The sequence below is a fragment of the Halomicrobium katesii DSM 19301 genome, assembly GCF_000379085.1.
Taxonomy (GTDB): domain Archaea; phylum Halobacteriota; class Halobacteria; order Halobacteriales; family Haloarculaceae; genus Halomicrobium; species Halomicrobium katesii.
Window position 1 is genome coordinate 1,510,327 of record NZ_KB905378.1, and the last position, 54,724, is coordinate 1,565,050.

At 64.7% G+C, this 54,724-nt stretch carries 58 protein-coding genes and 5 pseudogenes (1 of these 63 cut by a window edge); 31 read left to right on the plus strand and 32 right to left on the minus strand.

Going from position 1 to position 54,724, the window contains the following annotated elements; all coding sequences use genetic code 11:
• Positions 1–754: 754 nt before the first annotated feature.
• The gene (locus HALKA_RS0108090; protein ID WP_211206020.1) at positions 755–1,840 is read right to left on the minus strand and encodes a hypothetical protein; all 1,086 of its coding nucleotides are present in this window, start codon (positions 1,838–1,840) and stop codon (positions 755–757) included.
• A gap of 90 nt (positions 1,841–1,930) precedes the next feature.
• Positions 1,931–2,293: a hypothetical protein gene (locus HALKA_RS0108095; RefSeq protein ID WP_018257507.1), complete on the minus strand. Its 363-nt coding sequence runs from the start codon at positions 2,291–2,293 to the stop codon at positions 1,931–1,933.
• 279 nt (positions 2,294–2,572) lie between these two features.
• Between HALKA_RS0108095 and trmY the strand changes: the two genes are divergently transcribed.
• From trmY to HALKA_RS0108130, 7 genes are all read left to right on the plus strand, one after another.
• Positions 2,573–3,172 (plus strand): tRNA (pseudouridine(54)-N(1))-methyltransferase TrmY, encoded by a 600-nt coding sequence (gene trmY, locus HALKA_RS0108100; RefSeq protein WP_018257508.1) that lies wholly within the window; start codon positions 2,573–2,575, stop codon positions 3,170–3,172.
• Between the two features lie 63 nt (positions 3,173–3,235).
• Entirely contained in the window at positions 3,236–4,474 is a 1,239-nt protein-coding gene (locus HALKA_RS0108105; RefSeq protein WP_018257509.1) for a BamB-related PQQ repeat family beta-propellar protein, read from the plus strand.
• A 70-nt stretch (positions 4,475–4,544) separates the two neighbouring features.
• Positions 4,545–6,599, plus strand: a complete 2,055-nt coding sequence (locus tag HALKA_RS0108110; protein WP_018257510.1) for a hypothetical protein — start codon at positions 4,545–4,547, stop codon at positions 6,597–6,599.
• A gap of 57 nt (positions 6,600–6,656) precedes the next feature.
• A complete protein-coding gene (locus HALKA_RS0108115; RefSeq protein WP_018257511.1) occupies positions 6,657–7,202 on the plus strand; it encodes an NUDIX hydrolase in 546 nt (181 codons plus the stop codon).
• 124 nt (positions 7,203–7,326) lie between these two features.
• Positions 7,327–7,581, plus strand: a complete 255-nt coding sequence (locus HALKA_RS0108120) for a hypothetical protein (RefSeq protein ID WP_026190219.1) — start codon at positions 7,327–7,329, stop codon at positions 7,579–7,581.
• 130 nt (positions 7,582–7,711) lie between these two features.
• On the plus strand, positions 7,712–7,939 hold the full coding sequence (locus tag HALKA_RS0108125) for a hypothetical protein (RefSeq protein ID WP_015762409.1): 228 nt from the start codon (positions 7,712–7,714) through the stop codon (positions 7,937–7,939).
• Positions 7,936–8,199, plus strand: coding sequence for a hypothetical protein (locus tag HALKA_RS0108130; RefSeq protein ID WP_018257513.1), 264 nt, complete (start codon positions 7,936–7,938; stop codon positions 8,197–8,199). The genes HALKA_RS0108125 and HALKA_RS0108130 overlap by 4 nt, the downstream gene beginning before the upstream one ends.
• A 49-nt stretch (positions 8,200–8,248) precedes the next feature.
• Here the strand turns inward: HALKA_RS0108130 and HALKA_RS0108135 are convergent, their stop codons facing one another.
• Positions 8,249–10,045, minus strand: coding sequence for an L-aspartate oxidase (locus HALKA_RS0108135; RefSeq protein WP_018257514.1), 1,797 nt, complete (start codon positions 10,043–10,045; stop codon positions 8,249–8,251).
• Positions 10,046–10,146: 101 nt separating this feature from the next.
• On the opposite strand from HALKA_RS0108135, the gene HALKA_RS0108140 reads away from it, so the two are divergent.
• From HALKA_RS0108140 to arcS, 5 genes are all read left to right on the plus strand, one after another.
• Complete coding sequence (locus HALKA_RS0108140) at positions 10,147–10,458, plus strand: hypothetical protein (RefSeq protein WP_018257515.1); 312 nt, start codon at positions 10,147–10,149, stop codon at positions 10,456–10,458.
• Complete coding sequence (locus HALKA_RS0108145; RefSeq protein WP_018257516.1) at positions 10,455–10,697, plus strand: DUF7861 family protein; 243 nt, start codon at positions 10,455–10,457, stop codon at positions 10,695–10,697. The genes HALKA_RS0108140 and HALKA_RS0108145 overlap by 4 nt, the downstream gene beginning before the upstream one ends.
• Before the next feature lie 43 nt (positions 10,698–10,740).
• Complete coding sequence (locus HALKA_RS0108150; RefSeq protein ID WP_018257517.1) at positions 10,741–11,295, plus strand: PAS domain-containing protein; 555 nt, start codon at positions 10,741–10,743, stop codon at positions 11,293–11,295.
• 103 nt (positions 11,296–11,398) lie between these two features.
• Positions 11,399–12,868 (plus strand): tRNA guanosine(15) transglycosylase TgtA, encoded by a 1,470-nt coding sequence (gene tgtA, locus HALKA_RS0108155; protein WP_018257518.1) that lies wholly within the window; start codon positions 11,399–11,401, stop codon positions 12,866–12,868.
• Between the two features lie 92 nt (positions 12,869–12,960).
• Positions 12,961–14,733, plus strand: coding sequence for an archaeosine synthase subunit alpha (gene arcS, locus HALKA_RS0108160; RefSeq protein WP_018257519.1), 1,773 nt, complete (start codon positions 12,961–12,963; stop codon positions 14,731–14,733).
• A gap of 14 nt (positions 14,734–14,747) precedes the next feature.
• Here the strand turns inward: arcS and HALKA_RS0108165 are convergent, their stop codons facing one another.
• Positions 14,748–15,734: an SDR family oxidoreductase gene (locus tag HALKA_RS0108165; protein ID WP_018257520.1), complete on the minus strand. Its 987-nt coding sequence runs from the start codon at positions 15,732–15,734 to the stop codon at positions 14,748–14,750.
• Between the two features lie 41 nt (positions 15,735–15,775).
• A complete protein-coding gene (gene aglF, locus HALKA_RS0108170) occupies positions 15,776–16,537 on the minus strand; it encodes a UTP--glucose-1-phosphate uridylyltransferase AglF (RefSeq protein WP_018257521.1) in 762 nt (253 codons plus the stop codon).
• 82 nt (positions 16,538–16,619) lie between these two features.
• Here aglF and aglM point away from each other — a divergent pair, with 82 nt between their 5' ends.
• The 4 genes from aglM (at position 16,620) to HALKA_RS0108190 (ending at position 20,476) form a co-directional block, all read left to right on the plus strand.
• Complete coding sequence (aglM, locus tag HALKA_RS0108175) at positions 16,620–17,915, plus strand: UDP-glucose 6-dehydrogenase AglM (RefSeq protein ID WP_018257522.1); 1,296 nt, start codon at positions 16,620–16,622, stop codon at positions 17,913–17,915.
• On the plus strand, positions 17,912–18,298 hold the full coding sequence (locus HALKA_RS0108180; RefSeq protein ID WP_018257523.1) for a VanZ family protein: 387 nt from the start codon (positions 17,912–17,914) through the stop codon (positions 18,296–18,298). The genes aglM and HALKA_RS0108180 overlap by 4 nt, the downstream gene beginning before the upstream one ends.
• Positions 18,299–18,359: 61 nt before the next feature.
• Entirely contained in the window at positions 18,360–19,436 is a 1,077-nt protein-coding gene (locus tag HALKA_RS0108185) for an archaeosine biosynthesis radical SAM protein RaSEA (protein ID WP_018257524.1), read from the plus strand.
• A 302-nt stretch (positions 19,437–19,738) separates the two neighbouring features.
• Positions 19,739–20,476: a DUF4013 domain-containing protein gene (locus tag HALKA_RS0108190; RefSeq protein ID WP_018257525.1), complete on the plus strand. Its 738-nt coding sequence runs from the start codon at positions 19,739–19,741 to the stop codon at positions 20,474–20,476.
• Positions 20,477–20,523: 47 nt separating this feature from the next.
• On the opposite strand, the gene purQ is transcribed toward HALKA_RS0108190, so the two are convergent.
• The 6 genes and pseudogenes from purQ to HALKA_RS21885 form a co-directional block, all read right to left on the minus strand.
• Entirely contained in the window at positions 20,524–21,204 is a 681-nt protein-coding gene (purQ, locus tag HALKA_RS0108195; protein WP_018257526.1) for a phosphoribosylformylglycinamidine synthase I, read from the minus strand.
• Positions 21,201–21,458, minus strand: a complete 258-nt coding sequence (purS, locus tag HALKA_RS0108200; RefSeq protein ID WP_018257527.1) for a phosphoribosylformylglycinamidine synthase subunit PurS — start codon at positions 21,456–21,458, stop codon at positions 21,201–21,203. The genes purQ and purS overlap by 4 nt, the downstream gene beginning before the upstream one ends.
• Positions 21,459–21,535: 77 nt before the next feature.
• Positions 21,536–22,189 (minus strand): DUF7504 family protein, encoded by a 654-nt coding sequence (locus HALKA_RS0108205; RefSeq protein ID WP_026190222.1) that lies wholly within the window; start codon positions 22,187–22,189, stop codon positions 21,536–21,538.
• A 220-nt stretch (positions 22,190–22,409) separates the two neighbouring features.
• Entirely contained in the window at positions 22,410–23,297 is an 888-nt protein-coding gene (locus HALKA_RS20905; RefSeq protein WP_155119384.1) for a hypothetical protein, read from the minus strand.
• Positions 23,298–23,359: 62 nt separating this feature from the next.
• Complete coding sequence (locus HALKA_RS0108215) at positions 23,360–24,265, minus strand: PKD domain-containing protein (protein ID WP_245545425.1); 906 nt, start codon at positions 24,263–24,265, stop codon at positions 23,360–23,362.
• Between the two features lie 9 nt (positions 24,266–24,274).
• A pseudogene (locus HALKA_RS21885) lies at positions 24,275–24,562 on the minus strand (PKD domain-containing protein); the annotation flags it as partial.
• A 183-nt stretch (positions 24,563–24,745) separates the two neighbouring features.
• Here HALKA_RS21885 and HALKA_RS0108220 point away from each other — a divergent pair.
• Positions 24,746–25,720: a formyltetrahydrofolate deformylase gene (locus HALKA_RS0108220; protein WP_018257530.1), complete on the plus strand. Its 975-nt coding sequence runs from the start codon at positions 24,746–24,748 to the stop codon at positions 25,718–25,720.
• A 173-nt stretch (positions 25,721–25,893) separates the two neighbouring features.
• Here HALKA_RS0108220 and HALKA_RS0108225 read toward each other — a convergent pair whose 3' ends face one another.
• The gene (locus tag HALKA_RS0108225; protein WP_018257531.1) at positions 25,894–26,922 is read right to left on the minus strand and encodes a phosphoribosylaminoimidazolesuccinocarboxamide synthase; all 1,029 of its coding nucleotides are present in this window, start codon (positions 26,920–26,922) and stop codon (positions 25,894–25,896) included.
• A 106-nt stretch (positions 26,923–27,028) separates the two neighbouring features.
• Between HALKA_RS0108225 and HALKA_RS0108230 the strand changes: the two genes are divergently transcribed.
• Positions 27,029–28,048, plus strand: a complete 1,020-nt coding sequence (locus HALKA_RS0108230) for a sodium:calcium antiporter (RefSeq protein ID WP_018257532.1) — start codon at positions 27,029–27,031, stop codon at positions 28,046–28,048.
• A 213-nt stretch (positions 28,049–28,261) separates the two neighbouring features.
• The gene (gene cofH / locus HALKA_RS0108235; RefSeq protein WP_018257533.1) at positions 28,262–29,617 is read left to right on the plus strand and encodes a 7,8-didemethyl-8-hydroxy-5-deazariboflavin synthase subunit CofH; all 1,356 of its coding nucleotides are present in this window, start codon (positions 28,262–28,264) and stop codon (positions 29,615–29,617) included.
• Positions 29,618–29,636: 19 nt separating this feature from the next.
• On the opposite strand, the gene HALKA_RS0108240 is transcribed toward cofH, so the two are convergent.
• A complete protein-coding gene (locus HALKA_RS0108240) occupies positions 29,637–30,956 on the minus strand; it encodes a cytochrome P450 (protein WP_018257534.1) in 1,320 nt (439 codons plus the stop codon).
• Between the two features lie 85 nt (positions 30,957–31,041).
• On the opposite strand from HALKA_RS0108240, the gene HALKA_RS0108245 reads away from it, so the two are divergent.
• Entirely contained in the window at positions 31,042–31,704 is a 663-nt protein-coding gene (locus HALKA_RS0108245; protein ID WP_018257535.1) for a helix-turn-helix domain-containing protein, read from the plus strand.
• 15 nt (positions 31,705–31,719) lie between these two features.
• Here HALKA_RS0108245 and cofG read toward each other — a convergent pair whose 3' ends face one another.
• From cofG to tmk, 5 genes are all read right to left on the minus strand, one after another.
• A complete protein-coding gene (gene cofG, locus HALKA_RS0108250) occupies positions 31,720–32,838 on the minus strand; it encodes a 7,8-didemethyl-8-hydroxy-5-deazariboflavin synthase subunit CofG (protein ID WP_018257536.1) in 1,119 nt (372 codons plus the stop codon).
• A 44-nt stretch (positions 32,839–32,882) separates the two neighbouring features.
• The gene (cofC, locus tag HALKA_RS0108255) at positions 32,883–33,494 is read right to left on the minus strand and encodes a 2-phospho-L-lactate guanylyltransferase (RefSeq protein WP_018257537.1); all 612 of its coding nucleotides are present in this window, start codon (positions 33,492–33,494) and stop codon (positions 32,883–32,885) included.
• On the minus strand, positions 33,495–34,277 hold the full coding sequence (locus tag HALKA_RS0108260; protein WP_245545366.1) for a hypothetical protein: 783 nt from the start codon (positions 34,275–34,277) through the stop codon (positions 33,495–33,497).
• Entirely contained in the window at positions 34,252–35,436 is a 1,185-nt protein-coding gene (locus HALKA_RS0108265; protein WP_015762379.1) for a tubulin/FtsZ family protein, read from the minus strand. Before HALKA_RS0108265 ends, HALKA_RS0108260 begins: the two co-directional genes overlap by 26 nt.
• A gap of 144 nt (positions 35,437–35,580) precedes the next feature.
• Positions 35,581–36,177 (minus strand): dTMP kinase, encoded by a 597-nt coding sequence (tmk, locus tag HALKA_RS0108270; RefSeq protein ID WP_018257539.1) that lies wholly within the window; start codon positions 36,175–36,177, stop codon positions 35,581–35,583.
• Between the two features lie 155 nt (positions 36,178–36,332).
• Here tmk and HALKA_RS0108275 point away from each other — a divergent pair, with 155 nt between their 5' ends.
• Positions 36,333–37,253, plus strand: a complete 921-nt coding sequence (locus HALKA_RS0108275; RefSeq protein WP_018257540.1) for a complex I NDUFA9 subunit family protein — start codon at positions 36,333–36,335, stop codon at positions 37,251–37,253.
• 74 nt (positions 37,254–37,327) lie between these two features.
• Here the strand turns inward: HALKA_RS0108275 and HALKA_RS0108280 are convergent, their stop codons facing one another.
• The 3 genes from HALKA_RS0108280 to HALKA_RS0108290 all read right to left on the minus strand — a co-directional run bounded on the left by HALKA_RS0108280 (position 37,328) and on the right by HALKA_RS0108290 (position 38,827).
• Entirely contained in the window at positions 37,328–37,651 is a 324-nt protein-coding gene (locus HALKA_RS0108280; protein ID WP_018257541.1) for a DUF7991 family protein, read from the minus strand.
• 139 nt (positions 37,652–37,790) lie between these two features.
• Positions 37,791–38,021 carry an Lrp/AsnC family transcriptional regulator gene (locus HALKA_RS0108285; RefSeq protein ID WP_015762375.1) on the minus strand — a complete coding sequence of 77 codons (231 nt, stop codon included), beginning with the start codon at positions 38,019–38,021 and terminating at the stop codon, positions 37,791–37,793.
• 92 nt (positions 38,022–38,113) lie between these two features.
• Positions 38,114–38,827, minus strand: a complete 714-nt coding sequence (locus HALKA_RS0108290) for a molybdenum-pterin binding protein (RefSeq protein WP_018257542.1) — start codon at positions 38,825–38,827, stop codon at positions 38,114–38,116.
• A gap of 79 nt (positions 38,828–38,906) precedes the next feature.
• Here HALKA_RS0108290 and HALKA_RS0108295 point away from each other — a divergent pair, with 79 nt between their 5' ends.
• Genes HALKA_RS0108295 through HALKA_RS0108305 form a run of 3 tightly spaced genes read left to right on the plus strand, consistent with a single transcriptional unit; the run spans position 38,907 to position 41,721 of the window.
• Entirely contained in the window at positions 38,907–39,851 is a 945-nt protein-coding gene (locus HALKA_RS0108295) for an extracellular solute-binding protein (RefSeq protein ID WP_018257543.1), read from the plus strand.
• The gene (locus HALKA_RS0108300) at positions 39,848–40,654 is read left to right on the plus strand and encodes an ABC transporter permease (protein ID WP_018257544.1); all 807 of its coding nucleotides are present in this window, start codon (positions 39,848–39,850) and stop codon (positions 40,652–40,654) included. The genes HALKA_RS0108295 and HALKA_RS0108300 overlap by 4 nt, the downstream gene beginning before the upstream one ends.
• Positions 40,651–41,721, plus strand: a complete 1,071-nt coding sequence (locus HALKA_RS0108305; RefSeq protein ID WP_018257545.1) for an ABC transporter ATP-binding protein — start codon at positions 40,651–40,653, stop codon at positions 41,719–41,721. The genes HALKA_RS0108300 and HALKA_RS0108305 overlap by 4 nt, the downstream gene beginning before the upstream one ends.
• Before the next feature lie 99 nt (positions 41,722–41,820).
• Here HALKA_RS0108305 and HALKA_RS0108310 read toward each other — a convergent pair whose 3' ends face one another.
• The 3 genes from HALKA_RS0108310 to HALKA_RS20910 are packed head-to-tail and all read right to left on the minus strand — an operon-like array spanning position 41,821 to position 43,358.
• A complete protein-coding gene (locus HALKA_RS0108310; protein WP_015762370.1) occupies positions 41,821–42,120 on the minus strand; it encodes a DUF7977 family protein in 300 nt (99 codons plus the stop codon).
• Entirely contained in the window at positions 42,113–43,171 is a 1,059-nt protein-coding gene (locus tag HALKA_RS0108315) for a zinc-binding dehydrogenase (protein WP_018257546.1), read from the minus strand. The genes HALKA_RS0108310 and HALKA_RS0108315 overlap by 8 nt, the downstream gene beginning before the upstream one ends.
• Before the next feature lie 31 nt (positions 43,172–43,202).
• Positions 43,203–43,358 (minus strand): hypothetical protein, encoded by a 156-nt coding sequence (locus tag HALKA_RS20910; RefSeq protein ID WP_018257547.1) that lies wholly within the window; start codon positions 43,356–43,358, stop codon positions 43,203–43,205.
• 116 nt (positions 43,359–43,474) lie between these two features.
• On the opposite strand from HALKA_RS20910, the gene HALKA_RS0108325 reads away from it, so the two are divergent.
• The 3 genes from HALKA_RS0108325 (at position 43,475) to HALKA_RS0108335 (ending at position 45,957) form a co-directional block, all read left to right on the plus strand.
• Entirely contained in the window at positions 43,475–44,104 is a 630-nt protein-coding gene (locus HALKA_RS0108325) for a molybdopterin-binding protein (protein ID WP_018257548.1), read from the plus strand.
• Positions 44,105–44,142: 38 nt separating this feature from the next.
• Positions 44,143–44,835, plus strand: a complete 693-nt coding sequence (locus HALKA_RS0108330) for an MBL fold metallo-hydrolase (protein ID WP_015762366.1) — start codon at positions 44,143–44,145, stop codon at positions 44,833–44,835.
• A gap of 168 nt (positions 44,836–45,003) precedes the next feature.
• Positions 45,004–45,957 (plus strand): WD40/YVTN/BNR-like repeat-containing protein, encoded by a 954-nt coding sequence (locus HALKA_RS0108335; RefSeq protein WP_018257549.1) that lies wholly within the window; start codon positions 45,004–45,006, stop codon positions 45,955–45,957.
• A gap of 174 nt (positions 45,958–46,131) precedes the next feature.
• On the opposite strand, the gene HALKA_RS20915 is transcribed toward HALKA_RS0108335, so the two are convergent.
• On the minus strand, positions 46,132–46,920 hold the full coding sequence (locus HALKA_RS20915; protein WP_155119385.1) for a hypothetical protein: 789 nt from the start codon (positions 46,918–46,920) through the stop codon (positions 46,132–46,134).
• 83 nt (positions 46,921–47,003) lie between these two features.
• Between HALKA_RS20915 and HALKA_RS0108345 the strand changes: the two genes are divergently transcribed.
• Together HALKA_RS0108345 and HALKA_RS0108350 are read left to right on the plus strand one after the other, a co-directional pair.
• Positions 47,004–47,858: an IS5-like element ISHmu1 family transposase gene (locus HALKA_RS0108345; protein ID WP_018257551.1), complete on the plus strand. Its 855-nt coding sequence runs from the start codon at positions 47,004–47,006 to the stop codon at positions 47,856–47,858.
• Between the two features lie 250 nt (positions 47,859–48,108).
• Complete coding sequence (locus tag HALKA_RS0108350; protein ID WP_018257552.1) at positions 48,109–48,687, plus strand: nitrous oxide reductase accessory protein NosL; 579 nt, start codon at positions 48,109–48,111, stop codon at positions 48,685–48,687.
• Between the two features lie 96 nt (positions 48,688–48,783).
• Here HALKA_RS0108350 and HALKA_RS19395 read toward each other — a convergent pair.
• The 4 genes and pseudogenes from HALKA_RS19395 to HALKA_RS19405 form a co-directional block, all read right to left on the minus strand.
• A pseudogene (locus HALKA_RS19395) lies at positions 48,784–49,293 on the minus strand (DUF7405 family protein); the annotation flags it as partial.
• A gap of 16 nt (positions 49,294–49,309) precedes the next feature.
• Positions 49,310–49,816 (minus strand): transposase, encoded by a 507-nt coding sequence (locus tag HALKA_RS19400; RefSeq protein ID WP_245545339.1) that lies wholly within the window; start codon positions 49,814–49,816, stop codon positions 49,310–49,312.
• Between the two features lie 50 nt (positions 49,817–49,866).
• Positions 49,867–50,376 carry a helix-turn-helix domain-containing protein gene (locus HALKA_RS20335; RefSeq protein ID WP_080505809.1) on the minus strand — a complete coding sequence of 170 codons (510 nt, stop codon included), beginning with the start codon at positions 50,374–50,376 and terminating at the stop codon, positions 49,867–49,869.
• Positions 50,377–50,423: 47 nt separating this feature from the next.
• Positions 50,424–51,152 (minus strand): annotated as a pseudogene (locus HALKA_RS19405) (DUF7405 family protein); the annotation flags it as partial.
• Positions 51,153–51,219: 67 nt separating this feature from the next.
• Between HALKA_RS19405 and HALKA_RS19410 the strand changes: the two are divergent.
• Positions 51,220–51,715: pseudogene (locus HALKA_RS19410) on the plus strand (IS5/IS1182 family transposase); the annotation flags it as partial.
• A 1,111-nt stretch (positions 51,716–52,826) separates the two neighbouring features.
• Here HALKA_RS19410 and HALKA_RS22445 read toward each other — a convergent pair.
• On the minus strand, positions 52,827–52,937 hold the full coding sequence (locus HALKA_RS22445) for a DUF7405 family protein (RefSeq protein WP_449404880.1): 111 nt from the start codon (positions 52,935–52,937) through the stop codon (positions 52,827–52,829).
• The gene (locus tag HALKA_RS22450; protein ID WP_026190226.1) at positions 52,903–53,307 is read right to left on the minus strand and encodes a DUF7405 family protein; all 405 of its coding nucleotides are present in this window, start codon (positions 53,305–53,307) and stop codon (positions 52,903–52,905) included. Before HALKA_RS22450 ends, HALKA_RS22445 begins: the two co-directional genes overlap by 35 nt.
• Before the next feature lie 67 nt (positions 53,308–53,374).
• Between HALKA_RS22450 and HALKA_RS19420 the strand changes: the two are divergent.
• Positions 53,375–54,140: pseudogene (locus tag HALKA_RS19420) on the plus strand (transposase); the annotation flags it as partial.
• 2 nt (positions 54,141–54,142) lie between these two features.
• Here the strand turns inward: HALKA_RS19420 and HALKA_RS20345 are convergent.
• Positions 54,143–54,724, minus strand: a protein-coding gene (locus HALKA_RS20345) for an IS1595 family transposase (RefSeq protein WP_155119386.1) whose coding sequence is annotated in 2 segments (ribosomal slippage) — positions 54,143–54,564 and positions 54,564–54,724 — 885 coding nt in all (it continues 302 nt past the right edge of the window). Because the reading frame shifts where the segments join, the coding sequence is not laid out codon by codon here.

Genomic DNA, 54,724 nt, shown 5'->3' on the forward strand with positions numbered 1-54,724 from the left:
CCGTCTCGCCGAACCGGGCGAGACGGAGACGCTCGAAGCATCGCTCACGCGGTGGAAGGAACACTTGAGCTGACTGCTCGTCCATCGTTGGCTGCTACTGAGTCGCCAGCAGAATTGATGTTACGATCTATCGAGATGAGCGTACATTTTTTAGGGTTTTCCGACACTTAGCGGACGCTTTGGGGGGTGGTCGGCGTGAGCGCCGATCACGGCCGACACCGACCGATCTGTAACTATTGTGGGGGGTACATCGAAGAGCCACTGCAACGGTGTCCGGCCCGCGACGAGGGGGTGTGTCGCCCGTGAAGCACTGTCCCGACTGCGGTGCCCGGATGCGGCGCGGGACGCGCGGCGGCTCGCCGATCCCGACCGAGTGGTGTCCCGACTGCCACAGAGATGGCGGACAGTGAGCATCGTCGAGGACGTGCCCGTCGATCTGTATCAGGAGCGTGTGGGTAGACTTCGCTCGTGCCGCCATCCCAGAATTTCCCTACAGGGTACCGTGGGAACGGACGAACGGGAGGCCATGCAGAAAGCGGTCGACAGCGCTCCATCCTCGCCAGCCTCACGGAGTGCATCGTTTCCTCGTCCAAGAGGATCACGCTGATCTCCAGCGGCGGGGGGCCTGCCGAGTTGCCCGACGGTCTCTGGAGAGTCGTACGTATCTGAAAACGGTTCTTCTCCGAAGCAATCAGACTTTTTACGGCAATGAGAGGGCCAGCGAGCGGAAACGGGGCCCACTGTCCTAAAGGGGTCAGCGCTTACCTTCGGTAGCGAGATGGCTCCGCATGAGCCACGCCATGCTCGTGTGTAAACCGTCGAGGTCGATATCGTTGGCCGCGTCGATCCGCGTAGCGAGGTGGTCGTGGCGGCGTTCCCACTCGGCGGCCAGGGCGACATCCAGATCCGCCTCGTCGATAATCTCGACGACGCGGTCGGCGACCGCTGGATGCTCGCCGTCCAGTTGCACGAGGTCAGATTCGCTGATGAGTCCGCGTTGGAGCGCCTCCGCAAATAGGACCGCAGTGTGGTCTCCCTCGTGGGCTTCTCTGCGCCACGTGATCAACCAATTACCCAGTCGCCAGAGGTACTGCGCTGCGAGTAATATCGGTCTGACCGTTCGATAGGTGCTGCTGTCCAAAGAGGGGATGTAGAACAGGTCTGCGCCGACAGTTCCGAGAATTCCGATTGCTCTCGTCTCGTACTGCCAGATCTCTCGTAGATTCATAAGTCCGTACGACCCGTTGGCGACCCGAGTGAAATCCATCGCCTGGAAACATGAACGCAGATCGAAAAAGTACGGTTCACGGAGGCGGTCAAAGTTGGGTGTTGCTTCGAGACGACTCTCTAGGGCAGACCACACCTGTCTGGCACTGTCGGCGTAGGCTGTGTCGATACCCGTACGTTCCCAGTTGGGCGTTCGTCCCGGATACGCGACCGATGCCAGTTCCCAGAACGTCTCAGCGTCGTTACGACGCTCTGCGAGGTCGTCAAGCAGCGTGATGTACACACCAGCGAGGAACTTCGTCTCTTGGGCCTCAGCTCGTGTACTGTCTGGTACCGCTGCGAGAGTCAACTCGTCTCCAAAGATCCGGTAGATCCACTTCCAAGTAAACAGCGGCCGCTCGTTGAGCAGTTCGGTGTCGGTGACGAGCGTTGCAAGGGACTCGGGCAACTCAACTGACTCAACCTCGTGACGATGCTTCGACGCTTCTTCCGGAGAAACTGAATCGAGCAGTGTTGATTCGTGTTCTGGGAAGTGAATCGTGCGAAACTCTGGTACTCTGATCGAGTGAGATGGCTGGTGCTGGTCGTCGGTCGGATCACGTTTGTCTGTCACTGCTCGACCGGACAACCGGTCGTTCGACTGAGTCGACGTATCGCTGCTATCAAATGGCATGTGTTTAGAGTCTGGGTGTCGAACGAATCCTCAAGGGGAACGAGCCCACTCGATAGCTTCCGACCGATCGGTAAACGCTTTCGTAGCGACATCCGATTCGATGTTCGCGTTCGTGGCCATCGCACCGGCACCCTCGGAGACGTATGCGAAGCGTTCGAAGTCGGTTTCCTCTATCAACTGCGTCCAACTTTCTCGAATGTGCTTTTGGGTTTCCGCACCAAGAGCCACGTCACCGAGGTCAGTGACAACGCCTCGGTAGTCGTCACTGCTGACGATATCGAGGAACTCCTGTTCGGCACCTTGTATTTGTTCTGGGGACCCGTCCCAGTGTTTCACCTCGACGACTAGAATGTCGCCCTTATTTTTGAACGCGATGTTGTTTTGGGGCATCATGTTAACTGAAAACGATCGTCAGATTATAACTACCGGACAAAATATCAAAAGTGATACTTCCGTTGGCAATGTACGTGGGTAAAGTACGCAGATCTTTCGGCCGTACAAACCCCGAATAGATAGATTGCGCCGTCGGATGACGGCAGTACACGTGCTTCGCGAGGGAGAGTACCGGTTCAACGAACTCGATCAACCAACCGCTCCAGTGAGTCGGCCGATACTGGCTGAAACACCAGCGGGAAAGCGAGCGTTCTTGTGATCGCCCGTCTTCCCGTCGGTATGCGCCAGTTCGTCATCATCGGCCACGACGCGCCCACGACGCCCGACTTCCCGCTTGACGATCTCGCTGGGGCGGCGGGGCGACTCGACGTGCTCTGTCGGTGTGTCTCGGCGGCCGTCTTCCTGAGTCACGACATCCGCGAGGACGTTCGCGTCCACCTCGTGCTGGGCGACGAATACACGGTCACCGTCGACAGCGAAACGGTCCGGCGGCTCAACCCGGACGAGCGCTCGACGGCGGCCCTGATTCGCACGGCCCTCGAAGAGCGCGAGGAGGCGATCGGTCACATTCCGGTCGAAACGTCGCCCGGCATCTCGCTGACTCGCCGAGGGTTCGAGGGCACGCTCGAAGACGTGGCGACGGCGGGGACGGTCGTCCAGTTGCACGCCGACGGCGACCCCGCCGTCGACGCGACGCTGCCGACCGATCCGGTGTTCGTCCTCTCGGACCACCGAGATTTCGCCGACGAGGAGCAGGACTTGCTCGACGACGCTGCCGACCAGCGGCTCTCACTGGGGCCACAGCCGTTACACGCCAACCACGCGATCACCGTCGCCCACAACTTCCTCGACACCGACGGCTACCGGTCCGACGAGTGAGCCACGAGCGACCTCGGAAGCGTGCGAAAACCACTTGATTCGGTCCCCGCGTTGGAGAGTGGTATGAACGAGCGCAGACGGCGGTTCCTCGAAGGCGTGGGAACGGCTGCGGCGATCGGGACGGCCGGCTGTCTCGGTCGGTTGCGGACGCTCGGGGGCGGACCGGACAGACCGCCAGCCGAGACGGCCGACACGCAGTTCCGTGGCGAAACCACCAGACGAGGCGTGTTCCCCGAGCAGACGGTCCCCTCGTCGGTGACCGTCGGCTGGCGGCTCGACGGCCTCAACACGGGCGGGCACACCGCTGCGAAGGGCAGTCCCGTGCTGGCGCCGACCGGCGATATCGTCGTCACCGGCGACACCGGCGAGGTGTGGGCGGTTCGGCCCGACGGGAGGCGGCGGTGGCGGGCCGACGCCACGGACACGTCACGAGGGTTTCACGGCACACCAGCGATCGCGAACGGGACCGTCTACGTCGGCGCGTACGACGGGGCGCTGTACGCGTTCGATCTGGAGACGGGCGAACGGTACTGGCGCACGCAGCTGGGCGACGCCATCGGCTCCAGTCCCGGCTACCACGACGGGCGGCTCTACGTCGCCGTCGAGTACTACGAACCGAGCGGTGCCATCTTCGCGCTCGACGCCGTCACGGGCGAGGTCAGCTGGGAAGATCGCCGAATCACGGACCACCCACACTCGACGTGTGCGATCGACCGCGAGGCCGGCCGTCTGGTCGTCGGCTCCAACGACGGCCGCCTCTACTGCTGGTCGTACCCCGACCACGAGTTCCTGTGGACCGACGACACCGGCGAGGAGATCAAGGGGCCGATCGCGACCTGGGACGGGAGCGCGTTCTTCGGCTCGTGGAGCGACAGGGTCTACCGCATCGCGCTGTCGGACGGTTCCGAGGAGTGGGAGACCGATCTGGGCGCGTCGGTGATGGCCGGCCCCTCCGTCGAGGGGTCGACGGGCACCGTCTACGTCGGCGACCAGCACGAATCGCTGTACGCTCTCGACGCCGCCGACGGCGACGAGCAGTGGGAGACAGACGTCGGCGGCCCGGTCATCGGCTGCCCGACCGTGACCAGCGAGCACGTCCTCGTCGGGTCCTACGAGCCGAAGCTGACCGCGCTGGCGAAGTCGACCGGCGAAGAGCTCTGGGCCGTCCCGGCCGAGGGCGAGGTCACCAGCACCCCGCTGGTCACCGACGACGCGGTCTACGTCGCCGAACGGACCTCCGAGGCGTCGCTGGAGGGCGAGGGGCCCACGGGCGGGCTGTACCGCATCGTCGCCGACGAGTGAGCGACGGTCACGGCTGGTGCGGTCCCGAACGTGCCAGAAGACCTTTTGACGTGCCCGGCGAGGAGCACACGTGACAGAGTACGCCTCCGATCCCCTCGATCGGCGCGCCTTCCTCGCCGCTACTGCCGCCGTCGGGACGAGCGCAGTGGCCGGCTGTAGCGCGCTGGAGGCCGGCGAGGACGCGACGACGACGCCGGTCGACGAGGGCCGCGCACGCGAGCTGGCCGAGCGGTTCGCACCGACGCTGTACTTCGACAGCGCCGAGCAGTGGTTCCCGACCGACCCACACCCCTACGAGAGCGAGCGCGAGGGCGAAACCGTCGTGGACGGCTTCGACGCACTCGACGGTTACACCGAACGATTTCGAGCCGCCGAGACGCCGCCGGATCCGACCGTCTTCCACAACGTCGTCACCTACGACGACTCCCCGCTCGCGGTCGTCCAGTACTGGGCCTACAGCGCCTTCGACCAGTTCACGACGAACTTCCACTGGCACGACTGGGAGGTGCTCCACGTCTTCGTCGACACCGACAGCGACGAGCCCGCGCTGTTCGTCGCCAGTTCCCACTCCCGGAGCGTGCCCAACAACGAGTTTCTCGACCCCGATCGGACCGTGCCGCGGATCCTCCAGGAACTGGGCTCCCATTCGAGCGCGCTGTCGGTCAACGAGGAACGCGACCGCTTCCGGCGACTGCCGACGGCCGGCGACATCGCGGACATCACCAACCGCGTCGTCGACGATGTCGAGTCCCTCGCCTCGATCCCCGTCGCCTACGGGCTGCCCCGCGACGAGGGGAGTCGGCTCCCCTACGTCGTCCCGGAACTCGACGGCGCACCCCTCTACGAGCACGAGCGACTGCCCGCAGTCGAGCCCGAAGATCTCGTGCCCGACGAACTGACGGTCAGGTCGTTCGACTCGCTCTCCGCGCCGCCGACGGACCTCCCGGAGCGCGAGACCGGGCTCGTCTTCGAGTTCGAGGGCCGCGACGATCCCGGGACCGACGCGGACGTAGCCTACGAGCTCCGATCGACGGCCGACATCGAACACATCTCCGGGTTCACCGGCCCGCAGTTGAGCTTCGAGTTCTCGGTCCCGGAAGCCGTCGAGGACGCCGTCGCCGGCCACATCACGACGACCGGCGAGCCCTGGAACCAGCCTCGCTACCAGAACCCCGCAGCGGACATCTCGGACCCGAACCACCGCCGAGAACTGGCCGAACGGTACGCAGCGATCGGCGAGCCGGCACCGATCAACGCCGTCGTCACCGCCGTCTCCTCGCTCGTCGAAGACGGCGAGGCTCCGGACGGGGAAGGCGTGACCACCGAGGACAGCGCGGTCGAGTCCGTCGCGCTGTTAGAGAGCGATCCGAGCGCCGTCCCGACGTTCCGGGGGGTCGCGGTGGCACAGGGCGTCGATGCCGGCCAGCACCGCCTCACCGTCAACGGAGCGGGTGTCGAGCCACACAGCGAGTCGATCACGGTCGAGGACCGAGGCGTGACGGCGGCCGGCGTCGACGGCGAGATCCCGCTCGTGGCTCGCGAGGACGCGACGAAGGTGACCGTCGATCCGACCGAGAGCGAGACGGACGTGACCGACTTCGCGCTCGAAGACGACTTCGGTGGACGACTCTACGACGCTCCGGTCGAGGGGCCGGACGCAGTCTACGTCCACCGCGGCGGTGCCTACACGGGCGAGATCCGCGACAGCGACGACGAACTCGGGGCCGTTCGCGTGAACCCGACCGACGAGGACCGCATCGCGGTCGAGCGGCCGACCACCGGGAAAGAATCGCTGGCGAGCTTTCTGGCGACGATCACCGAGGAGACGCGCGCCGAGATCGAGGGACTGGACCTCGACGGGAGGGCAAACGCCGTCCGGGGACTCGTCAGAGCACTGGAAGCGACCGGCAGCGCCGCACAGCGAGCGGCCCGGCGGGCCGCAGACGGCGACCGAGAGGGAGCGGACCGTCGGCTCGTCGCCGTCCAGAGCGGATTCGGGCAGGTCGCGGACAACCTCGAACGGGCCGCAGACGGCCTCCCCGACCCCATCGAGCGAGCGGTCGACAGACGGCTGTCACAGGCCCGCAAGCGCGTCGAGCAGGCCCTCGACGCGGAGAAGCTGTAGCGCCTGGGCGTCGACGCTTCCGAGCATCTTTTGGCGGTCGTCTCCACACCCCGAGACGTGACCGACGAACTCGCCTGGGAGACCCTGGAGCGCAGCGTCGCCTACAGCTGTGCGGGATTCGACGTACGCAACGAGCGCGTTCGCTTCCCGGACGGGACCGACGCCGAATTCGACTACCTCGCGGAGGGCGAGAGCGTCGTCGTCCTCCCGCTGACGCCCGACGGCGACGTGGTCGTCATCGAGGAGTGGCGACAGGCGGTCGGCCGCGTGAACCGCGGCCTCCCGGCCGGCTCGATGGAGTCCGACGACGCCGGGCCCGAGGTCGCCGCCCGTCGCGAACTCGCCGAGGAGACCGGCTACGAGGCCGGGTCGCTCGAACACCTGACGACGGTCGAGCCGGCCAACGGCTTCGCAGACGCCGTCTTCCACTACTTCGTCGCCCGCGACTGCGAGCAGACGGCCCAGCAGGACCTCGACGACAACGAGTCGATCCGCGTCGCGACGACGACGCTCGACGAACTCCTCGATGCGGCCCGCGAAGACGAGCTTCGGGACGGGCGCACCGTGACAGGCGTGCTCTACTACGCGCTGTTCGAGCGGTAGCGGCGTCTCTCGACCGTTCGTCTGTGGCCCACGCGCCACCCGGAGGCGTCGGTCTCGGAGGATTCAGAGCGGCCAAAGAGATGGTGACAGGAAAATTCTCGCAAAGTTCTTACCAAAGCGATATATGTTCGTGGGACTAGTTAACAATGTGTCCACAGAAGAACTAACAGTCGAGACGGGCGGTGACGCCGAACGGACGCTCGGCCCGGCGGCACTGGCCTCGATCGCCTCCGTCGCGCTGGCACTGTACTACTACTACGTTCGGGGAGACAAACAGCGCGGGCAGTTCGTTGGCCTGTGGCCCGCGACGATTCTCGGTCTCGCCATCTACCGCAGGCTGGGCGAGATCGAAACGGAGCTCGAACGGCACCGAGACTGAAACGCTCGACTGTCACTTCGTGAAGCGGTTCGCCACCTCGGGGTGGCAGAGCCGTTCACAGATGGGCCGCTGACAGTACGAGCCGGTGTACGGGACGACCAGACACTGCAGCCGCGGCGAGACAGATACAATGCGTTCGACAATCACCAGACCACTCACACGGATCGACACCGAGACGCGCATCCAGTACGGATTGATGCTCCTGTTTGGCACGCTCTGCCTGCTGGCAGCAGTCGCCCCACTGGAGCTGATGACGAAAGTCGTCGTCGTCTCCGTGCTGTTCGGCTTCACTGGCGGGCTCTGGATCTCCCATCTCGTCCAGATCGTCCAGCGAGCCGCGCCCGAGGCCGAGACATGAGCAACGACCTCGCAGACGAACAGCCGGATCGTTCGCTCTCCGGAATCGAATTCCTGACCGGCGAGGACCCGAGTGCGGGGTCGTTCCTCCTCGTCGTCGGGATCGTCACGTGCGTGTTCATCGCGGCCTTCCAGTTTACGCTCCCGGAGCCGATCTCGACGGTGCTGACCAGCCTCGTCATCGTGCTCGCCGTGATCAGCTTCCTGATGGGGGCGATTCTGGACGCGCTGGGCTACTTCGACGTGCCGGACGGCAAGTAGTTCCCACCGGCTACAGAATCGGATCGACTCGCAGGACGCCCGAGCAGCGTCATTCGAGCTGGTGGTAATCCAGTTCGTGTCCTTCGTCGAGAGCCGCCTGGACGGCGTCGCTCGGCGTGCCGACCGGTCGCGTCTCGGTCCGCATGCCACCGACATCGGAGCGTTCGAAGTAGATGTTGCACTGCCAGTCCGGATCCGTCTCGGTCTCGTCGGTCCGGTAGTGTGCGCCCCGGGACTCGGTCCGTTCGAGTGCGCCACGCAGGACCGCCTCGGCGGCGGTCAGCATGAAGCCGATGTCGATCGCGAACTCGAAGGACGAACTCGTCGTCGGACCCACGTCCATGTCGGCGGCCTTCTGACGGACCTCGTCGAGTGCGTCGAGGCCCGCCCGCAATGACGTGTCCGTTCGCAGGAGACCCGCGTGTTCCCACAGCAGGTCCTGTAGTTCGGTAAACACGTCCATCACGTCGTGAGCGCCGTCTCGACCGGCCAGTGTCGCCAGATCACGGAACTGCGGCTCGGCGATATCGGAGACGACCGTCTCGGGCAGGTGCCCCGCTCCGTCGACGCGATCTGCGATCCGTTCGCCCGCAACGACGCCGAACGCGACGGTCTCTGCCAGCGAGTTGCCACCGAGTCGGTTGGCACCGTGGACGCCGGCCATCGTCTCGCCGATCGCGAACAGTCCGTCGACGGCCGTCTCCCCGTGCTCGTCGACGGCGACGCCGCCCATGCCGTAGTGGGCCGTCGGCGCGACTTCGACGGGTTCGGTCGCCATGTCGACGCCCAGTTCCTGGAACCGCTCGTACATCCGCGGGAGACGCTCTCGAATGAATGTACGGTCTCTGTGAGAGAGGTCGAGGTAGACGCCGCCGTTGTCGGTGCCACGCCCCTCCGCGATCTCCTGTGCGATCGCTCGGGCGACGACGTCGCGGGCGTCTAGCTCCATCTGGTCCGGCGAGTACCGCTCCATGAACCGCTCGCCGTCGGTGTTGTAGAGGTGCCCTCCCTCGCCGCGAACCGCCTCGGTGACGAGCCGCCCACTCCAGGGCTCCCACTCGGGATCGTCTTCGTCGACCGCCATCCCCGTCGGGTGGAACTGAACGAACTCCATGTCCATAAGTTCGGCACCCGCGTCGTAGGCCAGTGCCGGACCGTCGCCGTTGTTCTCGTCGTCGCGAGACGTATGGCGGTTGTAGGCCGCGGCATAGCCACCGGCGGCGAGCACGACCGTCCCCGCGTTGACGAGCACGAACTCGCCGGAGTCCATGTCGAACCCGACCGCGCCGTAGCACTGGTCACCGTCCGACAGCAGCTTGGTGATCATCACGTTCTCGCGGTACGGCACCGACAGCTCCTGTGCCCGTTCGACGAGCGTCTCCAGCATCGACTCGCCGGTGTGATCGCCCGCGAACGCAGTCCGGCGGAACGACTGGGCACCGAAGAATCGCTGGTCGATCTCGCCGTCGTCCGTTCGGGAGAACTCCATTCCCCAGTCGTCGAGTTCCCTGAGGCGGTCGGGCATCTGTCTGGTCACCGTCTCGACCTTCTGTGGGTCGTTGACGAAGTGGCCCTCGTTGAGGGTGTCGGCGGCGTGGATCGCCCACGAGTCATCCGGATCGTGGGTCCCCAGTGCGCCGTTGATACCGCCGCGTGCCCACGTCGTGTGCGCGTCGCCGTGGCTCCGTTTGCCCAGCACCAGCACGTCGTCGACGCCGCGCTCGGCGAGTTCGATCGCCGTACGAGCGCCGGCAGCGCCCGCTCCGACGACGAGTACCGAGACGTCGACTCGCTCGTATCCGGGCACAGACGTTTCGTCGCTGTCGGCAGTGTCTGGGTTGCTCACACCGAAACGAAGGGGCTCTGGACGCTTACGGCTTTCGCGCGCGTGCGCGTTGGCGAACGAGACCGCGAAACACGTATCGGTCGAGAGGCGCTACGGCCGGTGTGACCGAGCCGGAACACGCCGACACCCTCGAATCGGGGCTCCGAGAGCAGTTCGGCGACCGAGAGGGCGTGTCGCTGACCGTGTCGGACGACGGCCACTGTCGACTCGCCGGTCCCGACCGGACAGTCGTCGTCGAACGGCGTCACGAGCCCGCGAGGGCCCCAGCGTGGACGCTCGTCCTGCGAGCCGACGGGGAGACGGTGAGCAAGTTCGGCCCGCTGGAGACGACGACGGCCGTCCTCGAACGGGTCGCCGCCCTGGTCGACGCGGACGTTCGCTACACCGTCTGCTGTGACGGGAGCCCGTCGTGAACCACGATCGCATCCACGCCAGAGAGCCCGACCACCACGTCGACCGGTGGGAGCGTGGGCAGATCGAGGCACTCGAAGAACGCGACGGCCACTGCGTCGTCACGGTCCGCGCCGACGACGGGGAGTCCGTCGAACTGACCGTCACCTTCGCCGTCCGGGACCTGTTCGTGGGACGACTCGACCTCGACGGCAGGTCGCCGGTCGGCGAAACGGTCTGGTACCGGGTTCGGGGCGAGTGAACGACAGACGTTTTGCACCGAAACCGCAAGCGAGGGCTACGAGATGGGACGCAGAGACGACCTCGCCGATTGTCTCGCCGCTGGCCCGGAGACGTTCCGGAGGCGGTTCCCGACGGTCGTCGAGCGCTACGACCTCGACGCCCGAACGGACGCGTTCGACGACGGAATCGAAGCGTTCGACGCGTCGACCGTCCTGCCGGCTGGCGAGCGGGTCGAGGGATGGACTCGGGAACTCGTCTGGCGGCTCTGGCTACTGGACGACGCACCAGTCGGACTCACCCTCTCCGGGCCGGCGTATCAGGACAACCCGATCCAGTACGTGAACCGGACCTTCAGGGACCTGACGGGCTACTCGCTCGAAGAGGTACTGGACGAGAATCCCCGCTTTCTCCAGGGTCCCGACACGGAGCCTGGACCGGTCGCCGACCTCCGCGAGGCGACAGACATCTGGGAGCGCGTCACGGTCGAACTGCGGAACTACCGGCGAGACGGGACCCCATTTCGAAACCGGGTCTCATTGGCCCCGATCACCGGCCCCGACGGGTCGGTGACACACTGGCTGGGGATCCAGCGACAGGTCGGCGACGAAAGGGAGTGACGGGACCGCCCAGCGCGGGGCAGCGAGGATCCACCGTCGAGAGATCGATACCGCTCGGTCGCGGAACGCAACCCTTAGGCACGCGCTCGTCCCACTGCGGGTAATGCGAGACCACTTCGAAGTCGGCCGGTACGACGCGGCCGGCCGTCTGGGCGAGCTGACGGTGCCCCGGGCCGGCGTCACCGTCGAGACGCCCGCACTCCTGCCCGTCGTCAACCCCCACGTCCAGACGATCGAGCCCGCGACGCTGGCGTCGGAGTTCGGCGCGGAGATCCTCATCACGAACAGCTACATCCTCCACCAGAGCGACGACCTCCGCGAGCCGGCCGAACGGCAGGGGCTCCACGAGCTGCTCGATTTCCCCGGCGCGATCATGACCGACTCCGGCTCCTTCCAGCTGGCCGAGTACGGCGAGATCGACGTGACGACCGAGGAGATTCTGGCCTTCCAGCGGGAGATCGGGAGCGACATCGGGACGCCCGTCGACATCCCGACACCGCCGGACGTGGACCGCGAGCGGGCCGAATCGGAGCTGGCGACGACCCAGGAGCGCCTGGAGATCGCCGACGGCGTCGACACCGGCGAGATGCTCACGACCGCGCCGATCCAGGGCTCGACCTATCCCGACCTGCGCGAGCGGGCGGCCGAGCACGCACACGGGACCGACCTCGACGTGTTCCCGGTCGGCGCGGTCGTGCCGCTGCTGAACGAGTACCGCTACGACGACCTGGCGGACGTGGTCGCGGCCTGCAAGCGCGGGCTCGGCGAGGACGCACCGGTCCACCTGTTCGGGGCCGGCCACCCCATGATGTTCGCGATGGCCGTCGCGCTTGGCTGTGACCTGTTCGACTCGGCGGCGTACGCGCTGTACGCTCGCGACGGCCGGTATCTCACCGTTCGGGGCACCGAGCATCTCGACGACATGGAGTACTTCCCCTGCTCGTGTCCCGTCTGTGTCGAGTACGAGCCCGCCGACCTCAGGGCGATGGACGACCAGCGCGGCGAGGACCTGCTGGCCCGCCACAACCTCCACGTCACCTACGGCGAGATCCGGACGATCAAGCAGGCGATCAGGGACGGCGACCTCATGGAACTGGTCGACTCGCGGGCCCGTGCCCACCCGACGATGCTCGACGGCTACCGGACGCTGCTGGACCACGCCGAGCAGCTGGAAACGACCGATCGGATCGCCAAGGACACCGTCTTCCACACGTCGACGGAGAGCGCGCGCCGCCCCGAGGTCGTGCGCCACCACCAGCGGCTCGACCGCTTCGACCTGTCGGGCTCGATCCTGCTCACCGAGGGCGAGCGCGACGAGGGGTACGACGAGAGCTGGCAGGTGACGCCCCCGTTCGGCCCCTATCCCAGAGAGATGAGCGACGCCTACCCCTTCACCGCCGAAGTTCCCGAGCGACTCTCCCCACAGGCCTACGAGACCGCCGCCGACGGCGTCGCCCGCCTGGCAGAGTGCAACCCCGACGCGACGGTCACGCTCGCGCAGTTCGAGTGGCCCGAGAGCGCGCTGGCTCGCGTGCCCGACTCGGTGACGGTTCGCCACCTCGGCGAGGACTAACCGGTATGCCGTGTCTGCAGTCCCGTCGTGTGGCGACTCGCCGGCCGGGGAGACTCGCAAGATAGTTGGGTCCCCGTGGCCGATACAGGGCCATGACCGACTACTTCGAGGTTCACGAGCGCGACGGCGCGGCGCGGCTGGCCGAGTTGCGGCTGGCCGATCCGGTCACGACGCCCGCGGTCGTGGACGACCACCTCGCGGACGCCGGAAGCCTCTGGCCGACGGAGCGAGACGTGCCAGCGGGCGACGAGAGCGTCCTCACCGTCCTCCCGCACCGCGGCCTCCCCGGCGGCACGCCCGAGGAGGTCGCCGAGGCGTTCGCCGTCGACTATCCGGACGTGGACTATCCGAGCGCCGCCGTCGTCTCGACGGCGACGGCCGAGGACCACGGCGCGGACGCGTACGTCCTCTCGGAGGCCGCCGGGCTCGTCGGCCACGCCGAAGCGTTCGTCGAGGCCGTTATCGAGACGCGCGAAGCGATTCCGGACGACACCGCTCTGATGCTGTCGGGCGTCGCGACGCCGCGCAACGTCGCCACGCTGGTCTACGCTGGCGTCGACCTCGTCGATCGGGACCGGGCCGTCGTCCGGGGGACACAGGGGAGATACCTGACGACCGACGACGCCTACTTCCTGGAAGACCTCGACGAACTGCCCTGCTCGTGTCCGGCCTGCCGCAAGCCCCGCGAGGAGTTCGACCGACAGGACTGTGTCGACCACAACGTCAACGCGCTGGAAGCGGAGCTGGCCCGGGTCCGTCGCCGGATCCGAGACGGCCGGCTGCGTGACTACGTCGAGGGCCAGGCCCGCCAGGACCAGTGGCTGACGGCGACGATGCGCCGACTCGACCAGCAGTACGCCTACCTCGAACGACACACGCCGATCTACCGACGCGAGGAGATCACCGCCGCGACCGAAGACACGATGCGCCGGGTCGAGATCCAGCGGTTCGCACAGCGGGTCACCGAGCGGTACCGGCCCCGCTTCGACGAGCAGCCCCTCGTCATCGTCCCCTGCTCGGCGCGCAAGCCCTACAGCGACTCACAGAGCCACGAGCAGTACCACCGGGCGATCCAGTTCCGTGGCCACATGGCGTCGATGACGTCGCCGATCGGCGTCGTCCCACAGGAACTGGAGCTCACCTATCCGGCCCAGCACTACGACTCCGTGGTGACCGGGCGGTGGAGCGCCAACGAGATCGAGTTCGTGGCCGACGTGCTCGAAGGCTACCTCGACGGCACCGACTACCCCGAAGTGATCGTCCACGTCCCCGGCGAGGGGTACCGCGAGATCTGCGAGCGCGTCGAGGAGCGCCTCGACCAGTCTTTCACCTACACCGTCGAGGATCACCCGACGACGGCGGACTCGCTGGCGAACCTCGCCGGGGCGCTGGAGGGGTACCCGAAGTACCGCAAGCGCGAGCGACAGCACAACACGCTCCGGGCGGTGGCAGACTACCAGTTCGGGGCCGGTGCGGGCGACGAGATCTTCGGCGACACGCTCACCGCGGAGGGGACGTACCCCCAGCTACGGGCCCACGGCGAACGGACCGACGGCGGCCAGGGCGAACAGCTGGCGGCGCTGACCCAGCAGTACGGCGTCCTCGGGCTCACGATCGCGGGAGCCCGACGGTGGGTCGACTCGGACGTGTCGGTCAAGCGCGTCGCGATCGACGACTTCGTGCCACACGGCTCCGTGCTCGCGCCGGGCGTCGTGGACGCGGCCGACGAGATCCGCGTCGGCGACGAGGTCGTGATCGAAGGCCCGTCGGCCTTCGGCGTCGGTCGCGCGACGATGCCCGGCCCGGCGATGGACGAGGCCACCCGCGGGATCGCCTGCCAGGTGCGCCACGTCGAAGAACAGTAGCGGTGCCGTGACCGTCAGGAGTTGCGGACCAGCGGCTCGTACCACTCGCGGTTCTCGCGGTACCACTCGATGAAGGCAGAGACGCCCTCGCGGATCGTGTACTCGGGCTCGTAGCCCAGCAGCTCCGCGGCCCGCTCGGTGCTGGCGTGGGTGTGCTCGGCGTCGGCGTCGTGGCGGTCCTCGTAGACCAGATCGAGATCGGGCGCGAGCTGGTCGCGGATCTCCTCGGCCAGCGTCTCGATCTCGATGTTGTCCGTCGAGCCGACGTTGATCGCCTCGCTGTCGGCCGCGTCGGTGTCCAGCAGTGCGACGTTCGCCTCGACCACGTCCTCGACGAAGGTGAAGTCTCTCGTCTGGCTCCCGTCGCCGTAGACGACGGGGGAGCGGCCGTCGAGACAGCGCGAGACGAAGTTCGAGATCGCCATGTTCGGGCGCATCCGTGGCCCGTAGACGGTGAAATAGCGCAGCGCGACCGCCGACAGGTCGTACACCTCGCTGTAGGCACAGACGTACCGCTCGGCCGCGAGCTTGGACGCTCCGTAGGGACTGACCGGCGTCGTCGGATGCTCCTCGTCGTAGGGCAGGTACCGCGGTTTGCCGTACACCGACGACGAGGACGCCATCACGAACCGCTCGATACCGGTCTCGCGGGCGGCATCCAGTAAGTTCAGCGTCCCGTCGACGTTGACCTCGTCGTACTTGCGCGGGTTCTCGACGCTCTGACGGACACCGGCCTGTGCTGCCTGGTGGTAGACGTAGTCGGCGTCGGCGACCAGCTCCGAGACGAGGTCGGCGTCGCGCACGTCGCCCTCAACCAGTTCGTAGCGACCGTCGCCCGACGCCGCGTGCTCGCGACACCGTTCGATCGTGTGCCGTTTGATGTCCACGTCGTAGAACGGATCGAGGTTGTCCAGCGCGACCACGTCGTGCCCGTCGACGACGAACCGCTCTGCGATGTGGCCGCCGATGAACCCCGCACCGCCGGTGACGAGAATCTTCATTGTCAGAGTCGGGACGGGCTGTCAGTAAAAATCCGTCGGGACTACTCCGCGCCGTCGACCGCCTGCACGGCCTCACCGTCGTCGGCTTCGGCACCGCCGGTGAGTCGTTTCTCGGCGGCGTCTCTGTCCTCCGGATAGCCGATGTCGGTGCGCCAGCCGTCCATCCGGATGGCGTCGATGGTCCGCCCGGAGTGCAACAGGAGGTCGATCGCGTCGCTGATCTCGTACTCGTCGCGATTGGAGGGCTGGACGAGGTGACACGCGTGGAAGATCGCCGGTGTGAACGTGTAGAACCCGGTCATCACGAGGTTCGACGGCGGATCGTCGGGCTTCTCGACGACCTCCTCGATCTCGCCGTACTTGTTGGTGTCACAGACCCCGTAGCGAGAGGCCTCGTCCCACGGCACTTCCTCGACGAGGAAGGCGGCGTCTGCCCGCTCCTCGCGCTGGCGGTTGATCACGTCCCGGAGGTTCGCCTGGAAGATGTTGTCGCCGAGCATCAGCATGAAGTCGTCGTCGATGTGCTCCTCGACGGTCAGCAGGGCGTGGGCCAGCCCCTTCTGTTCGCGCTGGTGGGCGTACGTGATCGGGACGCCCTCGAACTCGTCCTCGAAGTGGTTGATGATGACCTGTTTCTTGTAGCCGACGACGACGAGCAGTTCGTCGGCACCGAGCTCGATCAGTTGCTCGAAGCAGTGAGTGAGAATCGGCTTGCCGGCGACTTCGACCATTCCTTTGGGCTTGTCTTCGGTCAGCGGGCGGAGCCGGGTGCCTTCCCCGGCGGCGAGGACGACAGCTTTCATACGTTCCCATTCACCAGTCAGTCAGCTAAAGGCTATCGGTCGAACAGAATCCTCAAGTCCAGTCCCGGACAACTGGCGGCCAATGAACGTCAGCATCGTCGGCAGCGGGTACGTCGGGACGACGCTCGCAGCCTGCCTGGCCGACCTCGGACACGACGTGGTCAACATCGACATCGACGAGTCGACCGTCGCCGCGATCAACGACGGCGACGCACCGATCCACGAACCCGGTCTGGCAGAGCGCATCGAGCGCCACGCGGGCGACCGCCTGCGGGCGACGACCGACTACGCGGCCGTCCGCGAGACCGACGCGACGTTCCTGGCGCTGCCGACGCCCGCCAACGACGACGGGAGCAACGACCTCTCGATCATGGAGGCGGGCGGGCGCTCGCTGGGCGAGGTGCTGCCGTCCGACGGCGACCACCTCGTGATCGTCAAGAGCACGGTGATCCCGGGCAGCACCGAAGCGGTCGTCACACCGGCCATCGAGAAAGCCGGCGACCTCGCGGTCGGCGAGGACTTCCGGATCGCGATGAACCCCGAGTTCCTCCGGATGGGGACCGCCGTCGCGGACTTCATGGACCCGGACAAGATCGTCTTCGGGGCGACCGACGAGCGGGCCTACGAGACGCTCGATCGGCTCTACGAGCCACTGGTCGAGGAGACCGGAGCCCCGGTCGTCCGCACCGGCCTCCGTGAGGCCGAGATGATCAAGTACGCCAACAACTCCTTCCTCGCGACGAAGGTGAGCCTCATCAACGAACTCGGGAACATCTGCAAGGAGTACGGCGTCGACGCCTACGAGGTCGCCGACGCGATCGGACTCGACGACCGCATCGGCGAGCGATTCCTCCGGTCGGGACTGGGATGGGGAGGAAGCTGCTTTCCGAAAGACGTGGCCGCGCTCATCGCCGCCGCCGAGGACGCCGACTACGACCCCGAGTTGCTGAAGGCCGGCGTCGACGTCAACGACCGCCAGCCAGAACGCTTGCTCTCCCTGCTCGACGACCACGTCGACGTGGCGGGCAAACAGGTAGCCGTGCTGGGACTGTCCTTCAAGCCCGGCACGGACGACGTTCGCGGGACGCGTGCGATCCCGGTCATCGAGGGACTCCACGAGCGAGGTGCCGACGTGGTCGCCTACGATCCCGTCGCCGTCGAGAGCTTCCGCGAGTACGCGCCCGATGTCGATTTCGTCGCCGCCGATTCCGCGGCGGACGCTCTGACGGGCGCTCACGGTGCCGTGGTCGTCACGGCCTGGGACGAGTTCGCCGCACTCGACGACGAGTTCGACGAGATGGCGACATCGGTCGTCGTCGACGGCCGCCACGTCGTCGAGCGCCGCGACGGCATCACCTACGAAGGACTGACGTGGTGAGCGTGCGCCGCGTGGCGGCCACGGTCGAGCGCCACAGGTGGGCGCTGCTGGCAGTCGGATACGCCGTCGGGGTGCTCGTCGCGTCGCTGCTGCCGGCGTCGGGGGCGGGACTCGGTGCCACCGGTCCGCTCGGACTCGTCGCAGTCGATCTGTGGCTGCACGCCGTCGGCTACGGCGCGCTCGCGGTGCTGGCGGCGACGGCCTGGTCGGCCCGCGACGCGCGGGCGGTGGCAGCGGTCGTCGTCGCAGTGGTCCTGTACGGCGTGGCGATCGAGGGTCTGCAAGGCCTCGCTCCGACGCGGACACCGTCGCTGCTGGACGCTACTGCCAACGCCGTCGGTGCGGTCGCCGGTGTCGGCCTCCGAGGACTGACCAGCCGCTGACCGGGCACGGAGCCGGCGCGGACCGGGTGCGTTTTACGCGTCGGACCGTACTGCTACGGTAATGAGCACGCCCACGCCCGAAGTCTACGAACAGGGGAAGGGCATGGACGCCCACAACAAGGTGATGCGCGAGGTCCGCTCGCGCAACGACGCGTCCTACGACCCCCGCGAACCGACCCGCGTCTGGCTCGACGAGGACAACACGCCCGACGGCGTCTACCAGAGCCTGACGATCATCCTCAACACCGGCGGCTGCCGGTGGGCCCGCGCCGGTGGCTGTACGATGTGTGGCTACGTCGCAGAGAGCGTCGACGGCGGCAGCGTCGCCCACGAGGACCTGATGGCCCAGATCCAGTACTGTCTCGATCACGAGGACGAAGAGGCCGACGAGAAGGCCGGGCTGATCAAGATCTACACCTCCGGCTCATTTCTCGACGAACGCGAGGTCGGAGCCGAGACGCGCCGAGCGATCGCCGAGACGTTCGCCGACCGCGACCGGATCGTCGTCGAGTCTCTCCCCGACTTCGTCGACCGCGAGAAGGTCGCAGAGTTCGTCGACGCGGGACTGGAGACCGACATCGCGGTCGGCCTCGAAACGGCGACAGACCGCGTCCGCCGGGACTGCGTGAACAAGTACTTCGACTTTTCGGACTTCGAGGACGCGGCCGCACAGGCACAGGCCGCCGGTGGCGGCGTCAAGGCGTATCTCCTGATGAAACCGCCCTTCCTCACGGAGTCGGAGGCGATCGAAGACATGCAACGCTCCGTGCGCAAGTGCGCCGACGTCGAGGGGTGTCACACCGTCTCGATGAACCCCTGTAACGTCCAGCGCTACACGATGGTCGAAGAGCTGTTTCACGACCAGGGATACCGGCCGCCGTGGCTCTGGTCGGTGTGCGAGGTGCTGGAGTCGACCGCCGACGAGGACGTGATCGTCGTCTCGGACCCCGTCGGCCACGGGAGCGACCGCGGCCCGCACAACTGCGGAGAGTGCGACGACCGCGCCCAGCGCGCCATCAAGGACTTCGACCTCCGTCAGGACCCGAGCGTCTTCGAGCAAGTCACCTGTGACTGCGCGGCGACCTGGAACGCCGTCGTCGAGCGCGAAGCGAGTTACTCGCTCCCCCTGGCCCGATAGCCGTCCCCAGTCCCTGCCAGAAACTGTGAGAGTCGCTGGCCCGCTGGTCTGCAGAGAGTCTCAGTAGATGTCTCCTTACACTCGTTTTCACTTTCACTCCGGTAACCCCGTCTTTTTATTCCTGGATCTCGTACCGACGGTTAGGGGTCAGGATCTTGTCACACGCTCCATGGCCCCTCGTTCCCATCCTCCGAGACGATACGCACCCAGCCGAGGGCGTGGCGATCAGCTCGTGAGGATCGAGTGTTCGGGTGCGCACATGCACAACTTATATCCCGCCTCCATAGGACTCTCAAGCATCTATGTTGGAAGATGCGATCAAGTATCAGTTGCAGGGAGACAAGTGGCTCAAGCGTGTCGGGATCGGTGGGCTGGTCGTGATTCTCGGCTTCTTCGTCGTGCCGCTGTTTACGTTCCAGGGGTACATGCTCGAAGTCATGCGCCGAGCACTCGGCGGCGACACGGCGACGCCTCCCGAGTGGGACGAACTCGATCTGATCGAGGCGACGGTCGACGGCCTTCGATACCTCCTCGTCGTGCTCCCGTACACGATCGGCGCGCTGCTCGTCGCGATGATTCCCGCTGCGATCGTCGCCGTCCTGGGTGTGGTCTCCGGGAACGAGGGGCTGTTCTTCCTCGCGGTGTTGATCGCCGTGCTGTGCTACTTCGTGGGCCTGATCGCAGTCGCCGTCGCCGTGCCGGTCGCGACGGCGAACTTCGTCCGTAAGGACAGCGTCTCAGCGGCCTTCGATCTCGACGTCGTCAGGACGCTCGTGACCAACCGGACGATGCTGGTTGCCGTGTTGCTCGCCTTTGCCGTCAACATCATCGCCTCGGTCGTCGGGAGTGTCCTCGGCTTCACGATCGTCGGCTTGCTGGCGATCCCGTGGGTGCAGTTCGTCTTCCAGTCGGCGATCTTCTACGTCTGGGGCAGCGGCTTCGCCGACGCGTACGAAGAGGAGTACGGCGAACCGCCCCTCGCTCGCGGCACCGACGTGAGTTCCGGAGACCCCAGCGCACCCGCAGACGGGACGTTCTGAGCGCGGTCGCCTGTTCGATCGAAACCGTCCCACGGCGGTTCGCTGACCTACGCCTCCGCGAATCCGCGAAGGACGCCTTGGCCCTCGACGGCACCGATGTCGGGCAGCGAGACGCGCTCGGGGTGGGGCATCATGACGGCGACCGTGTCGTCCTCGCCCGTGATGCCGGCGACGTTGTGCTTCGACCCGTTCGGGTTCGCACCGTCGTGGACCGCGCCGCTCTCGTCGCAGTATTTGAACAGAATCCGGTCGTCGGCTTCGAGTGCTTCGAGTCGGTCGTCGTCGATCTCGAAGCGGCCTTCGCCGTGAGCGATCGGGAACTCGACGACCTGCCCCTCGTCGTAGGCGGCCGTCCACGGCGTGTCGGCGTTCTCGACGCGGAGGTGGACGTGCTCACACTGGAAGCGTGCGCTCCGATTCGTCGTGAACGCACCGGGCGTCAGCGACGACTCACAGCCGATCTGCGCACCGTTGCAGACGCCCAGTACCGGGACCCCCTCGGCCGCGACCTCGCGGACCTCTTGCATGATCGGCGACCGTGCCGCCATCGCACCCGCTCGCAGGTAATCGCCGTAAGAGAACCCACCGGGGAGCATGACGCCCTCGATATCCTCCGGGAGGCCGTCCTCGTGCCACACGAGTTCGGCGTCGATTCCCAGATGAGACAGCGCCTGCACCGAGTCGCGGTCGCAGTTCGAACCGCCAAAGCGGACGACGGCGACGGTCATGCCTCGGCCCGCTCGACCGCCACCTCGTAGTCGTGGATGGTCGGGTTCGCCAGGAGCCGCTCTGCCATCTCACCGGCCCGTTCGGCAGCCTCGTCCTCGCTCTCGGCGGCCAGATCGAGCTCGTAGCGGTCCGTCGATCGGAGCGCGTCGAGTTCGAACCCCAGCCGTTCGAGCGCTCGCTTGGTCGTCTCGGCTTCGGGATCGAGGACGCCCCGCTTGAGCCTGACCGTCACGGTCGCGGTGTAGTCAGTCATTGGTGAACCGACGGTGGGGACCGGGCAAAACGCTTGTGTTCTCGCCCGTGCCGGCGCAACCAGACTTCGACAGATCTCTACAGAGTCACGTCCAGCCAGCCGTCGGGCTGTCCGGACAGGCCCCGAACACGAAGCTGGTGCCCGGCGTCGCCCTCGCGGAGCTCGACTCTCCCGTCGAACGCCTGCGCGACGCTCCGAATCGTCCGTTCGTCGTGTGCCGCGGGATCGACGGCACAGACACCCAGTCCGTCCGCCGCTCTGACACGCCCGGCAACGGTGTGCAAAAACCGATACACCGGACGTACGTCGTCGGCGTACACGAGCAACGGACCCAGCGTGTACACACCCACCCGGACTCTCTGTAGTCCGTCGTCGTACAGTTGCTCGTACAGCGCGGAGAGCGACATACCGATCCCCGTCAGGTCGGCCGGCGTCGCGACACCGTGAACGCGGTCGCTCTCTGTCCCGTCGCTCTCGTGTGTACAGTCGACGAGACACATTCTCCCCGGGTCCGCGTCACCACCGACCGCCTCGAAGTCGGCGACGACCTCACTGGCGCTCACGTCCGCAGTCACGAGCAAGAGCCCCTCGTCGGCCGGCCCAGACAGGAGGCCCAGCGAAAGCTGGCGCAGGCCACCGAGCGACGGCCCCGTCACCAGCAGGTTCGTCCCGGCTGGAACCGGCTCCAGTGGCACTCCCTCGAACCCGTATCGCGTCTGCACGTGGCTCATGTCGATCTCCAGCGACTCGCGCGTCGCTCCCGGTCCATTCGCCGTCGGCGACTCGACTCGACCGCACCGCACTCTGGGCTGTCGAGTGGCTCACACCGCACTGCTCGGTGGTTGCTGGGACCGGCTGCCGACGTGGTTCGACCGCTCACGTACTCTTCTCGTCATCCCTCCGTGTTAGGCTTTATCGCCACGAATCGATTACTGATACCGAGGCGAGTCACTAGCCCTCGGTCGCAGTCGCCGTCTGGTTCGCTTCGTAATTCGGGTGTGCTGGGCCAGGTCTTGCGTGCTCATAGAAGATAGCGTGGTAGCTAGAACCACTCATAACATCTTTGGTAAATCGCCACGCCGACATATACTCGACGTAACTGGTCTGGTAGACTTCACCCTCCGGTGTGAGTACGACGAACTTCAGGTGTTTTGGGATTTGACTGACTGGATGTCTGTCTGACTCACGAAGAGATTCACTAAGTCCAGCATAGTGAATCATAGCGTTTTCATTTTCTGACAGCCATCTAGTCATATTTTCTGGGTTTGTTACCCAGTAGAACGTGGCTGACTCGTTGCTAGCGTTGACCGTGTAGCGGGTGCCAGTGAATCCATCAATATGCGTAATGTTTTCGTAGGCATCCATGAACTGGTCGTACCGAAAACGACGAAGTGCAGTTTCGTTCGTAGAGTCTTCTTGATCATCGGTCGGTGCCGTTTCGGTCTTCACAGGAGTGTCTTCCGGAGTCTGTGTCGGAGTTCTCGTTGCTGTTGGAGTGGAAGTCCGAGTCGATGCTTCCGACTGATTTGGAGTTATGGGTTCGGGCTGTGGCGTGGATGTCTCAGGCTGTTGCTCGTCACTCCCTCCAGACGCATTGAGGGTGTTGTCGATATCAACCGTAGACGTGAGAGCACCAGCTCCCCCGACAAGCGAAAGCAAGAACGCGATGTAAAAAAGAGCGATTAGTCCGCTGACGGCACCTCCCCCTTTTTGAATACCAGGCATCGAGGCGAACTTGTCGGCGTACCCTCCAGCGTTCGTCCATACAGCAATAGGGACTGTGATTGGAAAAACGGCGAGAGCAAGAAGCCGAACAACCGGATTCGAAACCATGTCCATCTCAATTTTTGTTCCATTCCCATATAATAAAAATATTTTCCTGCAGATCCGGTGTTCTTACATCAGCAACTCAACCGATTGTGTCTGGCTGACGTAGGAGCATGCCCATTCACGGAGCGACATCCACCGGAGCTCGACTGAGATTCCGTGTCCGAGTCGGTACTTTCGTCCGACTCCTCCTCTTGAGTCCCAGATCCGTGATGGCCATTCCCCGGACGATACGGCGACATAGATGAGACGCTATCTGAGCTTTCAGAGCCCCTCTCATCTGTTTCTTCAGAGTCATCATCTGAATTAGCTTGAACAGTATTCCTCGGATCATCGTAGCGCCCATCACGCTTATTTTCTTCATAAGTCGCACGCGTATCTTCCAGCGTGATCACTCCATCTTCGTTTTCACGTCGTAGTTCTTGGACCTGCTCGCCCGTCGCTACTGTCACAATATCGTCCTGTTCACTGTTGTAGAGTTGAATACCGTCCTGAGACGCGCCGCCCGTCGGGACGACCATCATCACGTCAGTGGGTGTCTCGTAGATCAGCGCCGTCGAAGAGCACATGCTTCCGATGCTTCCGCCCATGTACACCCGGCGTTCACCCTCGTCACAGCGGTCGCCCACCCTGGCGGCACTGGCAGTCGTGGGATCGACGGTGATCGTCGTCGTGTTGACGTAGCCCGCCTCGTCCGTCACGGCGGCGAGCAGTTCTGTCGACCCGGTTTCGGAGAACGTGTGGGTGAGCGTCGTCAGCGTCGTGGTGCCGTCGACCGTCGTGCTGTTGACGCGAGTGTCGTCGTGATAGAGCGACACGGAGCGAAGGGGGGCACCGTCGCTGGTCGCTTCGACGACGAAGGGCGTCGATTCGTCTGGAACGACTCTGTCGGGTGCATCGAGCGTGAGCGTCGGGCCGCGCGCCTCCTCGACGGTGACGTACAGCGTGTCGGTGGCGGTTGCGCCGTCGTCGTCGGTCACCGTCAGAGTGACCGACCAGCGCCCGGTTACGTTCGGCGTGAAGGTCGGTTGGAGGCAGTTCCGACACGACGGGGCGACGGTCGCGCCGTTCGGGTCCCGGATCGACCACTCGACGGTCTGGATACGCCCGTCTGGATCGCGGGAGTTGCCGCCGTCGAGGTACACCGTCGTCCCGCTCGTGACCGTTTGATCGAGTCCCGCAGCGGCGGTCGGTGAAGCGTTGCCGGCCGCTGATACGGGAATCGCGAGCGCCGCGAGGAGTACCAAGAGTACCACGAGAGAGGGGAGTCGTCGCATCTAGGTGGGGCATGGTTTCGTCTCCGCATTTATAATTTCGTCTATCCGGGTAAAGAATGTTTGTCCCATCTGGTGGAAAGATTGGGTGGCGTTGGCCAGGGTTGGCGGCCAACACGAAGGCTTTTGGAGTGGCACGCCCGACGAACGGGCAATGATGAGCACGATCGTCACGAGGTGGTGGGCGTGACGCACGATCTGACGGAGATCACGGTCGTCGGCGACGACGACACGGGCCTGATCGCCGAGGTCACCAGTCTCCTGTTCGAGCGCAGCATCAACATCGAAGACCTGGACCAGGCGGTCCGAGAAGGCGTGTTCCGCATGACGATGCACGTCGACACCGGCGAGATGGTCTGTACGGAGGCGACGATGCGAAACGACCTCCACGATCTGGGAGACGAACTCGGCGTCGACGTGCAGGTCCGATTCCCGGCCGATCGAGAGACGCAGTCGATCGCCGTCCTGGTCACCAAGGAGAGCCACTGTCTCGAAGCGCTGTTCGAAGCGTGGGCCAGCGGCAACCTCGGAGCCGACATCGATGTCGTGATCGGGAACCATCCGGACCTCAAGCCCCTCGCCGAGAAGTACGACGTTCCCTTCCACGACATCGGCGACGAGAAGGGGACTCCCGACGAGGGAGAGCTCCTGGACCTCCTCTCGGAGTACAACGCCGATCTAATCGTTCTCGCACGGTACATGCGCATCCTCAGCCCCGACGTGGTCTTCCGCTACGAGAGTCGGATCATCAACGTCCACCCGTCGCTGCTGCCCGCGTTCCCCGGCGCGTCGGCGTACATACAAGCGATCGAGGAGGGCGTCCGGATCGCCGGCGTCACGGCCCACTACGTGACGACGGACCTCGACCAGGGACCGATCATCACCCAGCGGGCGTTCAACGTCCCCGACGACGCGACCGAAGAGCGGCTCCAGCAGATCGGTCAGCCACTCGAAGCCGAGGCGCTGCTGGAGGCCATCAGACTCCACCTCGAAGACGAGGTGACGGTCCACCGCGGCCGGACGAAACTCCGGAACGCCGACGAGGTCGACGCCCAGCTGGGCGCACCACGAGAGCTCGACGAGCAGAATCCGGATCGGCCCATCGACGGACTCGGCGAGTTCGTCGCCGGCGAAGACGACGAGATCGAGGCCGACGACTGATACTGCCGGCTGTAAATCTGTGAACGATTTCGCCACCCCGGGGTGGCGAAGATCTTCGCGAAGTTACAGCCGGCAGTATGATACGGATTATCGTCGACCGGTGGATCGATCCAACGACTGCCTGCGGTCGACCGGACACACGGCCCCGGTAGTGTGAAACGACGGCGCGCGTTCTACAGGTCGCGAGCGGCGGCGACAGCGGCGTCCAGCGACGGGGCGTCGAACACGTCGGCCGCTACGTAGGCGTTGGTCCCGGCACAGTAGAGGTCCCGAGCGACGTTGAGGATGTCCTCGTCGAGCGGTTCGGGCTGGCGATCACACAGCGACTTCCAGTCGGCGACGCCCTCCTCGTCTGCGCGGTCTTTGGCGTCGCCGACGGCCGCGACCCACTCGGACTGGGTTCGCTTGTGGTACTGGCGGACGACCTCCTTGGAGACCTGCTGGGCGTCGTAGGAAAAGCGGTTCTCGTCGAAGGTGCCGACCACGTCGGCGACCCGGATCTCGCCCTCGTAGTAGAGACACTCGATCTTGCCGTCCTCGTGGACGAGCCCGGCGTCTGCGGCCTGTTCGGTGACGACGTGGTTGACTGCGCGGGCGAGTTCGTCGAGACGGTCGATGTCGGCGCGGCCGGCGATCTCGTCGGCGTCGGCGGGATCGAGATAGCGGTCCTGCTCCTCGTATTTCGTCGAGTACTCGACGATCGGCTCGTCGAGTTCGACGACCTCGTCGGGCCAGCTGTCGCGGTCGAGTCCGTGATCGCTGGGATCGGTCCGGCTCCGGAGCGAGGAGCCGACCGGCACGCGGTTGCGGAAGACGATCTCCAGTGGAACGAGGTAGTTCTGGCCGGCGTCGGCGTGGTACGCGTCGTAGTCGTAGCTGCCTCCGTCGAAGGGCAGGTCGGGGACCTGGGTCAGCGAGATCGACATCTCGTCGGGAGCGACACCGGCCGCGAGCGCGTCGCCGAGTTCGACGACCTCGCCGTCGACGACGACGCCCTCGTAGTGGGTTGGCACGTGGTTCTCCTCCAAGAGCTCGAAGTTGAACGCGCCCATCGTACACAGCGACGCGCCCTTGTCCGGAATCTCGTCGGGCATCTTGCCCCAGTCGAACACGGAGTAGTCGTCGGTGAACACGAACGAGCCACGGCCCAGCTGATCGGCGGTGGCCGGTTCGTCGACACGGAACTCCTTGACGCTCGTCATTACTGCCAGCGTCGGCGTGCCCGGACAAAGGCGTTTGCACTTCGCACCGTCGGGCCTCGGGCGGGCAACCAAACACCTAACTCCGACCCGGATGCACCGTCGGTCGATGAGTGGGGCGACACCGATCGACATCGGTATCATTCTGGCAGCGACGGTCGCGATCTGGAAGGGCAGCGGCTGGCTCGAAGCGGCCAGCGACGAACTCGCGACCTACTACGGCCTGCCCCTCGTCGTGCAGGGTGCAGTCATCGCCGCGATCGGCTCCAGCTTCCCGGAACTGGCGAGCGTCGTCGCCGCGGCGTTGCAGGGGTCGCTGTCGCTCGGTGTCGGTGCGATCGTCGGCTCGGCGATCTTCAACATCCTCGTGATCCCCGCGGTGTCTGCCATCGCCAAAGACGGCGAGATGGAGTCCAGCCGGGCGCTGGTCTACAAGGAGGCCCAGTTTTATATGCTCGCGGTGTCGGTGCTCGTGATCACTTTCGCGATGGCGGTGATCTACTACCCGGTCGATGGAGAGACCCTGATGGGCACCGTCACCAGACCGCTGGCGCTGATCCCGATCGCGATGTACGGTCTCTACGTCTTCATCCAGTTTCAGGACACGAGCGACTACGAGGCAGATCCCGAGGCGGGCGACGGAATCGACATCCGTCGGCAGTGGGGATACCTGCTGGCCGGCCTGCTGGTGATCCTCGTCGCCGTCCACTACCTCGTCCACTCCGTCGGCGTGATCGGCACGGCGCTCGGCATTCCGGAGTTCATCATGGGTGTGACGATCATCGCGGGCGCGACGAGCCTGCCCGACTCGCTCGTCAGCGTCCGCTCTGCGAGAGACGACAAAGCCGTCGCATCGCTGGGAAACGTGCTGGGCTCGAACACGTTCGATCTGCTCGTCGCTATCCCCGTCGGCGTGCTCATCGTCGGCGAGGCGGTGATCGACTTCGAGATGGCCGTCCCGATGTTCGGCGTCCTCACGCTGGCGACGCTGCTGCTCTTTACGGCGCTCCGGACAGATATGGTGATGACGACGGGCGAGGCCTACGCCCTGCTCGCCGCCTACCTCGCGTTCGTCGTGTGGGTCGTCCTGGAGACGGCGGGTGTGATCGTCGGCATCATCCCGAACTGATACGGACGGTTGTAGGAATTTACCGGTGAGCGTCTACCCCGTGGCGACGCTCACCGGTAAGCAACTACAACTTTCCGTATGATGCCGTCGACAGCGCGAGCGGATCTCTCGTGTGGTTGAGGTAGCCCCTCGTCTCGTCGACCGGACGAGCAACAACTGGCCAGATCCCCCGGTCCCGCCACGTTTTTGCTTGCCTGTGCCTATCGGTAGACGATGCCGGACGCCTTCGACACAGCGGCGAACGTCCCGCGGGGAGAGTTCGACTTCTCCCACCGCCCCGAGACGGACCAGGCCTTCGAGAACGCGCTGGCGAAGGCCCGCGACGGGACGCGACTGTCCGTCGAGGACGCGATCGAGCTCCTGACGACGGGCACCGACCGCTCGGGGATCGACCCGCGACGCAAGGAACTCGTCCTGGAAGCCGCGGATCGTCGCCGCGCCGAGGTCGTCGGCGAGGAAGTCACCTTCGTCGCGAACCTCAACAACAACGTGACGACGGCCTGTAACACGGGCTGTCAGTTCTGTAACTTCAAGGACCGCTCCGAGCAGTTCCGCACGTCCTCCCAGGACGATCACGGCGGGTTCACCAAGACGCCAGCACAGTCCCGCGAGATCGTCGCCGACGCCCTGGAGATGGGGATCTACGAGGTGACCTCCGTCTCGGGACTGCACCCCGCCTTCGCGCTCGACGAGGAACACCGCGAGATCCTCGCGGCCAGCGACCGCGGCGACCTGAACTATCGGCCGGCCGGGGAGTACGACACCGATCCGGGCACCTACTGCGAGCAGATCGAGGCGATGAGCGTCGGCGGCGTCCACCTCCACTCGATGACGCCCGAAGAGGCCTACCACGCCCGGCGGGGCACCGACTGGGACTACGAGGAGGTCTACGGGCGACTGGCCGATGCCGGCCTCGACAGCGTCCCCGGAACGGCCGCCGAGATCCTCGCCGACGAGGTCCGGGACGTGATCTGTCCCGGCAAGATCGGGACCGACGAGTGGCTCGAAGCGATGGAGGCGGCCGCCAGCGTCGGCCTCGACGTGACCTCGACGATCATGTACGGCCACGTCGACAACGAGGCCCATCGGGCGCTCCACCTCGAACGGATCCGCGATCTGCAGGACCGAACCGGCGCGATCACGGAGTTCGTCCCGCTCTCTTTCGTCCACGAGGAGACGCCGCTGTACGAGGAAGGGCTGGTCTCTGGCGGCGCGACAGACGACGAGGACGAGCTGCTGATCGCCGTCTCGCGACTGTTCCTCGACAACGTCGAGCACATCCAGACCTCGTGGGTCAAGTACGGCGACGCCAAGGGCCTGAAGATGCTGACCTGCGGGGCCGACGACTTTATGGGGACGATCCTCTCCGAGGAGATCACCAAGCGAGCCGGCGGCGACTACGGCGAGATGCGCACGTTCCGGGAGTACGTCGACATGATCACCGCCGTCGGCCGCGTGCCCGTCGAGCGGTCGACCGACTATCGCCAGCGCCGCCGGATCGACCCCGACGACCCGCCGTTCGGTCCCGAACTCGGGCCGAAGGCCGACGGCACTCCGATGCTCGAATAGGGGTTCTCTCCCCCCTCGATCAGTCTCGCCTGTGCGGCGTCATCGCCACGTCGTGACTCGGCTGGAGCGTGACCGCGGCCGACAGTTCGAGGTCGCCGTAGTCGCGTTCGAGCGTCCACTCGCGGGCGATCGTCGCCAGGATCAGTTGGGCCTCCGTCATCGCGAACTGCTGGCCGATACAGCGCCGCGGGCCGCCGCCGAAAGGGAAGTAGGCGTACTCCGGACGGTCCGATCGGCCGCCGTCGAGGAACCGCTCGGGGCGGAACTGCTCTGGGTCGTCCCAGAAGCGCTCGTCGCGGTGCAACACCCACGTGGGGAGCGTGACGAGACTCCCCTCGGGAATCGTGTAGCCGCCGATCTCGACCGTCGTGGCGGGCGAGCGGCGGATGTCGTGGGCGGGGGGATACAGCCGCATCGCCTCCTCGATGACGGCACCGGTGTACTCGAAGTCGAACACGTCTTCGATGGTCGGTCGCCCGTCGAGCAGCGCGTCCAGTTCCTCGTGGAGTCGCCGCTGGGCCGTGGGGTTGCGCGAGAGCAGGTCCCAGACGTACGTCATCGACAGCGCAGTCGTCTCGTGGCCGGCAAAGAGGAAGGTGACCAGCTCGTCGCGGATCTGCTCGTCGTCCATCGCGGTGTCGGCCGCGAGCAACATCGCCACCAGGTCGTCGCGGTCCGCCTCGTCCGCGCGGCGGGTTTCGACGATGTCGTAGATCTGGTCGTCGATGTGAGAGAGCGCCCGGTCGGCTCGACGCAGGAACGGAACGGGAGCCCAGTCGGGCGCGAAGAACGTGATCGGCTGCTTGCTGGGCTCCAGTGGGGCCTGAAACGCCTCGACGGCCTCGTACAGTCCGCGTTCGGCTGGATCGATCTCCTGGCCGAACAGACAGTCGACGAGGATATCGAGCGTACAGCGCGTCATCGCGCGCCGAACGTCGACCGACTCGCCGGCCGTCCAGCGGTCGGCGGTCGCGGCAGCCTGATCGACCATCCGCTCGGCGTAGTTGCGGATGTGATCCATGTAGAAGGCCGGTTGAATCGCCTCTCGCTGGCGCTCCCAGAGATCGCCGCCACTCGTCAGCAGGCCGTTCCCCACGAACTCCTCTAGTTGGGCGTTGCTCGGTTCGTGTTTCGGGAAGGTGTCGGGATCTTCGAGGACGCGCTTGACGTCGGCGGGATCGGTCAGCATGTAGGTGTCCCACCCCAGCATCTCGTAGTTGACGACGGGGCCGTACTCCGCGGCACAGCGCTCGCGGAAGGCACAGGGATCGCGGGCCCACTGGTGAGAGTTTCCGATCACGGGCAGTCCGCGCGGGCCGGGGGCGTCTGTGGTCGTCATCGTGTACAGAGACGGTCGGGAGCCGCCTCGGCCTGTCGCCTCGCCAACGAGGTCGATTTAAGTATCGCCCGGAGAAACTGGGGATATGCGGTACGTCACCGTTCGCGTCGAGCCGCGTGAGGGCACCGCCTTCCACCCGCTCGGGCAGGCGCTGTCCGACGCCGAGGACATCACCCGCGAGGCGATCCACCGCGTCGAGTTGCTCGACGACGGCAGCGGCGTGATGCTCGCGGAGGCGCGGGGCAACCGCGACCACTACGAGGCGATCCTCGACGACAGCGACTACGTCCGTCAGTACGCCGTCACCGGGACGGAGGGGCGCTGGTACGCCTACTGTCAGTTCGACCCCAATGAGGCCAACTACCGGATGCTCCAGCACCGCCAGGAGTCGACCGTGATGATGGAGATGCCCATCGAGGTCCATTCCACCGGCGCGATGGAGATCACCTTCGTCGGCGACGAGGGTGCCTTCAGCGAGGCCGTGCCGTCGGAGGGGGAGGCGTTCGAGATCGAACTGCTGGAGACCGGCCAGCGCCCGCCTCGCGGCGAGGACCTCTTTGCCTGTCTGACCGACCGCCAGCAGACGATCCTCGAAACGGCGATCGAGTTCGGGTACTACGAGAACCCCCGGAAAGCGACCCAGGCGGAGATCGCCGACGCCGTCGACACCACTGCCGGAACCGTCGGCGAACACCTCCGGAAGATCGAGCACCGGGTGTTCTCGCAGTTCGTCGATCCGGCCACCTGACCACTCGGTGGGGAGCTATCGCCCGCGGATATCGGCCGGGTTCTCGCCCCGATCCCGCACGGCACGGAACCGCTCGCCGTGGACGCCGTCGCGCTCGATGGCGGCTCGGACCCGCTCTGAGACCCACGCCTCGTCCCCGAGGAACCGCTCGTACACCGGCAGCCGCTCCCGGAGCGGTACGTCGGCGTGGTCCGCCACGGCACGCAGCTCCTGGAGCGCCGGCCACTCGTATGCCGGGTTGACGTGATCGACGGTCACCGGCGACACCCCGCCGAGATCGTCGATCCCACAGTCGACGAGTTCGCGGGCCGGCGCGAGGTTCGGTGGAACCTGGACGGACACGTCGTCCGGCAGGCCAGCCCGGGCCATCGCCGTCACGCGACGCAGCGTCGCCAAGTCCGGGGACCCGCCGTCCCACCGCTCGTTGTCCACGACGGGCTGGACGATCACTTCCTGAACGTGGCCGTACCGCTCGTGCATCGCGGCGATGGCCAAGATGCTCTCGGCCCGGTCGGTCCAGTCCTCGCCGATGCCGACCAGAATACCGGTCGTGAAGGGAACGCCGAGCTCGCCGGCCACCCGCAGCGTGTTGAGCCGCTGGCCGGGGTTCTTGGCCCTGGGGCCGCCGTGGGCCTGCACGTCTGCGGTGGTTTCGAGCATCACGCCCATCGATGCGTTGCGGTCGGCCACCGTCGCCATCTGCTCGCGCGTCTGGTCGCCGGGGTTGCTGTGTGGGAGCAGTCCCTCCTCCAGCGCGATCTCGCAGGCCCGCCGGAGGTATGTGTGGATCGACTCGTATCCCCACTCGGCGAGCTGGTCGTGGACCGCGGTGTAGCGGTCGTCCGGGTCGTCGCCGAAGGTAAACAGAGCCTCCGTACAGCCGGCGTCGGCCCCGCGCCGACAGGTCTCTCTGATCTCCTCGGCGGTCATGAGCTCGGCCTGGCCCGGCGGATCGTAGTAGGTACAGTAGGTACAGGTGTACCGACAGGCCGTCGTCAGCGGCAGGAAGACGTTGCGCGCGAACGACAGCGACGGCGCGGCCGACACGTCGGCCGGCGTCGTCTGCAACAACTGCTCGATCGCCTCCTCCTCGATAGACAGCGACAGGTCGTAGTCGCTCGCGCCGGGAATCACGTCACCGTCTCGGAACCGCGAGGGCAAAAGTCCTTCCGGACGGGTCAGGGTCGCTCGACGGTGGTCCGCCCGTCGGCGACGGTCAGCTGGACGCCCGCCCCTCGCAGCCAGTCGGCCGCTCGCCCCTCGCCGTGGAGCAGGACCTCCGCGAGGTCGGCCGGCTCGTCTACGTCGGTACTCAGGCGATAGGAGTCGATCTCGGTCACCGTCCCACCGGCGTCGCGGGCGATCCGGCGGTGGTCGCGGATCGACGCGTCGTGGTAGTCGACACGGAAGTCGGGGTGGCGTGCGACGAACGCGTTCGTCCCGCCGCCACGGCCCGGAGCGAGGACCACGTCGCCCTCGGCCGCGAAGAGCCGGTCGAGCGCGTCGGGGGTCGCCAGGGCGAGGTCGGCCATCACGACCGCGACGGACTCGGCACTCGCGGCGAGCAGATCGTTGATCGCCGCATCGAGTGGTCGGTCGTCGACGGTCACCGGCCGGTTGAGGTCGATCGCTTCGGTCGCGAGGACTGCGGGGTCGACGCCGACCGCATCGAGCGCGTCGAGCACGTCCGCGAGCATCACGCGGGCGAACGCGCGACGCTCGTCGGCGTCGAGAACTGGCGCGAGTCGCGTCTTGGGCTCGGTCGCCGAAAACGGGACGACGACGCGCATCTACAGCTTCGAGAAGTCGTCGCCCTGCTGGGACTGCCAGTAGTAGACGCCCCCGCCGAGCAGGAGCAAGACGACGAGCACGCCGGCACCCATCAGAACCATCTGGGTCGTCTGCTGGGACTGCCGGGCGGAGTCGGCGGCGTTCTGAGACTGTGTCGCAAGCTCCTGTGCGTTCTCGAAGTTCTCGTTCTCGTACGACGAGATCGCACTGTCGAGCAGGTCCTCGGCTTCCTGGTGGCCACCCGCGGCGTCGATGGCGCTCTGGGCGTCGTCGATGGCCTCGCGAGCGGCCTGGCTCTCGCTCGTGTAGTGGTGGGCGGAGTCGTTGACCAGCTCGTCGGTGTTGCTGCCGGTCCGCTGGTCGAGCGCGGCGACGGTGAACGTCTGTTCGGGATCGTAGCTGTAGTTTTCGACCGCCGGTGCCTCACCGACCAGTTCGATCTGGATCTCGTCGCCGTTGTTGTCGACGCTCAGGTCCTGTTCGAACGACCGTTCGCCGTAGGTCGTCTCCCCGTCCTCGACCGGCGTGCCGGCCCTGAGGACGGTGACGGTCCAGCGGACGTTCTGGAGTTCGGTGTCGGCGAGGAGCGTCCAGTCGTTGGCCGTGTCGGTGAAGGGATCGTCGATCGTGTAGGTCATCGACACCTCTTCACCGACCTGTGCCTCGCTTGGCACTCCGTCCGAAGAGAGAGTGAGAGCGGCGGCTGTCCCCGTCGCGGTCACCAGCAGCGCGACGCAAAGCAGCGCAGCCGCAGTCTTAGAACAGCGGGTCAAGTTCATCATCGTCGTCTTCGACCAACTGATCTAAGTTATCTTCGCTCTCCTGGCGGATGTCGTCGATGTTGTCCTGTGCCTCGATTGCCACCTGCTGGAGCTCCTTGATGCGGGGCACGTTGTGGACGCCCGACAGGAGCACCGCGGCGGCGACGCGGGGCTCGTTGGTCGGGTAGTCTCCGCCACGGACCTCCATGCTGCCGGTCTGCTCCTCGAGCCACTTGCGCCCGCGCTCGATGCCTTTCCGGTTGAGGTGGGCAGAGGGGCCGGCCATCACGAGCAGCGCACGCTCGGCACCGTCGATCTCGCAGGGCAGTGTCAGCCGACCGAGCGCCGCCTTCCGGACCAGGGAGGTGATCCGGTTGGTCGTGTTGGCGGTGTCCATGTCGTTGCTGTCGTCGCTGCCACTGGAGAACCGCGACAGCAGGCCGCCGCCGCTGCTTGACGACATCTCCACGTCCTCGGAGGCGTACCCGACCGTCGAGACGCCACCGCCAGAAAGCGTGTTGATGATCTCCGAGGAGTCGACGACGCTCTCTGCGACGTTGTCGCCGTCGCCGATCTCGCCCGCGCCGAAGAGGACGCCAAAGCGTCTGACGATCTCCTCGTTGATGTGGTCGTAGCCACCTTCGACGGACTCGCCGGTCTTGCGCCAGGCGTCGTTGTCGAAGACGAGCAGGTTGTCCACCTCGCGGACGAACGTCTGGAACGATCGGGCGGCGTTGAGGGTGTAGATACCCCCCTCGTCGCTGCCCGGCAACACGCCGAGCCCGTAGACGGGCTCGGTGTAGATGCGCTTGAGGTGTTTCGCGATGACCGGCGAGCCGCCCGAGCCGGTGCCACCGCCGAGTCCAGAGACGACGAGGAAGCCGTCGATCTCGTGGACCGGGATGCTGTCGATCGCGCCCTGGATCTCGTCGATGTCCTCCTCGGCGATCTCCGCGCCGAGTTCGTTGTCGGCACCGACGCCGTGTCCCTTGACGCGCGCCTGTCCGATCAGGACTCGATTCTCCTGTGATATGTTCTCGAGGCCGAGCAGGTCCGCTTTCGCCGTGTTCACCGCGACCGCCGAACGGACGATCCCGGAGTTGGTCCGTTCGTCGTATTCGAGGAACTTGTCGACGATTTTACCGCCGGCCTGCCCGAAGCCGATCATCGCGAGTTTCATTGCTTGGTGAGACTCCGCTTGAAGAGGGAAAGTAGGAAAGCAGGCATAAGCCTTTTGCCAAGATATCGAATACGATATAGTTGTTCTATCGACAGTTCGTGGCGACACCACGCGACGGCGACTGGTCGAGCCACTGGAGAGGCGTCACTCTCCGGACAGGAGTTGGTCGACGGCCTCTTCTATGGCCGCCCGGACGGCCCGCTCGGGCCGGGTGGCGTCGATGCGGACGAACCGCTCGGGCTCGGCCGCGATCAGGCGCTCGTAGTTCTCGCGTACGTCCGCGAGGTAGTCGGCGGTCTCGAACTTGTTGGTCGCACCGCTGCGCTCGGCGGCGGTCTCGGCGTCCACGTCGAGGTAGATCGTCGCGTCCGGCGGTCGGGTCCAGGGCGCGTGTACGTCCCGGACGTACCCGAGCGCGTCGTCGAAGCGGTCGCTCAGAGTCGCCCCCTGGTAGGCGTAGCGCGAATCCGAGTACCGATCAGAGACGACGAGCCGTCCGGCGTCGAGTGCCGGCTCGATCGTGTTCGCGAGGTGGTCGGCGTGGTCGGCCGTATAGAGGAACAGCTCCGCCAGCGAGTCCGCCTCGTCGTCGTCGATCGATCGCTGGACGGCCTCGCCGTACCACGACTCCGTCGGCTCGCGCGTGAAGACGGCGTCGTCGGGCACGGCGGCGTGGCGCTGGAGCGTCTCCCACGCGGTCGTCTTCCCGCTGCCGTCCAGTCCTTCGAGCGTGAGCAGCATACTCGGGCCGTCGCCGCGCCCGTACGTAAACGCCCCGGCTGGTCGGAGTCCTCGGCAGAGCCACCGAGACCACTCGACAGGCTGTCAGGACACTGCCGGCGCGTCCTAACTGGGTGCGCACTAGCTTTACATCAGTCCCCGATCATATACCGGGTATGAACGTACTGCTCGTCGGCGGGAGTGGCTTCATCGGGACGAATCTCTGTACGGCGCTGGCGGATCGCGGCCACGACGTGACGGTGCTGGCACGCTCACCCGACGCCGCCGACCTGCCCGCCCAGGCGACGACCGTCGCGGGCGACGTGACCGACTACGACAGCATCGAGGGCGCGTTCGAGGGACAGGACGCCGCGATCAACCTCGTGGCGCTGTCGCCGCTGTTCAAGCCCTCCGGGGGCAACGAGATGCACGACCGCGTCCACCGGGGCGGGACGGAACACTGCGTGCGCGCAGCCGAGGAACACGGCGTCGAGCGGTTCGTCCAGATGAGCGCGCTCGGGGCCGACGCCGACGGTGCGACCCACTACATCCGTTCGAAGGGCCGGGCCGAAGGGATCGTCCGCGACTCGTCGCTCGACTGGGTGATCGTCCGTCCCTCCGTCGTGTTCGGTGACGGCGGCGAGTTCGTCCAGTTCACCAGGCGGCTCAAGGGGATGTTCGCGCCCGGCGTCCCGATCTACCCGCTGCCCGGCGGCGGCAAGCAGACGCGGTTCCAGCCCATCTGGGTCGGCGACCTCGTGCCGATGCTGGCCGACGCGCTCACGGAGGCCGAATACGTCGGCGAGGTCTACGAACTCGGTGGCCCCGAGGTCCTGACGCTGCGAGCAGTGACCGAACAGGTCTACGAAGCCGCGGACGGCTCGGTCACCATCGTCGGGCTCCCGATGGCGCTTGCCGGTATCGGGCTGAAGACGCTCGGCTTCGTCCCCGGTTTCCCCATGGGCGGCGATCAGTACCGGTCACTGAACTTCGACAACACGACCGACGACAACGACGTGGAGCGGTTCGGCGTCGAGGAGAGCGAGCTGACGACGCTTGGCGAGTACCTCGGCATCGCCGCCGAGGCCGCGAACTGATCCGGCGGCGTCTCCTCGACCGGGCGGCGTGATCGGTCCCGACAAACGAGCGACCGCCGCGACCGCCCAGAACACTACTGTCGCATCGTCTCCGGGAGCTCTACCTCGTCGGGAGCCGGCATCCAGACGTAATCGAACGTGAGTCCCAGCCCCAGCGGGAAGAAGATCGTCGCCAACACCACGAGCGCGCGGCTGCCGAGATTCCCGCCGAGCTTGAACACGCCCGACAGCACCAGCAGGAGGACGAACAGCGCGACCGGACACAACAGCAGCGAGTAGAGGACACTCCCCCAGCGCGTGTCGAGTCGCACGCGGAAGAACCGGGTCATCAACGCCGTGACGGCGCTGTTGACCAGCACGATCACCAGCAGTCCGACGAGATCGATGACGGCGACCATGGTCGGGCTAGGGAGTCGAGACGCTTTGCAGTATCGGGACGCCGCGAGACGCGGCGTCATACGGACGGTTGTAGACGTTTACCCAGTCGACCGCACGACGGCGTGTGGTCGATCTGGTAAAGACCTACAACTGTCCGTATCACTCCATGCAGATGTAGGTCCGCGTGTCGACGACGCCGTCGAGGTCCCGGATCCGCGTCGCGACGGTGTGCATCACGTCGTACACTTCCTCGCCGGCGGCTTCGGCGATGATGTCGTAGTTGCCGGCGACGATGTGAGCCTCGCCGACGCCGTCGTGACCGCGAATCTCCGAGAGCAGCCCCTCGGACTTGCCGGCCGAACTCTTGATCATGATGAATGCACTGACCATGTGTACTGTGTGAACTTATGACATGAAAAAGCTTCAGGTCGGTCGCGTGGTTCGCGAGACGCCGACGGCGAGAACGGTGACGGCCGGCAGGCTCACTCCTCGGAGAGCCGCGTCACTCTGGCGGCCGTCGCTTTGAACGTCGCCACGACGGGATCGCCCGGTTCCAGATCGAGACGCGCTCGACTCGCCGCCGTGACCAGTACCGGGACGGGCGTCGCCGCTCCGACGTCGACGGTGATCGTCGCGACGCCGTCGCGCTCGTCGACGGCCGTCACCGTTCCGCGCAGTCGGTTGCGGGCACTCGTCCGGGTGGCCGAGAGAGTGGCGTCTGGCTCCTGGAGTGTCACGGCGTCGGCGGTCAGCGTCACCGTCACGTCGTCGCCGGTGTCGACCGACGGGTCCCGGTCCCCGCCGACGACGATCGCGTGCAACTCGCCCGCCGGACTCTCGGCGGTCACCAGCCGTCCCGATCGCTCGCGAACGGTGCCAGAGAGCGCGATCACGTCCGCGGCGGCCGTGCCCGAGACCACGGTGTGGACGCGGGCGAACTGCGTCAGCAGTTCGCGGCCCCGGTCGGTGAGGACGCTCCCACCGCCGCCCGCTCCCCCGCGTTCGCGCTCGACGAGCGAGCCCAGCGTCTCTTCCAGGACTGTCAGGCGCTTGTGGGCCCGAGAGTACGAACGGCCGAGCGCAGTGGCGGCCGCGTTCAGCGATCCCTCGCTGTCGACGGCCCGCAACAGCGCCGCGTCCGACGCGTCGACGGTCACCCCATCGGCAGTCAGCGAGACGGCCACGTCCGTGTCCATACGCACGCCGACGGACGGAGCGAGCAAAACCGTTATGTTGTACTCAGCACAACCCCGTTATGTTGGGAGTGATATAACGATGGGACACACCAGGGCTGCAGTCACCCGTCGGGGGTTCCTGACCGCGATCGGGACCGTCGGCGTCGGGGCGCTCGCGGGGTGTACCGGCGTCACGGGAACGGAAAGCGGCCCAGTCAGCCTGCTGTGTGCCGGCAGCCTCGCCCGCACCGTCGAGCGACACGTCGGCCCGGCGTTCAGAGAGCAGACGGGGCGGGCGATCCACGGCGAGTACCACGGCTCCAACGCCGTGATGCGGATGGTTCAGGAGGGCGTCGAGCGCCCCGACGCCGTCGTCAGCGCCGACGCGACGCTCCTCCGGGACCGACTGTACGGGGTGGCCACGGACTGGGACGTGACCTTCGCGGCGAACAGCCTGGGGCTGTCCTACGACGAGGCGACGGAGCCGGGCGAACAGCTTGCGGCCGGCACCCCGTGGTACGAGGTCGTCGGTGACGCCGACGACGGTGCCATCGCCATCGGCGATCCGGAGCTGGATCCGCTGGGCTATCGCGCGCTCCAGGCGTTCGAACTCGCACAGCGGGCACACGACCTCGACGGCTTTCGCGAGCGGGTGGTCCCGCGGCTGTACACCGAGCCCGACGAGCCACAGCTGCTCGCGGGCGTCGAAACGGGGTCTCGTGCGGGCGCAGTCGTCTACCAGAACATGGCCGCCGACCGCGGGCTGCCCTTCGTCGAGTTTCCGGACCGCTACAACTTTTCGAACGCGGCGCTGGCCGACCACTACGCGACGGCCTCGTACACGACCGACGACGGCTACACCGCGACGGGTCGGCCGATCCTCTACAGTGCGACCGTCTGTGACGACGCCGACGATCCGGCCGGCGGGCGGGCACTCGTCCAGTACCTCTGTGAGAATCCGTCCGTGCTGACGGCCGCCGGCTTGCGTGTGGGCGAGCAACTGCCGGGGGAGCACGGCTCGGTCCCCCCGGAGGTGAACGTGTGAGGGCCTTCGACCCGCGACGACTTCGGACGCCGACACGGTTCGTACCGGCGCTGCTGGGCGGTGTCCTGCTCGTCCACTTCGTCGTGCCGTTCGCGGCCTTCCTCTCACAGACTGGCACGTCGAACGTCGTCGCCGGGCTGTCGGCCCCGCCAGCGCGGAGCGCGATCCGGAACTCGCTGCTGACGGCCCCGGTCGCGACCCTGTTTTCGACGCTGTTCGGCGTCCCGCTGGCGTACGCGCTCGCCCGAACGTCCGTCCGCGGGAAGCGCCTGATCGAGGGGGTCGTCGTCCTGCCACTGGTCGTGCCGCCGGTGGTCGGCGGCGCGATGCTCCTGACGGCAGTGGGGCGCTTCACGCCGCTTGGCCGCGCGGCGCTGGCGGCGGGCCTCCCGCTGACCGACAGCCTCGCGGGCGTGATCCTCGCCCAGACGTTCGTCGCCGGCCCCTTCGTCGTCGTCACGGCGCGGGCCGGCTTCGGTGCCGTCGACGAGCGGCTGGAACGGGCGTCGCGCTCGCTGGGGTACGGACCGCTGGCGACGTTCTGGAACGTCTCGCTCCCGCTGGCACGGGGCGCGATCGTCGCGGGCGTCGTCCTCACGTTCGCGCGGGCGGTCGGGGAGTTCGGTGCCACGATGATGGTCGCGTACAACCCTCGGACGATCCCGACGCGGATCTGGGTCGAGTTCATCGCCGGGGGGATCGACGCGATCGTACCGCTCGCACTGGCGTTGCTCGCCATCACCGTCGTCGTCGTCACCACGGTCCAGCGGCTCGGACACCTTCCGACGGTGGTCGACGGATGACCCTCGAAGTCAGCGGCCTCACGCATCGCTACGGGTCGAAGACGGCCGTCGAGGACGTGTCGTTCTCGCTGGCAGACGGTGAGATCGTCGGGCTGCTCGGGCCGAGTGGCTGTGGCAAGACGACGATCGTCCAGGCGATCGCCGGCCACCTCCGCCCGGCCGCGGGCCGGATCCTGCTTCGCGGCGAGGACGTGACCAGGCAGCCGCCCGAACGCCGACGGGCGAGTGTCGTCTTCCAGGAGCCGACGCTGTACCCGCACATGACCGTCGGCGAGAACGTGGCCTACGGGCTCGAAGCACGCGAGATCGAACGCTCGCGAATCGACGAACTCGTCGAGACCCACCTCGAACTGATCTCGCTTGCCTCGCGGCGCGACGCCTACCCTGCCGAACTGAGCGGCGGCCAGAAGCGCCGCGTGGAGCTGGCACGGGCGCTGGCACCGGAGCCGGACGTGCTGTTGCTCGACGAGCCGCTGTCGGCACTGGACCGCAGCCTCCGCGAGGAGCTGCGGCGAGCGATCGGTCGCATCCAGCGAGAGACCGGCGTCACGACGCTGTTTGTCACCCACGACCAGGCGGACGCGATGGCGCTCGCGGATCGACTCGTCGTCATGAACGAGGGCGCGATCGCGGGAGTCGACACGCCGCGGGCGCTGTACGAGTCGCCCCCCACGCCGTTCGTCGCGTCGTTTCTCGGACGGTCGAACGCCGTCGAGGCGACCGTCGTCGAACCGGAGCCGCTCGTGCTCGCGGTCGGCGAGCAGACGCTGACGCTGCCGGAGGCCCGGAGCGACAGACCGGCCGGGGCCTCGGTGTCGTGTCACGTCCGCCCGGCGGATCTGACGCTGGCCGAGTCGGACGGCACCGACACGGCCCCGACGCTGAGCGGGGCGGTGAGCCACGTCACGGACCGGGGGTCGCGCTACGACGTGTCGGTCACCCTCCCGACCGACGAGACGGTCGTCGTCGAGCGCCAGGCCGAGCCGCCGCCAGCGGGTACGACGGTGACAGTTCGAGTACCGGCGGCGAAGGTGACGCGCTTCGGGGCCGACACGGCAGGAAAGTGACCGGGCGGGAAGCTCGCGGTCACGCTCGCACGGGCCGGCGTCGTCGCCAGCGGTGAGTCACGCCGGGGAGACGCTCGCCGCTGGCGAAGAGCCTCCGTATCACGCACCGCCCGAGCGAGCGCGCATCGCCGACCAGACGGCGACGCTACCGAGCAGGAACGCCGGGAGCAGCGGGAGAACGAGGTAGGCGTCACGCAACGTCAACCCGAGCGACTGGACGAACGACTGTGCGGCCGGGAGGAGGAGGAGCGCGCCGGGAGCGACGATGAAGGCGAAGAGCACGGTCCCGACCAGCGTCCACCCTCGCCAGTCGAACTCGCGTTCGCCGTCGCCGCTGGTCGGCGGTTCGCCGCTGGGTCGATGGACGTAGCCCGCGTCGCCGTCGTCGTCGCTACTCATCGGCCCCTCCCTCGTACTCGCTGTCGGGAACGACGACGACTTTGCCGACCCCCTCGCGCTCTTCCAGCAGTTCGTGGCCGCGTGCGGTCTCGCTCATCGGGAGGACCGCCCGGATCAGCACCTCGAAGGTCCCGTCCCAGACCAGTTCGAGCACGTCGTCGAACTCGCCGGGACCGGCCATCGTCGAGCCGTGGACGGAGAGCTGGTTACCGAAGATCCGGTTGACGTTCGTCTCCGGCGTCGGGCCGGTCGTCGCCCCGCAGGTCAGCAGCCGACCGCCGTTCGCGAGACTGCGCAGCGACTGTCTCCAGGTGGCCGCGCCGACGTGATCGACGACCACGTCGACGCCGCGCTGGCCGGTCTCCGCGCGGACCGCATCCGCGAAGTCTCTGGCCTCGTAGTCGATCGCGAGATCCGCACCCAGCCGACGAGCGGTCGCGCGCTTCTCGTCGCTGCTGGCCGTCGCGATCACCGCACAGCCGGCGTGGTCGGCGATCTGGACCGCCGCGTGGCCGACGCCGCCGCTCGCTCCCAGCACGAGGACGGTCTCCCCGGCGTCGATCTCGCCGCGGGTGTGGAGCATGCGCCAGGCGGTCCCGAAGACCAGCGGCGCGGCCCCCGCGGTCGTCCAGTCGACGCCCTCCGGAACGGGGACGAGCGCGTCGGCCGGGACCGCGGTCCGCTCGGCGTGGACCCCCGGACAGTGTTCGCCGAGGATCTCGTAGTTCACACACAGCGTCGGCTCACCGTCGCGACAGAACTCGCAGGCCCCACAGCTGCGTCCGGCGGTGACGGCGACGCGATCGCCCGGGCCGAACCGCTCGACCGCGTCTCCGACGGCCACGACGACGCCCGCGGCATCGCTCCCGGGGACGTGGGGGAAGTCGAGGTCGATCCCCGGAAGTCCGCGGCGAGTCCACACGTCGAGGTGGTTCAGTGCTCCGGCTCGCACGTCGAGGAGAACGTCGTCGGAGCCGAGCGTGGGCTCGGGAGACGGCCCGTACTCGACGACCTCGCGGTCGCCGTGGGCGGCGAACTGGACGGCATCCATGGCTGGTGCTCAGGCCACCATCGTCTAAACCCTAGGGGTTCGGGACCGCCGGGCCGATCGCCAGCAGGCTGACCCGGTGGCTGGTCCCGTCAGCGTGTGCTTCCCGTGTTGCAACTGCGTCGGATCGGCTCTCGTAGACCCCTTCCTCGCTGCACTCGTGGCAGACGACGTGAAACGCTTCCTCCATACGTTCAGGCCACATACATGTCACTTAATCATTTTGATTTGGTAATGCAAAGCACACGTCGAAGTGACCACGCGGAGGCCACGAGCTATTTATTCGCGGCACTGCGAAGCCGGACCATGGTCGATTTCCAGTCGCGGAACCGCCGGACGCGGGACGACGAGCGAGCGGCATCTGAGACGGACTCGGAGTCCGACGAGCCGACGGACGGCGAGTCGGAATCGTCCGCGCCGGACGAGCCCGAGACGACACCGGAAGCCGACGAACCCGATCGGGGACCGGTGGCCGGCGTCGCCGTCGTCACCGTCGCCGACGACCGGACCGTCGAGGACGATTCGGTCGGCGATGCCGTCATCGAGGCACTGGGTCCCCACGAGCTGGTGACCCGCGAATTGCTCGGTCGCGACCACGACGGCGTCCAGGGTGCCGTCGACGCACTGGTCAACCGAGGAGACGTAGACGGCGTCGTCACCGTCGGCGGGACCGGTACCAGCACGCGCGACATCACCGTCGAGGCCGTCCACCCGCTGTTCGAGAAGGCGCTCCCCGGATTCGGCGAACTGTTCCGGCAGCGCTTCTACGAGGAAGTCGGTTCCGACGTGATCGCCATCCGAGCGGCGGCCGGCATCGCCGACGGGACGCCGGTGTTCTGTCTCCCCGACTCGGTCGAGGGGGCACGCATCGGTACCGAAGAGATCGTCGTCGAGCAGGTCGGACGGCTCTCCGATCGGCTCGACGAGGAGCCGTAGGCCAAATCCATTTGCGGCCACGCGGCCAACGCGACGGTATGGTGACTCGGCTCGCTGACGGCGTCTGGTGGATCGACCTCCGTGGGGTCAACGCCTACCTGATCGACGAAGCGGTCGCTGGCGACGGCGCTGGCTCCGGCGTGACGCTGGTCGACGCGGGACTGCCGTGGCACGGCACGCAGCTGAGCGCGGCGATTGCCGCGGCCGGCTACGAACTGCGCGACATCGAGCGCGTGCTGGTGACCCACTACGACATCGACCACGTCGGCGGACTGGCGGGACTCGACGGCCTCGACGCGCCGATCTACGTCGGCGAGGCCGATGCCGAACTGGTCGCGGGCCGACGGCGGCCGCCCTGGCACAACCACAAAGGACTGTTCCAGCGGGCGATGGCCGGCTTCGTCTCCCCGCCCACGAACCGGATCGAACCCGTCACCGACGGCGACACCGTCGGGGAGTTCACCGTCTACGCGACGCCGGGCCACACGCCCGGCCACGTGGCCTACGTGAGCGAGCGCGCCTCGGTCGGACTGCTCGGCGATCTGGTACGAGAGTCGCGTGGCACGCTCCGGCCGTCGCCGTGGCTCCTCAGTTACGCCACCGGCGAGGTCGAGCGCAGCATCGCGGAGCTGAACGGACGAGCGCCCGACTTCGCGGTGTTGGGTATGGGGCACGGTCGCCCGTTCGAGCGCGACGGACGCGAGCGCCTGACGGAACTGGCCCGCGAGTGATAGTTAGCGGCCGAACCATTTACTCGGTTCACGCGAATTTACGCCCAGATTCGGCGGCACGAACGTTCTCCCGTCGGAATAAAACCGATCGGGTGAGCTGAAACTCGCGTAAAATTCGCCAAAGCGCTTCCCGCTACTAAGTGGCAACCAGCCCACCACCCAGATGCGATGTTCGACGACACTGCCACCCGACGAACGGTCCTCAAGTCAGCCACAGCGGCGGTCGCCGCCGCTGCGGTCCCGACGGGCGTACAGGCCGCCGAACGCACGTGGACGGCCGTCGAGTCACCGACGGGCAACACGCTCTTCGACGTGGAGTCGACAGCCGACGGCGCGTACGCCGTCGGCGGCGCTGGCGTCGTCCTCGAACGGACGCCGAAGGGCTGGCGCAAGGTGCTCGACGGCGGTCCGAGCGGCAACGGCAACAACCTCTACGGCGCGGACGTGACCGACGACGGCAAGCGGCTCTGGTTCGTCGGCTCGTCGGGCGCGATCGGCGAGCTCGACGTCGAGTCGGGCGTCCTGAACGACCACTCGGCACCGATGGACGTGACCAACAACTTCAACGACGTGTCGGTGACGGGCGAGGCCGGCAGCGCGAACGTCTACGTGGCCGGTGACTCCGGAAAGCTGTACTACAGCTTCGAGAACGGGGAGACCGGCAGCTGGGAGGACGTGACGCCGGCCTCCGGCTCGGCGATCAACGCCGTCGACTTCTTCGACGACCGATCCGGCCACATCGTCGACGGCAACCAGACGGTCCTGTACACGAGAGACGGCACGACGTGGGACCGGCTGGGAATCGCGAACGCCGACTACAACTTCTACGGCGTCGACGCCGACGGCTTCGACGACGTGTGGGTCGCGGGCGGTGGCGGTTCGATCTACCGCTGGAACGGCAGCGAGTGGCGGCGCGTCGACAACGGCGACGCCGGCCTCCGCGACGTGGAAGTCGAGAACGGCGAGGGCCTCACCGTCGGCGGTGGCGGTGCGGTCTTCGACCGCGACGCCGGTGCCGGCTGGGCGGCCGAACAGACCCCGACCGGCGCGAACCTGAAGGCCGTGGTCCGGGGCGACGTGGACATCGCGGTCGGTGCCGGCGGCGCGATCGTCGAGCGGTAAGCGTCGATCGCCGCGACGGTGCCCTCCAGCGAGTTAAACACAAATGAATTATATAATGTTAAATTAAATCTAAATTAATAGTACATAGGACGTATTATACTAGTGAGATGAGTTTAAAACAGTAGATATAATTAATTAGTGTAGATTGACTATAGAATTTGTTTTAATATCTTGCTATGGTTCGGCTGTATGTGTGGTGAAGGTTTTTGCCTTCCAATCCTGTCCACTTCCCGAGATACTCACATCAAACTCACCCGGACCTGGCAGTGACCAACTAATGCCTATATTGGATGGTGAACAGAAGGGGTCCCAAGTGTGGATTAATTCACCGTATATATTAGTTTCAGCCCCCAATTCGTCGTCTCTTGTGTCAATTTCAGTTTCCATCCAGCCAGACCCGCTATATGTTGGTGCCATTCGACCCGTTTGTAGTTTTGCATACACCCCATGCACATGTGGTACAGTTTCAACAAGAGTATTTCCTTTAGTTTTTGTTTGGTCTTTCCTGAGCCTATAGATATCTTCCGAGAATGAAATTGCCGCGCCATCAAGTGGCCCATGACAATCGGCTCCTGCAGCATCAGCAAGATCCCAGTTAAAAATGACATACTGATATCCGCTCTCATCATCGCCACCCAAAGCAACGGCTGAAACCGTCATTTCAGAATCTGGATCATTGTCGGGATCTCCCCATCTTTTTTGTGTGGACACACCATCCACAGCCGCAGATCCATCTGTATTGTTCGCTTCTTGAACTAATTCCTTGCTAGAAAATTTTGTTGTATTATGAGTATAAATAACCCCGATCTCATCACACAAATCATAAGCCTCTTCTTTATTTCCGGATCTTAGAAGATTCTTTATTTCATAATTTTTACTATTATTTGATTGTCTACCGCGTGAAGCAGACGATGGGCTAGCAACTGAGGCAATTCCGAATACTGAACACCCTGCTGTTTTCATGAATCTTCTACGATTCATATTCACAAATTTTGGGGCGTGTTTAGACGCTAGTAAGAGCGGCTAAATGTCTAACTTATTAGGGAGTGAAGCGGGAAGAGGAGTTTGTGTCCAGCAAACTCGCCCGCTTCACTGATCGGGTTGTCTCGCTTGCTCAAAAAGCCGTCGTCGGCGAACCAGATCCAGCGTACGAAGAAGGAGAAAACGGCTACGCAGATTGGGTGATCGTGGCGATTCACGGCCTCCGCGAGTATCTTGATCACACGTATCGACGGTTGCTGGACGTGCTCCACGAGATGCATGGAATTGTCGCTAAACTCGACCTAGCGGTGGCTGATCTGCCTGATTTCACGACCGTGTGTACGCGCAAGCAGGATCTGGAAATGCGTATTTGGCGCGTCTTGCTGCGGCTGTCGGCGGAGTTGCACGACCTCGGTGATGTTCAGGCAATCGACGCAACCGGCATGGATCGGATTGCTGCCAGCCAACACTACGCAAAACGGACGAACTATACGTTCGAGGCGGTGAAAACGACCCTTCTGAGTGACTGCAAGACTGGTGCGATCCTCGATATACATTGCTCGATGAAACAACCGCACGATTCCAAGGTCGGCTGGCAGATGGTCAAACGTAATCTCGACAAACTGAATATTCTCACCGCCGACAAAGGCTACGACTGGTGGTTACTTCGCCAAAGACTGCGTGCAGAAGGCGTTAAACCGGTGATTAAGCACCGCGAATTCGGCTGGCACGGCGTCGCCAACAATTTCTTGCAAGATGATACGATCTACCATCAACGCTCGAACGCCGAATCCACGTTTTTCGCGCTGCGACGCAAATACGGCGAGATCGTTCGGGCTCGAACCTGGTTCGGTCAGTTCCGCGAACTCGTTCTGAAATGTGCTGTCAGAAACATCGAACTCAGCGTCAGCCACTCATGACCGTGAAATCACGCGTCTAAACAAGGCCCACTCGGAGCTATATCATTCATGTCCGACACTCGGAGCCCTCGTAAAAAGCCGATTCTGGTCCGGCCCTCGAATCGAACAAGAGTGCGCCGTCTGCCTGTCGACTCTGAGAGGTTACAGAGTTGCATCTCGACGTCTGTGAATTCGTACAAGAGTGCGTGACGTCGAACGGTTCGAGGATCGTACCACAGAGGCTTAGAGCCTGACATCGGAGGGGTGGCATATGGACCGACGTACGTTCACAGGGTCGTTTGGCGGACTGTTGTGCGGCATCGGACTGAGCGGGTGTCTCGGTCTCACAGGGGATCAGTCTAGCCGACCGGTTCCGGACCCGGTCGATCTCTCCGGGAGTAAAACCGACGACCAGGGCGGGATGGTCATCGGCAACCACGGCGGCCCAAACGGTCAAATATTCTACAAGGAACACTCGCCCGAGGACCACGAAAATCCTGCGTGGTTCCACACGTTGACCTTCGGCCTGTTTCCCTACTATTTCGAGCACGAGCGCCGGGGGTGGAAGGCAACGGTCATCTACGTGACCGACTATTCGACAGTCGACTACTCGATACGGACGGGCAAGAACCAGACGTCTATTTCCGCACCGACTGCTCCCGAAACATTCGCCGACGCGACGGAGATGACCTACGTCGTCGAGAGCGACGTCTCCGGCGGCATGGGTCCTGCATTGCTACCGTTTTCTGTGCCTGACGACGCAGAAGCGTTCATCGGCAATCACGGCGGCCGGACGGTCACTTTCGACGAGATCACCTCCAGATTCATCAGTGAATACAAGCGAGACTGAAAGGCCGTCGGCCACACGAAAAGCAAAGTGACGTCGAACCGACGATGGGTGACATTCGCAACGTCGAGCCGCTGGTTTGTTTCTCCACCGCTCCAGCTACGATTCAGGTCGTGGCGTCGGAACCGCTCGGTGTTCACGTAGCGGGACGAGAAAGTTCCCCCGACGGCGGACAAAAATATATTCGAGGATACCGTTGTTGACGCGCTGGCGGATCGCTGGCGTGACTTCGGTCAGATCTGTACCGTTCATCGCCCGGCGTACATCCTCGAAGTCCGCGATCCGACGCTGTAGGGAGGGAAAGTGGAGACTCGCTACGTTCTGGTCCGACCCGATATCGTCCGTGGCTTCGAAGTGGCGACGGAGGAGCTTCACGGTTCCATCCGCGTCCCGGTTCGCACGGGCAGCCTTCTGTGCGTGACCAACGCGGCCGTGTGCTCTCGCGTCCGCTTCGATGTCGTCGACGAACTGGTCGATACCGCTACCAGACCCCAGATTCGACCCGGTACCCTCGACGATATCGTTCTCGACGTACCCGGGGCTGAACATCTCCATCACGCGGTCCTCGAAGGACTGCTCGTCGTACCAGTCTTTGATACGGTCGTGCATTAGTTTTTACTGGTAATTAACGACAGAGATACTTCCAGATATTCGGTTCATCAACAGTTGGAAGGCCTCGTTGGATTTGCTGTTTTAGCGTCGAAAGATCTGGGATGAGTCGATGCTTGAACCACTCGTTGAGACGATCCCAGCATCCTTCGACTGGATTGAGCTCCGGTAATTTTGGTGGGAAGTACCAGATATCGAGGTCGGTTTCCTTTTCCCCGCGCACGCACGCGACCGAACTGTCTCCGACAGTTTCGGTCGCGCGTTCACCGCTAACGTGTTCCCAGAGATCTCTGTTGTAGAAGTATCCAGCACGGTCGAGAAACACCACTAACTCCTCACCGAACCGCTCTTGGAGTGCACCGAGCAACCAGATCCCTTGTTTTGATGTGAGATTCTCCTCAGTCCAACAATAGAAGCTGTCACCGTCGTCGGTGACAGCGCCGAGCACGGTCACCTTATCCCAAGAGTTCGATGTCTCTATCGTTGGATTTGAGCCGATTGGGTACCAGCCACGTCGTTGCACTGTGCCGACGCGCTTGGTGAACTGATCGACGACAACAACGGTTTTGTTGGTCAGTTTCGGCCCGTTTTTTCGACTGTTTGTTGAAATTCGGCTTCTTGTTCTGGATCAGCCTCGTGATTTCGCGGCCGTGCTGTCCGGCAGGACAGCCCGGCCTTTCCCAGGAGTTTCCGAGCGTGGCCTTCGCTGTATTCGACTCCGTACTCTTGTTTGACATGGTGAAGGAGCAGTTTCGGCGACCACGCTTGTTGCTCGTAGCCGAGTTCTGTCGGCGATTGTTGGAGCCGCTCGAAGAACTGTTTGCGTTCGTGTTTGTCGAGCTTCGAGGGGCGGCCTGGTCTGGATTCGTCGTAGGGAGCTTGCTCGATCGGTTCTTCAGTGAACCGATCGAGCCAGTTGCGGATCGTCTTCTCCACGACACCATGTCGTTCAGCTAGTGTCTCGTGTTCATCGCCCTGCTTTCGGCCGATTGCAGCAAGAACACGTTCTCGAGGAACCTCACCCTCTGTTTGTTCACGGAGCTCCTGAAGCTCTTCCAGAGTGATATCGTCTAACCGTCCCATTACCGCAAATTGAGTCTACACTGGCAAATACTTTCGCACGACTGTATGAGACGCTGTCGAAGATTGGCGATCATCTTCGTCGTCGCACCCGCGAACGGTCCATCCTGGACGGTAACGTAGTCCTCAGTCGCCTGGTTTCCCCTGAAGCCAGCCTCGAAGCCCATGAACAGCGGCGACGCCTCCGGAACCGGTTCCGAGTCAGGAATACCAGCCGCATCCTGGTGGTTCGCCGGGAGCCCAGCGCCGACGAACCCGGTCCGTCGTGAATCGATCGTCGCGATGTCGGTGATCCAGGCGTCAACGGATACGCCATTCGCTTGGTCTTGCTCGCCTCGAAGGGCCTGTTCGGCTTCGAGCACCACGTCGGCACGGTCACTCGCGAGGTGGACGACTGCATCCTGTGTATCGAACGTTGGGGATTCGAACGGTGAAAGCGCCCGTGGCTGGGGAAGCACCACGTTCTCAGGAAGGGGTTGATCGAACCGCTCGAAGTACAATGGCGAGTACGCGATCAAGTGAAGCAAGCCCTCGTAGCTCCACTCGTAGGCCCGATCTAGAACCGTCAGTGCTCGTTCGAGTGTCGATCGGGTGTCAGTCGACGGGTGACTATCCCCGTCGAAATTGATGTAGAGGAGAGTCTGATGTTTCGGGAGTTGGGAGTTCCCATGCTCGTCGTGGCGGATGGACTCGCGCCAGGCGTGTTGGCGTGCGGGTTTTGCGTTCGGATTGCCGGTCGGGGCCGGTTCGGAGTCGCCGAGCTCCAAACAGGCACTCATACGGTTTATTGTGAGGGTGTCATAGAACGATTAGCACACCAAAGAGCAGGGTGAACGCTGAGGTGGTATGAGCCCAGCGACCCTGCAAGATCACCCTTCGGTAGACTCGTTCTTCAATGTCGCGGAGACAGAGACGTTAGCGTTGTTTGAGCACCTCTCCTTCGAGTTTCTCGAAGAGTTCGACGTGTTCGCCCCGGCGGAGACGGGGCGAACACGAGATCACGAAGACCACCAGAACTGATGCGGGGCTTCCTCCACTGCTACTACCACGACATCTACGGCATTCGTCCAGTTTGAGCGGGAGCTTCGGAATACAGTTGTCTGGCTGAGCTGTGGCTTCGATCGACCTCCGTCCAGAGATGCAGTCGATCGCTTTCTGACCGATCTTGGACACATCGTTGACGATGTCTTTGACCGACTCGTCGAGCAGGCCGCCCGTCGCGGCCTGCTCGACTTGACCTACTGCATCGATTCGACCGATGTGAGGGCGATGCCCGCCGATCAAGACGCCTCAAAGTGCTACGATCCAAACCGACGACGAGTACTACCACGGCTACGGTTGCCACAATCGTCTCGAACCGGGCAAGAGGACCGATGCAACGAGATCCCGGTTGTGAGCCGAAAGATTCCTCCGCAGGCCAACAATAGCAGTCGTCACCGTCGTCGGTGAGCAGCGCGACCACGTCACCCGGTATCCCAAGAGTTCGATGATCTCTACTGGTTGGATGTATGAGCCGACTGGCGTACACAGCCACGTCGGCTTGCCACTGTGCCGACGCGCTTGGTGGAACTGATCGACCGACAACAACGGTATTGGTTGGCAGTTATCGGCCGTTTTTTGTCGAACTGCTTGTTGAAATTCGGCTTCCTTAGTTCTGGATCAGCGCTCAGTAATTTCGTGGCCCCGTCTGTCCGGCGAGGACAGCCCGCCTGTTCCCCAGGAGTTTCCGAGCGTGGCCTTCGCTGTATTCGACTCCGTTATCTTGTTTGACACTGTGAAGGAGCAGTTTTCGGCGACCATGACGGGGGTTGGCTTGTTTGCTCGTAGCCGAGTTCTTGTCGGCGAATTGTTGTGAGCCGCTCCGAAGAACTGTTTGCGTTCGTGTTTGTCCGAAGCTTCGAGGGGCGGCCTGGTCTGGATTCGTCCGTAGGGAGCTGCTCGAATCGGTTCTTCAAGTGAAACCCGACCGAGCCAGGTTGCGGATCGTCTTCTCCACGACACCATGTCGTTCAGCTATGTCTCGTGTTCATCGCCCTGCTTTCGGCCGATTGTAACAAGCAAGAACACGTTCTCGAGGACCTCACCCTCTGTTTTGTTCACGAGCTCCTGAAGCTCTTCCAGAGTGATATCGTTCTAACCGTCCCATTACCGCAAAATTGATCCTACACTGGCCAAATACTTTCGCACGATGTATGAGACGCTGTCGAAGATTGGCGATCAATCTTCGTCGTCGCACCCCGCCGAACGGTCCATCCTGGAACGGTAACGTAGTCCTCAGTCGCCTGGTTTCTCCCTGAAGCCAGCCTCGAGCCCATGAACGCGGGCGACGCCTCCGAACCGGTTCCGAGTCAAGGAATACCAGCCGCATCCTGGTGGTTCGCCGGGGCTCCAGCGCCGACGAACCCGGTCCGTCCGTGAATCGATCGTCGCGGCGATGTCGGTGGATCCAGGCGTCAACGGATACGCCATTCGCTTGGTCTTGCTCGCCCTCGAAGGGCCTGTTCGGCTTCGAGCACCACGTCGGCACGGTCACTCGCGAGGTGGACGACTGCATCCTGTGGTATCGAACGTTGGGGATTCGAACGGTGAAAGCGCCCGTGGCTGGGGAAGCACCACGTTCTCAGGAAGGGGTTGATCGAACCGCTCGAAGTACAATGGCGAGTACGCGATCAAGTGAAGCAAGCCCTCGTAGCTCCACTCGTAGGCCCGATCTAGAACCGTCAGTGCTCGTTCGAGTGTCGATCGGGTGTCAGTCGACGGGTGACTATCCCCGTCGAAATTGATGTAGAGGAGAGTCTGATGTTTCGGGAGTTGGGAGTTCCCATGCTCGTCGTGGCGGATGGACTCGCGCCAGGCGTGTTTGGCGTGCGGTTTTGCGTTCGGATTGCCGGTCGGGGCCGGTTCGGAGTCGCCGAGCTCCAAACAGGCACTCATACGGTTTATTGTGAGGGTGTCATAGAACGATTAGCACACCAAAGAGCAGGGTGAACGCTGAGGTGGTATGAGCCCAGCGACCCTGCAAGATCACCCTTCGGTAGACTCGTTCTTCAATGTCGCGGAGACAGAGACGTTAGCGTTGTTTGAGCACCTCTCCTTCGAGTTTCTCGAAGAGTTCGACGTGTTTCGCCCCGGCGGAGACGGGGCGAACACGAGATCACGAACCACCAGAACTGATGCGGGGCTTCCTCCACTGCTACTACCACGACATCTACGGCATTCGTCCAGTTGAGCGGGAGCTTCGGAATACAGTTGTCTGGCTGAGCTGTGGCTTCGATCGACCTCCGTCCAGAGATGCAGTCGATCGCTTTCTGACCGATCTTGGACACATCGTTGACGATGTCTTTGACCGACTCGTCGAGCAGGCCGCCCGTCGCGGCCTGCTCGACTTGACCTACTGCATCGATTCGACCGATGTGAGGGCGATGCCCGCCGATCAAGACGCCTCAAAGTGCTACGATCCAACCGACGACGAGTACTACCACGGCTACGGTTGCACAATCGTCTCGACCGGGCAAAAGATCCCGATTGCAGCCGAGTTCACCGAGAGCAAACAAGCACCAGAGGAGACGGCGATGCGCGTCACACGTGACGCGCTCGCCATCAGGCAACCGATCTGGATGGTTGGTGACAGCGCCTACGACACGCTCGACTGGCACGACCACCTGCTGGCCGCAGGGGTCGTGCCAGTCGCTCCGTACAACGCACGGAACGCTGATGATCCGAAAGACATCGAGTACAGGGTCGAAGACCGCATCGAAAAACACAGCGCTCATCCCGATACATTGTAACACAGCAGTTTCTTGAACCAGTCGTCCGGTGAGTTGAGTTTCAGTGCGAGAAATCCGAGGTATTTTTGGAGATGATGCTTCGAGATGCCTCTGAACTTCGCCAGCCACTGGCGAAGGAAGCTGTGGCGGTTCTCGCAGGTATTTGTGTGGGCGTCACCGATGACGTAGGTGTCGGAGTGGGTGACGGCCAGATGGCCGTCCACCCCCTCCGTCTCCTCGATATCCTCATAGATCGTGTAGCCGTCGGTACAGAGGATGACGCTTCCGTCGCCGTACTCAGAGATGTCCTCGTCGGCCTCTTGCAGATCCTTATAGACGAGAAATCGCACTCGTCCGTCGCTCCGACGGACGAGTGTCAACACTGGCGGTTTGTCTGATTCGAAGGTTCCGCGCCCCTTTTTGAGAGTCCGCGCTCGCGCGGACTCCCATCCTCATCTTCGAGTCCCTTCTCACCAGCCGTGACGTAGACCTCGTCAGCTTCGCACACGTCGTAGAGGTCGAATTCGTCGATATTATCACTCACTTCCTGCACTTTGTGAACGTAGTTGAGAACAGCCTCGTAG

Excerpts from the sequence above, each read along its gene's own strand:
- HALKA_RS0108095 (WP_018257507.1), bottom strand. The coding sequence starts at position 2,293 with ATGATGCCCCAAAACAACATCGCGTTCAAAAATAAGGGCGACATTCTA.
- trmY (WP_018257508.1), top strand. The coding sequence starts at position 2,573 with ATGCGCCAGTTCGTCATCATCGGCCACGACGCGCCCACGACGCCCGAC.
- HALKA_RS0108105 (WP_018257509.1), top strand. The coding sequence starts at position 3,236 with ATGAACGAGCGCAGACGGCGGTTCCTCGAAGGCGTGGGAACGGCTGCG.
- HALKA_RS0108120 (WP_026190219.1), top strand. The coding sequence starts at position 7,327 with ATGTTCGTGGGACTAGTTAACAATGTGTCCACAGAAGAACTAACAGTC.
- HALKA_RS0108125 (WP_015762409.1), top strand. The coding sequence starts at position 7,712 with ATGCGTTCGACAATCACCAGACCACTCACACGGATCGACACCGAGACG.
- HALKA_RS0108130 (WP_018257513.1), top strand. The coding sequence starts at position 7,936 with ATGAGCAACGACCTCGCAGACGAACAGCCGGATCGTTCGCTCTCCGGA.
- HALKA_RS0108150 (WP_018257517.1), top strand. The coding sequence starts at position 10,741 with ATGGGACGCAGAGACGACCTCGCCGATTGTCTCGCCGCTGGCCCGGAG.
- tgtA (WP_018257518.1), top strand. The coding sequence starts at position 11,399 with ATGCGAGACCACTTCGAAGTCGGCCGGTACGACGCGGCCGGCCGTCTG.
- arcS (WP_018257519.1), top strand. The coding sequence starts at position 12,961 with ATGACCGACTACTTCGAGGTTCACGAGCGCGACGGCGCGGCGCGGCTG.
- HALKA_RS0108165 (WP_018257520.1), bottom strand. The coding sequence starts at position 15,734 with ATGAAGATTCTCGTCACCGGCGGTGCGGGGTTCATCGGCGGCCACATC.
- aglF (WP_018257521.1), bottom strand. The coding sequence starts at position 16,537 with ATGAAAGCTGTCGTCCTCGCCGCCGGGGAAGGCACCCGGCTCCGCCCG.
- aglM (WP_018257522.1), top strand. The coding sequence starts at position 16,620 with ATGAACGTCAGCATCGTCGGCAGCGGGTACGTCGGGACGACGCTCGCA.
- HALKA_RS0108185 (WP_018257524.1), top strand. The coding sequence starts at position 18,360 with ATGAGCACGCCCACGCCCGAAGTCTACGAACAGGGGAAGGGCATGGAC.
- HALKA_RS0108190 (WP_018257525.1), top strand. The coding sequence starts at position 19,739 with ATGTTGGAAGATGCGATCAAGTATCAGTTGCAGGGAGACAAGTGGCTC.
- purQ (WP_018257526.1), bottom strand. The coding sequence starts at position 21,204 with ATGACCGTCGCCGTCGTCCGCTTTGGCGGTTCGAACTGCGACCGCGAC.
- purS (WP_018257527.1), bottom strand. The coding sequence starts at position 21,458 with ATGACTGACTACACCGCGACCGTGACGGTCAGGCTCAAGCGGGGCGTC.
- HALKA_RS0108205 (WP_026190222.1), bottom strand. The coding sequence starts at position 22,189 with ATGAGCCACGTGCAGACGCGATACGGGTTCGAGGGAGTGCCACTGGAG.
- HALKA_RS20905 (WP_155119384.1), bottom strand. The coding sequence starts at position 23,297 with ATGGACATGGTTTCGAATCCGGTTGTTCGGCTTCTTGCTCTCGCCGTT.
- HALKA_RS0108225 (WP_018257531.1), bottom strand. The coding sequence starts at position 26,922 with ATGACGAGCGTCAAGGAGTTCCGTGTCGACGAACCGGCCACCGCCGAT.
- HALKA_RS0108230 (WP_018257532.1), top strand. The coding sequence starts at position 27,029 with ATGAGTGGGGCGACACCGATCGACATCGGTATCATTCTGGCAGCGACG.
- cofH (WP_018257533.1), top strand. The coding sequence starts at position 28,262 with ATGCCGGACGCCTTCGACACAGCGGCGAACGTCCCGCGGGGAGAGTTC.
- HALKA_RS0108240 (WP_018257534.1), bottom strand. The coding sequence starts at position 30,956 with ATGACGACCACAGACGCCCCCGGCCCGCGCGGACTGCCCGTGATCGGA.
- HALKA_RS0108245 (WP_018257535.1), top strand. The coding sequence starts at position 31,042 with ATGCGGTACGTCACCGTTCGCGTCGAGCCGCGTGAGGGCACCGCCTTC.
- cofC (WP_018257537.1), bottom strand. The coding sequence starts at position 33,494 with ATGCGCGTCGTCGTCCCGTTTTCGGCGACCGAGCCCAAGACGCGACTC.
- HALKA_RS0108260 (WP_245545366.1), bottom strand. The coding sequence starts at position 34,277 with ATGATGAACTTGACCCGCTGTTCTAAGACTGCGGCTGCGCTGCTTTGC.
- HALKA_RS0108265 (WP_015762379.1), bottom strand. The coding sequence starts at position 35,436 with ATGAAACTCGCGATGATCGGCTTCGGGCAGGCCGGCGGTAAAATCGTC.
- tmk (WP_018257539.1), bottom strand. The coding sequence starts at position 36,177 with ATGCTGCTCACGCTCGAAGGACTGGACGGCAGCGGGAAGACGACCGCG.
- HALKA_RS0108275 (WP_018257540.1), top strand. The coding sequence starts at position 36,333 with ATGAACGTACTGCTCGTCGGCGGGAGTGGCTTCATCGGGACGAATCTC.
- HALKA_RS0108280 (WP_018257541.1), bottom strand. The coding sequence starts at position 37,651 with ATGGTCGCCGTCATCGATCTCGTCGGACTGCTGGTGATCGTGCTGGTC.
- HALKA_RS0108285 (WP_015762375.1), bottom strand. The coding sequence starts at position 38,021 with ATGGTCAGTGCATTCATCATGATCAAGAGTTCGGCCGGCAAGTCCGAG.
- HALKA_RS0108290 (WP_018257542.1), bottom strand. The coding sequence starts at position 38,827 with ATGGACACGGACGTGGCCGTCTCGCTGACTGCCGATGGGGTGACCGTC.
- HALKA_RS0108295 (WP_018257543.1), top strand. The coding sequence starts at position 38,907 with ATGGGACACACCAGGGCTGCAGTCACCCGTCGGGGGTTCCTGACCGCG.
- HALKA_RS0108305 (WP_018257545.1), top strand. The coding sequence starts at position 40,651 with ATGACCCTCGAAGTCAGCGGCCTCACGCATCGCTACGGGTCGAAGACG.
- HALKA_RS0108310 (WP_015762370.1), bottom strand. The coding sequence starts at position 42,120 with ATGAGTAGCGACGACGACGGCGACGCGGGCTACGTCCATCGACCCAGC.
- HALKA_RS0108315 (WP_018257546.1), bottom strand. The coding sequence starts at position 43,171 with ATGGATGCCGTCCAGTTCGCCGCCCACGGCGACCGCGAGGTCGTCGAG.
- HALKA_RS20910 (WP_018257547.1), bottom strand. The coding sequence starts at position 43,358 with ATGGAGGAAGCGTTTCACGTCGTCTGCCACGAGTGCAGCGAGGAAGGG.
- HALKA_RS0108325 (WP_018257548.1), top strand. The coding sequence starts at position 43,475 with ATGGTCGATTTCCAGTCGCGGAACCGCCGGACGCGGGACGACGAGCGA.
- HALKA_RS0108330 (WP_015762366.1), top strand. The coding sequence starts at position 44,143 with ATGGTGACTCGGCTCGCTGACGGCGTCTGGTGGATCGACCTCCGTGGG.
- HALKA_RS0108335 (WP_018257549.1), top strand. The coding sequence starts at position 45,004 with ATGTTCGACGACACTGCCACCCGACGAACGGTCCTCAAGTCAGCCACA.
- HALKA_RS20915 (WP_155119385.1), bottom strand. The coding sequence starts at position 46,920 with ATGAAAACAGCAGGGTGTTCAGTATTCGGAATTGCCTCAGTTGCTAGC.
- HALKA_RS0108350 (WP_018257552.1), top strand. The coding sequence starts at position 48,109 with ATGGACCGACGTACGTTCACAGGGTCGTTTGGCGGACTGTTGTGCGGC.
- HALKA_RS20335 (WP_080505809.1), bottom strand. The coding sequence starts at position 50,376 with ATGGGACGGTTAGACGATATCACTCTGGAAGAGCTTCAGGAGCTCCGT.
- HALKA_RS22450 (WP_026190226.1), bottom strand. The coding sequence starts at position 53,307 with ATGAGTGCCTGTTTGGAGCTCGGCGACTCCGAACCGGCCCCGACCGGC.